The sequence below is a fragment of the Blastococcus aurantiacus genome (genome assembly GCF_900102425.1).
Classification (GTDB): domain Bacteria; phylum Actinomycetota; class Actinomycetes; order Mycobacteriales; family Geodermatophilaceae; genus Blastococcus; species Blastococcus aurantiacus.
In genome coordinates this window covers 1-56,568 of record NZ_FNBT01000012.1, presented here as the reverse complement: position 1 = coordinate 56,568, position 56,568 = coordinate 1, and the positions used below count along the sequence as shown (strand labels likewise).

General features: G+C 73.3%; 54 protein-coding genes (1 of these 54 only partly in view). 31 read left to right on the top strand and 23 right to left on the bottom strand.

Annotation, left to right across the window (positions count from 1 at the left end; translation table 11 throughout):
• Together nhaA and BLS70_RS20205 are read left to right on the top strand one after the other, a co-directional pair.
• Window positions 1-959: the 3' portion of a Na+/H+ antiporter NhaA gene (gene nhaA, locus BLS70_RS20210; RefSeq protein WP_091771652.1), read on the top strand. Its footprint begins 460 nt before the window's first position; the window shows 959 of its 1,419 coding nt (coding positions 461-1,419); its start codon lies beyond the left edge, outside the window; its stop codon occupies window positions 957-959.
• A 320-nt stretch (window positions 960-1,279) separates the two neighbouring features.
• Window positions 1,280-2,014, top strand: a complete 735-nt coding sequence (locus BLS70_RS20205) for a hypothetical protein (RefSeq protein WP_091771650.1) — start codon at window positions 1,280-1,282, stop codon at window positions 2,012-2,014.
• 123 nt (window positions 2,015-2,137) lie between these two features.
• Here BLS70_RS20205 and BLS70_RS20200 read toward each other — a convergent pair whose 3' ends face one another.
• From BLS70_RS20200 to BLS70_RS20190, 3 genes are all read right to left on the bottom strand, one after another.
• Window positions 2,138-3,868 (bottom strand): DUF885 domain-containing protein, encoded by a 1,731-nt coding sequence (locus BLS70_RS20200; protein ID WP_091771648.1) that lies wholly within the window; start codon window positions 3,866-3,868, stop codon window positions 2,138-2,140.
• Window positions 3,865-4,413, bottom strand: a complete 549-nt coding sequence (locus tag BLS70_RS20195; protein WP_091771646.1) for a heme-binding beta-barrel domain-containing protein — start codon at window positions 4,411-4,413, stop codon at window positions 3,865-3,867. The genes BLS70_RS20200 and BLS70_RS20195 overlap by 4 nt, the downstream gene beginning before the upstream one ends.
• Before the next feature lie 136 nt (window positions 4,414-4,549).
• Entirely contained in the window at window positions 4,550-5,479 is a 930-nt protein-coding gene (locus tag BLS70_RS20190; RefSeq protein ID WP_091771644.1) for an NAD-dependent epimerase/dehydratase family protein, read from the bottom strand.
• A gap of 129 nt (window positions 5,480-5,608) precedes the next feature.
• Here BLS70_RS20190 and BLS70_RS20185 point away from each other — a divergent pair, with 129 nt between their 5' ends.
• From BLS70_RS20185 to BLS70_RS20175, 3 genes are all read left to right on the top strand, one after another.
• Window positions 5,609-6,286 carry a TetR/AcrR family transcriptional regulator gene (locus BLS70_RS20185; RefSeq protein WP_091771642.1) on the top strand — a complete coding sequence of 226 codons (678 nt, stop codon included), beginning with the start codon at window positions 5,609-5,611 and terminating at the stop codon, window positions 6,284-6,286.
• Entirely contained in the window at window positions 6,287-7,045 is a 759-nt protein-coding gene (locus BLS70_RS20180; RefSeq protein WP_091771641.1) for a DUF4184 family protein, read from the top strand. It abuts the gene before it with no gap.
• 64 nt (window positions 7,046-7,109) lie between these two features.
• On the top strand, window positions 7,110-8,351 hold the full coding sequence (locus BLS70_RS20175; RefSeq protein WP_255362626.1) for a PP2C family protein-serine/threonine phosphatase: 1,242 nt from the start codon (window positions 7,110-7,112) through the stop codon (window positions 8,349-8,351).
• A gap of 28 nt (window positions 8,352-8,379) precedes the next feature.
• On the opposite strand, the gene BLS70_RS20170 is transcribed toward BLS70_RS20175, so the two are convergent.
• The 6 genes from BLS70_RS20170 to BLS70_RS20145 form a co-directional block, all read right to left on the bottom strand.
• Window positions 8,380-9,633: a glycosyltransferase family 87 protein gene (locus tag BLS70_RS20170; RefSeq protein WP_091771636.1), complete on the bottom strand. Its 1,254-nt coding sequence runs from the start codon at window positions 9,631-9,633 to the stop codon at window positions 8,380-8,382.
• Window positions 9,634-9,846: 213 nt separating this feature from the next.
• Window positions 9,847-10,140: a DUF1416 domain-containing protein gene (locus tag BLS70_RS20165; RefSeq protein ID WP_091771634.1), complete on the bottom strand. Its 294-nt coding sequence runs from the start codon at window positions 10,138-10,140 to the stop codon at window positions 9,847-9,849.
• An 8-nt stretch (window positions 10,141-10,148) separates the two neighbouring features.
• The gene (locus BLS70_RS20160; protein ID WP_091771632.1) at window positions 10,149-10,976 is read right to left on the bottom strand and encodes a sulfurtransferase; all 828 of its coding nucleotides are present in this window, start codon (window positions 10,974-10,976) and stop codon (window positions 10,149-10,151) included.
• A gap of 235 nt (window positions 10,977-11,211) precedes the next feature.
• Window positions 11,212-11,553, bottom strand: a complete 342-nt coding sequence (locus BLS70_RS20155; protein ID WP_255362625.1) for a thioredoxin family protein — start codon at window positions 11,551-11,553, stop codon at window positions 11,212-11,214.
• A gap of 29 nt (window positions 11,554-11,582) precedes the next feature.
• Entirely contained in the window at window positions 11,583-12,275 is a 693-nt protein-coding gene (locus tag BLS70_RS20150; protein ID WP_091771631.1) for an LmeA family phospholipid-binding protein, read from the bottom strand.
• A gap of 10 nt (window positions 12,276-12,285) precedes the next feature.
• A complete protein-coding gene (locus BLS70_RS20145; RefSeq protein WP_091771629.1) occupies window positions 12,286-13,134 on the bottom strand; it encodes a hypothetical protein in 849 nt (282 codons plus the stop codon).
• A gap of 169 nt (window positions 13,135-13,303) precedes the next feature.
• Here BLS70_RS20145 and BLS70_RS20140 point away from each other — a divergent pair, with 169 nt between their 5' ends.
• From BLS70_RS20140 to pstB, 6 genes are all read left to right on the top strand, one after another.
• On the top strand, window positions 13,304-14,035 hold the full coding sequence (locus BLS70_RS20140; protein WP_091771627.1) for a winged helix-turn-helix domain-containing protein: 732 nt from the start codon (window positions 13,304-13,306) through the stop codon (window positions 14,033-14,035).
• Between the two features lie 7 nt (window positions 14,036-14,042).
• Entirely contained in the window at window positions 14,043-14,951 is a 909-nt protein-coding gene (gene mshD, locus BLS70_RS20135) for a mycothiol synthase (RefSeq protein ID WP_091771625.1), read from the top strand.
• 197 nt (window positions 14,952-15,148) lie between these two features.
• Complete coding sequence (pstS, locus tag BLS70_RS20130; RefSeq protein ID WP_091771623.1) at window positions 15,149-16,264, top strand: phosphate ABC transporter substrate-binding protein PstS; 1,116 nt, start codon at window positions 15,149-15,151, stop codon at window positions 16,262-16,264.
• Window positions 16,265-16,370: 106 nt separating this feature from the next.
• Complete coding sequence (gene pstC, locus BLS70_RS20125; RefSeq protein ID WP_255362624.1) at window positions 16,371-17,321, top strand: phosphate ABC transporter permease subunit PstC; 951 nt, start codon at window positions 16,371-16,373, stop codon at window positions 17,319-17,321.
• On the top strand, window positions 17,321-18,397 hold the full coding sequence (gene pstA, locus BLS70_RS20120) for a phosphate ABC transporter permease PstA (protein ID WP_091771619.1): 1,077 nt from the start codon (window positions 17,321-17,323) through the stop codon (window positions 18,395-18,397). The genes pstC and pstA overlap by 1 nt, the downstream gene beginning before the upstream one ends.
• A gap of 25 nt (window positions 18,398-18,422) precedes the next feature.
• Window positions 18,423-19,202: a phosphate ABC transporter ATP-binding protein PstB gene (gene pstB / locus BLS70_RS20115; protein WP_091771617.1), complete on the top strand. Its 780-nt coding sequence runs from the start codon at window positions 18,423-18,425 to the stop codon at window positions 19,200-19,202.
• Between the two features lie 113 nt (window positions 19,203-19,315).
• Here the strand turns inward: pstB and BLS70_RS20110 are convergent, their stop codons facing one another.
• A complete protein-coding gene (locus BLS70_RS20110; RefSeq protein ID WP_255362623.1) occupies window positions 19,316-21,160 on the bottom strand; it encodes an LCP family protein in 1,845 nt (614 codons plus the stop codon).
• 169 nt (window positions 21,161-21,329) lie between these two features.
• Here BLS70_RS20110 and BLS70_RS20105 point away from each other — a divergent pair, with 169 nt between their 5' ends.
• A complete protein-coding gene (locus BLS70_RS20105) occupies window positions 21,330-22,166 on the top strand; it encodes a hypothetical protein (protein ID WP_091771689.1) in 837 nt (278 codons plus the stop codon).
• Window positions 22,167-22,182: 16 nt separating this feature from the next.
• Here the strand turns inward: BLS70_RS20105 and BLS70_RS20100 are convergent, their stop codons facing one another.
• Both BLS70_RS20100 and BLS70_RS20095 read right to left on the bottom strand, forming a co-directional pair.
• Complete coding sequence (locus tag BLS70_RS20100; RefSeq protein WP_091771613.1) at window positions 22,183-22,647, bottom strand: DUF2795 domain-containing protein; 465 nt, start codon at window positions 22,645-22,647, stop codon at window positions 22,183-22,185.
• A 38-nt stretch (window positions 22,648-22,685) separates the two neighbouring features.
• A complete protein-coding gene (locus tag BLS70_RS20095; RefSeq protein ID WP_091771688.1) occupies window positions 22,686-22,895 on the bottom strand; it encodes a hypervirulence associated TUDOR domain-containing protein in 210 nt (69 codons plus the stop codon).
• A gap of 308 nt (window positions 22,896-23,203) precedes the next feature.
• Here BLS70_RS20095 and BLS70_RS20090 point away from each other — a divergent pair, with 308 nt between their 5' ends.
• The 6 genes from BLS70_RS20090 to cysD all read left to right on the top strand — a co-directional run bounded on the left by BLS70_RS20090 (window position 23,204) and on the right by cysD (window position 28,827).
• Entirely contained in the window at window positions 23,204-24,016 is an 813-nt protein-coding gene (locus BLS70_RS20090; RefSeq protein WP_255362622.1) for a siderophore-interacting protein, read from the top strand.
• A gap of 67 nt (window positions 24,017-24,083) precedes the next feature.
• Complete coding sequence (locus BLS70_RS20085) at window positions 24,084-24,842, top strand: response regulator transcription factor (protein WP_091771611.1); 759 nt, start codon at window positions 24,084-24,086, stop codon at window positions 24,840-24,842.
• A complete protein-coding gene (locus tag BLS70_RS20080; protein WP_091771609.1) occupies window positions 24,839-26,359 on the top strand; it encodes a sensor histidine kinase in 1,521 nt (506 codons plus the stop codon). Before BLS70_RS20085 ends, BLS70_RS20080 begins: the two co-directional genes overlap by 4 nt.
• A 22-nt stretch (window positions 26,360-26,381) precedes the next feature.
• Window positions 26,382-27,092, top strand: a complete 711-nt coding sequence (locus BLS70_RS20075; protein ID WP_255362621.1) for a PaaI family thioesterase — start codon at window positions 26,382-26,384, stop codon at window positions 27,090-27,092.
• 4 nt (window positions 27,093-27,096) lie between these two features.
• The gene (locus BLS70_RS20070; protein WP_091771607.1) at window positions 27,097-27,834 is read left to right on the top strand and encodes an inositol monophosphatase family protein; all 738 of its coding nucleotides are present in this window, start codon (window positions 27,097-27,099) and stop codon (window positions 27,832-27,834) included.
• Window positions 27,835-27,918: 84 nt separating this feature from the next.
• Entirely contained in the window at window positions 27,919-28,827 is a 909-nt protein-coding gene (gene cysD / locus BLS70_RS20065; protein WP_091771605.1) for a sulfate adenylyltransferase subunit CysD, read from the top strand.
• Here cysD and BLS70_RS20060 read toward each other — a convergent pair.
• Window positions 28,818-29,045 (bottom strand): hypothetical protein, encoded by a 228-nt coding sequence (locus tag BLS70_RS20060; protein WP_091771603.1) that lies wholly within the window; start codon window positions 29,043-29,045, stop codon window positions 28,818-28,820. The two genes, cysD and BLS70_RS20060, sit on opposite strands and share 10 nt — an antisense overlap.
• Before the next feature lie 68 nt (window positions 29,046-29,113).
• On the opposite strand from BLS70_RS20060, the gene BLS70_RS20055 reads away from it, so the two are divergent.
• Window positions 29,114-30,427 carry a sulfate adenylyltransferase subunit 1 gene (locus BLS70_RS20055; RefSeq protein ID WP_218122521.1) on the top strand — a complete coding sequence of 438 codons (1,314 nt, stop codon included), beginning with the start codon at window positions 29,114-29,116 and terminating at the stop codon, window positions 30,425-30,427.
• A gap of 69 nt (window positions 30,428-30,496) precedes the next feature.
• Here BLS70_RS20055 and BLS70_RS20955 read toward each other — a convergent pair whose 3' ends face one another.
• On the bottom strand, window positions 30,497-30,664 hold the full coding sequence (locus tag BLS70_RS20955; protein ID WP_176946511.1) for a hypothetical protein: 168 nt from the start codon (window positions 30,662-30,664) through the stop codon (window positions 30,497-30,499).
• Window positions 30,665-30,736: 72 nt separating this feature from the next.
• A complete protein-coding gene (locus BLS70_RS20050) occupies window positions 30,737-31,126 on the bottom strand; it encodes an ATP-binding protein (protein WP_091771601.1) in 390 nt (129 codons plus the stop codon).
• A 207-nt stretch (window positions 31,127-31,333) separates the two neighbouring features.
• On the opposite strand from BLS70_RS20050, the gene BLS70_RS20045 reads away from it, so the two are divergent.
• Window positions 31,334-31,720 carry a hypothetical protein gene (locus BLS70_RS20045; protein ID WP_091771599.1) on the top strand — a complete coding sequence of 129 codons (387 nt, stop codon included), beginning with the start codon at window positions 31,334-31,336 and terminating at the stop codon, window positions 31,718-31,720.
• Between the two features lie 15 nt (window positions 31,721-31,735).
• Here the strand turns inward: BLS70_RS20045 and hrpA are convergent, their stop codons facing one another.
• The gene (gene hrpA / locus BLS70_RS20040) at window positions 31,736-35,683 is read right to left on the bottom strand and encodes an ATP-dependent RNA helicase HrpA (RefSeq protein WP_091771597.1); all 3,948 of its coding nucleotides are present in this window, start codon (window positions 35,681-35,683) and stop codon (window positions 31,736-31,738) included.
• A 194-nt stretch (window positions 35,684-35,877) separates the two neighbouring features.
• On the opposite strand from hrpA, the gene BLS70_RS20035 reads away from it, so the two are divergent.
• The 3 genes from BLS70_RS20035 to BLS70_RS20025 all read left to right on the top strand — a co-directional run bounded on the left by BLS70_RS20035 (window position 35,878) and on the right by BLS70_RS20025 (window position 40,072).
• Window positions 35,878-36,390 carry a MarR family winged helix-turn-helix transcriptional regulator gene (locus BLS70_RS20035; RefSeq protein WP_091771595.1) on the top strand — a complete coding sequence of 171 codons (513 nt, stop codon included), beginning with the start codon at window positions 35,878-35,880 and terminating at the stop codon, window positions 36,388-36,390.
• Window positions 36,387-38,138: an MDR family MFS transporter gene (locus BLS70_RS20030; protein ID WP_091771593.1), complete on the top strand. Its 1,752-nt coding sequence runs from the start codon at window positions 36,387-36,389 to the stop codon at window positions 38,136-38,138. Before BLS70_RS20035 ends, BLS70_RS20030 begins: the two co-directional genes overlap by 4 nt.
• Window positions 38,139-38,275: 137 nt before the next feature.
• Complete coding sequence (locus BLS70_RS20025; RefSeq protein WP_091771591.1) at window positions 38,276-40,072, top strand: acyl-CoA dehydrogenase; 1,797 nt, start codon at window positions 38,276-38,278, stop codon at window positions 40,070-40,072.
• A 92-nt stretch (window positions 40,073-40,164) separates the two neighbouring features.
• On the opposite strand, the gene BLS70_RS20950 is transcribed toward BLS70_RS20025, so the two are convergent.
• Entirely contained in the window at window positions 40,165-40,332 is a 168-nt protein-coding gene (locus BLS70_RS20950; protein WP_176946510.1) for a hypothetical protein, read from the bottom strand.
• Window positions 40,333-40,642: 310 nt separating this feature from the next.
• On the opposite strand from BLS70_RS20950, the gene BLS70_RS20020 reads away from it, so the two are divergent.
• Window positions 40,643-41,692, top strand: coding sequence for a YihY/virulence factor BrkB family protein (locus BLS70_RS20020; protein ID WP_091771589.1), 1,050 nt, complete (start codon window positions 40,643-40,645; stop codon window positions 41,690-41,692).
• 72 nt (window positions 41,693-41,764) lie between these two features.
• On the opposite strand, the gene BLS70_RS20015 is transcribed toward BLS70_RS20020, so the two are convergent.
• Window positions 41,765-42,469: a hemerythrin domain-containing protein gene (locus tag BLS70_RS20015; RefSeq protein WP_255362620.1), complete on the bottom strand. Its 705-nt coding sequence runs from the start codon at window positions 42,467-42,469 to the stop codon at window positions 41,765-41,767.
• 132 nt (window positions 42,470-42,601) lie between these two features.
• On the opposite strand from BLS70_RS20015, the gene BLS70_RS20010 reads away from it, so the two are divergent.
• The 3 genes from BLS70_RS20010 (at window position 42,602) to phaZ (ending at window position 46,379) form a co-directional block, all read left to right on the top strand.
• Window positions 42,602-43,783, top strand: coding sequence for an acyl-CoA dehydrogenase family protein (locus BLS70_RS20010; protein WP_091771585.1), 1,182 nt, complete (start codon window positions 42,602-42,604; stop codon window positions 43,781-43,783).
• Window positions 43,784-43,867: 84 nt separating this feature from the next.
• Entirely contained in the window at window positions 43,868-45,571 is a 1,704-nt protein-coding gene (locus BLS70_RS20005; RefSeq protein ID WP_091771583.1) for a PHA/PHB synthase family protein, read from the top strand.
• The gene (gene phaZ, locus BLS70_RS20000; RefSeq protein ID WP_091771581.1) at window positions 45,555-46,379 is read left to right on the top strand and encodes a poly(3-hydroxyalkanoate) depolymerase; all 825 of its coding nucleotides are present in this window, start codon (window positions 45,555-45,557) and stop codon (window positions 46,377-46,379) included. Before BLS70_RS20005 ends, phaZ begins: the two co-directional genes overlap by 17 nt.
• Window positions 46,380-46,391: 12 nt before the next feature.
• Here the strand turns inward: phaZ and BLS70_RS19995 are convergent, their stop codons facing one another.
• Window positions 46,392-47,288, bottom strand: a complete 897-nt coding sequence (locus BLS70_RS19995; protein WP_091771579.1) for an ABC transporter substrate-binding protein — start codon at window positions 47,286-47,288, stop codon at window positions 46,392-46,394.
• A gap of 97 nt (window positions 47,289-47,385) precedes the next feature.
• On the opposite strand from BLS70_RS19995, the gene BLS70_RS19990 reads away from it, so the two are divergent.
• Genes BLS70_RS19990 through BLS70_RS19975 form a run of 4 tightly spaced genes read left to right on the top strand, consistent with a single transcriptional unit; the run spans window position 47,386 to window position 51,410 of the window.
• Window positions 47,386-49,101, top strand: coding sequence for a phosphatase PAP2 family protein (locus tag BLS70_RS19990; protein ID WP_091771577.1), 1,716 nt, complete (start codon window positions 47,386-47,388; stop codon window positions 49,099-49,101).
• Window positions 49,098-49,682: a hypothetical protein gene (locus tag BLS70_RS20945; RefSeq protein ID WP_255362619.1), complete on the top strand. Its 585-nt coding sequence runs from the start codon at window positions 49,098-49,100 to the stop codon at window positions 49,680-49,682. Before BLS70_RS19990 ends, BLS70_RS20945 begins: the two co-directional genes overlap by 4 nt.
• Entirely contained in the window at window positions 49,679-50,758 is a 1,080-nt protein-coding gene (locus tag BLS70_RS19980; RefSeq protein WP_091771575.1) for a lysylphosphatidylglycerol synthase transmembrane domain-containing protein, read from the top strand. The genes BLS70_RS20945 and BLS70_RS19980 overlap by 4 nt, the downstream gene beginning before the upstream one ends.
• Before the next feature lie 7 nt (window positions 50,759-50,765).
• Window positions 50,766-51,410 (top strand): phosphatase PAP2 family protein, encoded by a 645-nt coding sequence (locus BLS70_RS19975; protein ID WP_091771573.1) that lies wholly within the window; start codon window positions 50,766-50,768, stop codon window positions 51,408-51,410.
• A gap of 10 nt (window positions 51,411-51,420) precedes the next feature.
• On the opposite strand, the gene BLS70_RS19970 is transcribed toward BLS70_RS19975, so the two are convergent.
• The 4 genes from BLS70_RS19970 to BLS70_RS19955 all read right to left on the bottom strand — a co-directional run bounded on the left by BLS70_RS19970 (window position 51,421) and on the right by BLS70_RS19955 (window position 56,555).
• Complete coding sequence (locus BLS70_RS19970; RefSeq protein WP_176946509.1) at window positions 51,421-52,029, bottom strand: hypothetical protein; 609 nt, start codon at window positions 52,027-52,029, stop codon at window positions 51,421-51,423.
• A 299-nt stretch (window positions 52,030-52,328) separates the two neighbouring features.
• Entirely contained in the window at window positions 52,329-54,935 is a 2,607-nt protein-coding gene (locus BLS70_RS21545) for a putative bifunctional diguanylate cyclase/phosphodiesterase (RefSeq protein ID WP_091771569.1), read from the bottom strand.
• A 378-nt stretch (window positions 54,936-55,313) separates the two neighbouring features.
• Complete coding sequence (locus tag BLS70_RS19960; RefSeq protein WP_091771567.1) at window positions 55,314-55,517, bottom strand: hypothetical protein; 204 nt, start codon at window positions 55,515-55,517, stop codon at window positions 55,314-55,316.
• Between the two features lie 150 nt (window positions 55,518-55,667).
• Window positions 55,668-56,555, bottom strand: coding sequence for a hypothetical protein (locus BLS70_RS19955; protein WP_091771565.1), 888 nt, complete (start codon window positions 56,553-56,555; stop codon window positions 55,668-55,670).
• Window positions 56,556-56,568 lie beyond the last annotated feature (13 nt).

Genomic DNA, 56,568 nt, shown 5'->3' with positions numbered 1-56,568 from the left:
CCGTCCTGGCGGTGATCAGCACCCACCTGCCCAGCGCCCTGCGGACGTTCCTGCTCACGCTGGCCGTCGTCGACGACCTCCTGGCCATCGTCGTCATCGCGATCTTCTACACCGCCGCGCTCGACGTCCCGGCCCTCCTGCTGTCGCTGCTGCCGCTCGCCCTGTTCGGCTTCCTGGTGCAGAAGCGGGTCCGCTCCTGGTGGCTGCTCCTGCCGCTGGCCGCGCTCACCTGGGTCTTCATGCACGAGTCAGGTATCCACGCGACGGTGGCCGGCGTGCTGTTGGCCTTCACCGTGCCCGTGGTCCGCAGCGAGGCGGCCGGTGGACCGGACGCGGGACCGGGGCTGGCGGAGCACTTCGAGCACCGGCTCCGCCCGCTGTCGGCCGGCTTCGCCGTCCCCGTGTTCGCGTTCTTCTCCGCCGGCGTCGCCGTCGGCGGCGTCTCGGGCCTGGGCGAGTCCCTGGGCGACAGCATCGCGCTGGGCATCATGTTCGGCCTCGTCGCCGGCAAGGCGATCGGGATCACCGGCGCCACGTGGCTGGTGTCCCGCTTCACCCGCGCCGAGCTCGACGAGCAGCTGAGCTGGACCGACGTCGTCGGTCTCGCCCTCCTGGGCGGGATGGGCTTCACGGTCTCGCTGCTGATCACCGAGCTCGCGTACGGCGCCGAGAGCGAGAGCTACGACCACGCCAAGGTCGGCATCCTGGCCGGCACCGTGCTGGCCGCCGTCCTGGCGTCGGTGATCCTGCGGCTGCGCAACCGTCGCTACCGGGAGATCTCCGCCCAGGAGCGGGTGGACGTCGACGCCGACGGCATCCCCGACGTCTACGAGGCCCCTGAGGACATCGGCCCGGCGCGACCGCTCTGGCGGACGGTCGACGACGACGCCGAGCACGACCCGGACCGGAGGGGCCCGGCGCCGTCGGCGCAGCCCCGTCCCCCGTTCGCCGAGAGCTGACTTTTTCGGTTGCCGGAGCCTCCCGGGCCGACGTACCGTCGTCGTACACGAGAGAGGAGGTGGTCCGTAACTTTGCTTGAGTACAGGACTCGTGAGGTGGCTGTCCGCTAGCCGCCGTCCAGATGGGCCGCCCGTTCAGACGACAGTTTGAACGACGGCAGATCGCCCGTCCGTCGTACGGCGGCGAGCGAGAACCGGACAGTCACCCGACCCCCGGGCCGCCGACATTTGTCCAGTCGGCCCGCGTGCAGCTCCCTCTCCGGAGGACAGCGCCGCGGAACAGCCCGGGGGTTGTCCGTTTCCCCGGTAGGTTGCGCCCCATGGAACTCGGAGGCCTCCCGGTCGAGACCGACGTCTCCTGCGGCGTGTGGATCTCCGCCGCGCGCCGTCGCGGCGACCCGGCCACCGTGGCCGCCCTCCTCCCCGCCACCTTCGCGGCCTACGCGCGGGTGTTCCACCCCGCGGTCCGCTACGACGGGGACGACGACGTCGAGGTGAGCTGGGCCGAGGTGGCCGCGTACAACGGCACCACCGCCCATCTGCTGATGCAGTGGCACACCGTCACCGGCAGCTGGGACGCCCAGCCCTCCGAGCACCAGGCCGCGTTCTGGGACGACGGCCCCGCGGAGGGGCACCTGCCCGTGACGGTGGCCGCCCGGCTGGCCGCCGTCCTCGCCCGGCACACCACCACGCCGGAGGACTGCGTGTTCGGCCGGTGGGACGGCTTCGGCTTCGACCTGCCCGACCCCGACGTCCCGCCCCGGTTGCTGTTGCGCGGCAAGCACGACGTCGTCCTCGTGCGCGGCGCCGTCACAGACGCCGTCCGCAACCTCGCGCCCGAACCGCACGAGCAGAGCGCCAACGTCTGGTGGCCGGCCGACCACGCCTGGTGCGTCGTCACCGACATCGACATGACCAGCACCTACGTGGGCGGCTCGGCCGCGTGCATCGCGGAGCTGCTCGGCACGCCCGGGCTGGAGGCCGCTCCGACCGGGCCGGACGACTCGACCGCCTTCTCGGCCGACACCCTCAACCCCCGCCCCCGCGAGCGCTGAGGCGACGGCGTCCTGGCGATGCCGACCCGCCTCACCTGAGTGCAGTACGTGCACGAACCGTCGTCTGCGGGCCTCCGGGGCGACGGTTCGTGCACGAACGGCCACCCCCGCGAGCGCTGAGGCCTACAACCGGGCGAGCTCGGCCTCGAGGTCGTCGAGACCCAGCGACCCCTGGGACAGCGCGGCCATGTGCCAGGCCTTGAGGTCGAAGGCCTCGCCCCGGGCCTGCCGCGCCTTCTCCCGCCCGGCCAGCCACGCCCGCTCGCCGAGCTTGTAGCCGATCGCCTGGCCCGGGATGCCCAGGTAGCGGACCAGCTCGCTGTCGAGGAAGGCGAGCGAGGCACCGGAGTTCTCGCCGAGGAAGGCCCGCGCCAGGTCCGGCGTCCACGGCTGCCCGCGGTGCCCGGCCAGCGCACCCTCGGCGTCGTCCGGGATCGGCAGTTGCAGGTGCATGCCGATGTCGATGACCACCCGCACCGAGCGCAGCTGCTGGGCGTCGAGGAAACCCAGCCGGGTGCCCGGGTCGGAGAAGTGGCCCAGCTCGTCCATGAACCGCTCGGCGTAGAGCGCCCAGCCCTCGACGTTCGCGCTCACCGAGCCCACCGAGGTCTGGTAGGTCGAGAGCTGCTTCGCGACGTACGCCCACTGCGCCAGCTGGAGGTGGTGGCCGGGAACGCCCTCGTGGTACCAGATCGAGACGAGGTCCCAGAGCGGGAACCGGGTTCGGCCCAGCGTGGGCAGCCAGGTGCGGCCCGGGCGGGAGAAGTCCTGCGAGGGGCGGGTGTAGTACGGCGCCGCCGCGCTGCCGGGAGGCGCGATCATCGCCTCGACCCGGCGCAGCGGCTCGGCGAGGTCGAAGTGCGTGCCGTCGAGCTCGGCGATCGCCTCGTCCATCATCGACTGCAGCCGGACGCGAATCTCCTCGACGCCCTCGACGGCCGGCCCGCTGGTCGCGAGCAGCCGCATGGCCTCCATCGGGGTCGTCCCGGACTGCACCCGGTCTGCCTCGGTCCGCTGCTCGGCCAGGATCCGCTTGTGCTCAGCCCAGCCCCACGCGTAGACCTCCTCGAGCCCCTGGTCCGGCCCGAGGTCCGAGCCGGTCCAGCGGCGCACCGCCATCGCGTAGCGGTCGCGGCCGACGGCGTCGGGCACGCCCTCGGTGCGGGGGCCGTACTCGTCGCGCAGGTGGTCGCGGATGTCGGCCACGGCGGCGTCGGCGGCCGCGGCGGCGGCGAGCAGCTCCGGCTGGAGCGCTTCGGGCCCCGCGGCGACGAACGAGGTGAAGAACGGGCCGGCCAGCCACTGGTCGAGCTGCTCGACGACGGTGCGCACCTGGCGGGGGGCGACCAGCAGGTCGCGGCGCACCGCCTCCTCGAGGGTCTCCCGGTAGCCGCGGTAGGCCTCCGGTACGCGGGCGATGCGGCGGGCGATGACGGCCCAGTCCTCGTCGGTCGCCGTCGGCATGAGCGTGAACACCTGGCGGACCGAGTGGACCGGGCTGAACAGGATGTTCAGCGAGCGGAAGCCCTCCCCCGCCCAGTGCGCGTCGAGCTCGGCCGTGAGCCGCTCCCGCAGCAGCCGGGCACACCGCCGCTCCACCGGATCGTCGTCCAGCGCGGGGTCCTCCGCCAGCACGCGGTCGAGCTCGGCCAGGGTGGCGCGGACCAGGGACACCTCGGCCTCGAGCCCCTCCGGCGAGAGGTCGGGCAGCCGGTCGTCGCCCGGGCGGACGCCGAGCGAGGTGGCCAGGATCGGGTCGAGCTCGCAGGCGGAGGCCACGTAGCCGTCGGCCACCTGTCTCGGGGTGGCGGGGGAGCCGGGCGACGGCGGGGTGGTGGGGAGCGCGTCGGTCATCGGATCCTCTCCAGCCGGGCGGACATGGTGGGCCGCAGCTCCCCGCCTCCGACGGCGCGGTCGACGGCGTACATGAGCGCGCCCTCGACGATCCCGTAGAGGCGAACGGCTCGGGTCACCTCGGGGGCGTCGGGCGTGCGGGCCACGACGTCGGTCGCCAGCTCCCAGCTCGTCGTGCTGCGGGCGGCGCCGACGTAGATCTCCAGCACCCCGTCCGCACCGGCCACGAGCAGCTCGACGTCGTCGCCGTCGCCGCGAGGGCGCCAGAAGCCGGTTTCCCGGACGTCCGGCCCGACGACCTGCCCGTCGTCGGTGAGCCGCCAGGTGCGCGAGTCGTAGGCCAGGAAGCCGCGCCCGTCGTGGCTGAACCGCACCCACTGGCCGAACCGGAGATCCTTGTCGGAACCCGCAGCTGTGCCGCTGAGGACGCCCTCCCCGTGCCACTCCCCCAGCAGCGGCAGCACCGACAGCAGCTGGTCGGAGACCTCGGGGCCGCTGCGGACGTCGACGGTGTCGGGGACCGGCAGCTCCGTGGGCGCGCTCATCGCCGGCCCGCCTTCGGGCGGCGCGAGGTCCGCACGGCGCCGTAGCCGCAGGCGAGCGCGGCGAGCGCCGCCAGGGTGACGAGGACCCAGGCAGAAACCATGCCGACCACGGTAGTGACGGGCGGGGACCGCGGCCTCAGGCGGGCTCGCGGAGGGCGGCGGCCGTCGCGCCCACCACGTCTTCCCACGGCGTGGCCGCCAGCCCGAAGGCGGCCGTCGTCGCGCTGCCGTCCGAGACGTACTCCCGGTCCCACTGGTGCCGGATGGCCACGACCTCCCGCATCATCGGGACGGCGAGCCCGACCGCCCGCAGCACCGGCCACGGGATGCCGCTGACCCGCACCGCGGGCGCACCCATCGCCTCCGCCAGATCGGCCAGCGCCTCCCGCTGGCTGCGCGGGGCCGTGGTGGGCACGTGCCAGGCACGTCCCAGCGCCCGCTCGTCGGTACCGAGGGTGGCCAGCGTGGCGGCCACATCGGGCAGGTAGGCCCAGCTGCGGCGCACGTCGGGATCCCCGACGACCCACGCACGGCCTCCGGCGCGCAGCGCCGGCAGCTGGCGCGTCAGGTGCGACTGGCCGGCGGGCACCTGCGGACCGACGAAGTCCGCAGCGCGGGCCTCGGCGACCCGCACCCGGCCCGCCGCGTGTGCGGCGAGCGCATCGGCCCACATCCGGTTGCGGACCCGCCCCTTGACGTCGGTGGCCGCGAGCGGCGTGTCCGGCGTCATCGGCCCCGTCGGCCGCCCGTACCCGTAGAGGTTGCCCATGGTGACCAGGACCGCTCCGGTGCGCTCGGCCGCGGTGAGCAGCGCCGCGGCCACCGGCGGCCAGTCGGTCGGCCAGCGGTGGTAGGCCGGGTTGACCGCGTTGTAGAGGACGTCGGCACCCGCGGCCGCCCGGGTGAGCGCCCCGGCGTCGGCAGCGTCGACGCTGCGGTGCTCGACGGAGTCCGAGGAGGTCCCGCCGCTGCGGGACAGCACCCGCACGGTGTGCCCACGGCCGACCAGTTCCTCGGCGGTCGTCGTGCCGACCGGCCCCTTGCCCACGATGACGTGCAGTCCCATGACGCGCTCCCTGCTGCTTCGGCGAGAGCGACGCTCTCGGTCAGGAGCGATGCTCCACCCGCCGTCCGCACGCTGTCAAGAGCGGTGCTCTCCCTTGCGATCAGTGATCTCGTCCGGCATGCTCGACCGGTGCCCACCGCCCGGGAGCGCGTCCGCGCCGAGCTGACCGCGGAGATCACCGACGCCGCGCGCCGGCAGCTGGCCGAGGTCGGAGCCGCCGCCCTCTCGCTGCGCGCCGTCGCCCGCGAGGTGGGCCTGGTCTCCTCGGCGGTCTACCGCTACTTCCCCAGTCGCGACGACCTGCTGACCCGGCTGATCATCGACGGGTACGACGCCCTCGGGGAGGCAGCGGAGGCGGCCGACTCCCCCGGCGCCGACCCGCGGTCGCGCTGGCTGGCGGTCTGCCGTGCCGTCCGGTCGTGGGCCCTGGCCCACCCGCACGAGTACGCGCTGCTCTACGGCTCTCCGGTGCCCGGCTACTCGGCGCCGCAGGACACCGTGCCGGCCGCCTCCCGGGTCGGGGTGGTCCTCGGCCGGATCCTGGGCGACGCCGCGCGGTCGGGCGCGCTCCCCGACGGCACCGGGGAGCGGGACCCCGCGCTGATCAGCGACGACGCGGCTGCGGTCCTCGGCGGCGAGCACCCGGCCATCGACGACACCGTGCGGGTGCGCGCGCTGCTGGCGTGGAGCTCGGTGTTCGGCACGCTGAGCTTCGAGCTGTTCGGGCACTTCGTCGGATCGGTCGAGGACGGCGACCGCTACTTCGACCGCGCCATGACCGACCTCGCCGCCCTGCTCGGACTCTGAGTGCCGTTCACCCCGAGCCACGCGGCCGCCGTCCTGCCGTTCCTGCGGACGCCGCTGCCCGCGTCCGCGCTGGTCATCGGCAGCATCGCCCCCGACCTGCCCTACTACCTGCCGGTCGACATCCCCTGGGACACGCACACCGCGACGGCCCTGGTGACCTCCGACCTCCTGCTCGGCGGGCTGGCCTGGGTCGTCTGGCACGGGGTGCTCGCCGAGCCCGCCCTGGCCTGGGCACCCGGAGCCCTGCGCACCCGGCTCACCGGTGTCCGCCCCGGCCTCGCGGCCCGGGTCCGGAGCGTCCCGGCGATCGTCCTCGTGGCACTGGCGCTGGTCGTCGGCGCCGCCACCCACGTGCTCTGGGACGAGTTCACGCACGCCGGCCGGTGGGGCACCGAGCACCTGCCGGCGCTGGCGAGGGAATGGGGCCCGCTGCCGGGGTACCGCTGGCTGCAGTACGCCAGCGGCGTCGTGGGCGGCGTCGTCCTGCTGCTCTGGCTGGCGCGCTGGTGGCGGCGTGCACCGCGCGGGCCGCTGGCGGCCCGGCCGGCGGCCTGGCCTGCCTGGGTGGTGATCGCCGGGTCGGGGCTGATGGCCGGCGTCGCTGGCGCCCTCACCGCCCCCGACGTCCGCAAGGCGGCCTACGCGGGAGCGACGTGGGGAGGCGGCACCGCACTCGGCGTCGCCCTGGTGCTGGCCGCGGCCTGGCAGATCCACCGCCGGCTCCGCCGGTCCAGGGCTGCCGTTCCCCGCGCCCACTAGGCTGGCGTCGAGCGCCCGGGCGGCCACCGGGCGGCACGTCCCCGGTGGTGGAGCGGAGGTACGCGTGCGGACGCCCGAGGAGGAGCTCGCACGCGCGCTCGCCCGCTACGAATGGGTGCTGGCCAACGTCGCCGACGGGATCTACGGCCTGGACGCCGACGGCCGCGTCGAGTTCGTGAACCCCTCGGCCGTCCGCATCACCGGCTATCCGCTGGACGAGCAGCGCACGGTCGACCAGCACCGCCTGCTGCACCACCACCGCCTCGACGGATCGCCCTACCCGCGGGAGGAGTGCCCCGTCTGGCAGGCCCTGCGCACGGGCCGGACGGTCACCGCCGGCGACGAGGTGTTCTGGCGCAAGGACGGCACCCCGGTCCCGGTGGAGCTGATCGCGGTGCCGACCGTCGAGGACGGCGTGGTGACCGGCGTCATCGTCTCCTTCCGCGACCTCACCGAGCGGCGGGAGGCCGAGCAGCAGGCGGCGGAGATCGACCGGCTGGCCCGGGAGGCCAGTGCGTCCCGGGCGCTTTCCGACCGGCTGCAGGAGGCGCTGCTCACCCCGCCACCGGAGCCCGACCACCTGCACGTCGTCGTCCGGTACCAGCCGGCCGGCCACGAGGCCCTGGTCGGCGGCGACTGGTACGACGCGTTCCTGCAGCCCGACGGCGCGACAGTGGTCGCGATCGGCGACGTGGTGGGCCACGGCAGCGACGCCGCCGCCGCCATGGGTCAGCTGCGCGGGCTCCTGCGGGCGCTGTCCTACGACAACGACGAGCCCCCGGCGGCGACGCTGAGCCGCACCGATCGGGCCGCCCAGGGCCTCGCCGTCGGCACCCTGGCCACCGCCATCCTCGCCCGCGTGGAGCGCCACCCCGACGTCCCGGTGAGCGGCCGCCGGGTGCTCCGCTGGAGCAACGCCGGCCACGTCCCCCCGCTGCTGCTCTCCCCCGACGGCAGCTCACGGGTGCTCGACACCCGGCCGGACCTGATGCTCGGCGTCGACCCTGAGGCCCCACGACACGACCACACCGTCGAGCTGGAGCCCGGGGACACCCTGTTCCTGGTGACCGACGGGCTCGTGGAGCGGCGTGGATCGGACCTCGACGAGGGCATGGCCCGGCTCCAGGAGGCGCTGCGCGATCTCGCCGGGGAGCAGCTCGACAGGCTGCTGGACACGATCCTGGAGCGGCTGGTCCCCCTGGCGGGTCAGGACGACGTCGCCGTCGTCGCCGTGCGCGCCTACCGCGAGGACCGCCCGCGGCCGCCCGAGGCCGGCCCGAACGTCCTGCCGCCCGGCGTGTCCTGACTCGCCCGACGGAGGCGCGATGCCCTGCTCACCGGACGGCGGCGAGCGGGATCCGGGACGGGTCCCGTCCGACGTCGTGCTCGACCACTGCGTCGGTGCCGGCCGGGAACAGGCTCCGGGTCAGCGCCCAGCGCGACACGACGGGCATCCGTGGGACGAGAAGAGCCACGAGGATCAGAGCCAGGAACGGCATCGCCACCGCGTGCAGGGCGTCCCCGAGGAACTGGATCTCGGTACGGCGGCCACTCAGCCAGAAGGCGACGAGGAACGAGCCCACCAGGAAGCGCGCCCCGGCGGCATTCACGGTCAGACATCCGGCGGACACGAACAACAACGAGAACGTCCGGTAGTCGAAGCTGCTGGTGAGCAGGTACGTGACCAGGGCCGGGCCTGCGCCGATGAGGACCGCGGTCGTGGCCGCCTCGTTCGGCCGCAGACCGTCCGCGACCGCACGGGCTGCGCGACGGAGCACCGGCACGGTCAGGAGTACCAGGAACACGACGACGAACGACAGCACCCCGATCACCTGGTCCCGGTTGTAGATCGGGCCGAAGTCGTGCATGCGGCCGAAGGCAGGTAGCACCCCGGCACCGAAGGTCGTCACGTTGACGCTCGGCGTGGCCGCCCGGATCTCCTTCCAGTACGGGAGAGCCAGCAGCCCGAGCGACACGAGGCTGCACGCCGTCACGACGAGGAACTGGCGGAGGCGGCCGAACGCCAGGACCGCTCCCGAGGGGAACAGCTTCAGGCCGGCGGAGACCGCCACGAACGGGACCGCCCACCAGGCGCGGCCGGACGAGATGAGCAGGGCAGCCGTCACCAGCGCGACGAGGACGAACAGGTCCGTGTTCCCGCGCGCGACCATGAGGAACATCGGCGGGGAGGCGGTCAGCGCCGTCACCACGGCGACCCGGCCCGGTGTGGGCCGGCCGAGGAAGTGCCCGTAGAAGGCGCTCAGCGCGACGAGCCCGCCGAGGACCAGCACGGAGCCGAACCAGAGCGTGTCCGCGCCACCGACGCCGAGCAGCCGGAACGCCTCGGTCCACACCGGCGGGTAATTGTAGGCCCGGCCGGCGGGATCGCAGACGGCTGCACCGACGGTGCCGGCGGACGGGTCGGTGCAGTCGGCGTTGTAGGTCACCTGCGCCAGGTCGAGGAACGTCGGCAGGTCCCGGACACCCACGACGAGCCACCGGCCGGTCAGTTCGAGGACCAGGCTCAGGAGTCCGAGGGTGACCGCCGGCACCGACCACAAGGCGTAGCGCCGCACCGTCGTGTCCATGCCGGTGAGGCTGCCTCAAGCGGACGCTCCGCCGGCGACGTGGCGGGACGTTCCTGAGGTGCCTGGGACCTCAGAGGCGGTCGGGATGCATGAGCCGGACGAACCGGTCCGGCACAGCAGGGCCCGTCCCCCAGTGGTGTGGGGGACGGGCCCTGCTGCATGCTGCCTGCCCCCGCTCGCGAGCTCGCCGCGAGCGGTGCGGGGACGCGGTTCCTACTCGATGACGACGGTGGTCTCGTTCAGGCCGACCTCGGCGTCGATGACCCGCTCGCCCTTGCCGACCGCGGCCAGGGAACGGACCTTCCACGTGCCGGGGGCGGCGAAGAACCGGAACTCACCCTCCGGGCTGGTCACCACCTCGGCGGTGAACTCGTCGGTGCCGTCCAGGAGCCGGACGTAGGCACCGGCCACCGGGGCGCCGTCGTGCCAGACCGAGCCCTGGATCACCGTCTGCGTGCTCAGGTCGATGCCCGCGAGGGTGCCGCCCTGCTTCGGTGCTCCGCACATGGGTCAGCTCACTTCTCGATCGGGACGCCGACCAGCGAGCCGTACTCGACCCAGCTGCCGTCGTAGTTCTTGACGTTCTTCTTGCCGAGCAGCTCGCTGAGCACGAACCAGGTGTGGCTCGAGCGCTCGCCGATGCGGCAGTAGGCGATGGTCTCCAAGCTGTCGTCGAAGCCCTGCTCGCCGTACAGCGCCGCGAGCTGCTCGTCGCTCTTGAAGGTGCCGTCCTCGTTGGCGGCCTTGCTCCACGGGATGTTGATCGCCGTGGGCACGTGGCCGGCGCGCTGCGACTGCTCCTGCGGGAGGTGCGCCGGGGCGAGGATCTTGCCGGAGAACTCGTCGGGGCTGCGCACGTCGACGAGGTTCTTGCTGCCGATCGCGGCCACGACCTCGTCGCGGAAGGCGCGGATGGACAGGTCGGGCTCGCTCGCGACGTACTGCGTGGCGGGCCGCTGGACGGCGTCCTTGGACAGCGGGCGCCCGTCGAGCTCCCACTTCTTGCGGCCGCCGTCCATGAGCTTGACGTCGCGGTGGCCGTAGATCTTGAAGTACCAGTAGGCGTAGGCGGCGAACCAGTTGTTGTTGCCGCCGTACAGCACGACGGTGTCGTCGTTGCTGATGCCGCGCGAGGACAGCAGCGCCTCGAACGCGGACTTGTCGAGGTAGTCGCGGCGGAGCGGGTCCTGGAGGTCCTGCTTCCAGTCCAGCTTGACGGCGCCCTCGATGTGGCCGCCGTCGTAGGCGCTGGTGTCCTCGTCGACCTCGACGAAGACGATGCCGGGCTGGCCCAGGTGCTCCTGGACCCAGTCGACGGTGACGAGCACGTCGTTGCGGCTCATGGTGGTGGTCCTCCGGATGATCGGTGTGCGGTGGATCGGTCAGGGATGCGGCGGCCGGCCGCGGTTCGCCCGAACGCGCAGATCAGGGGGAAAGGGGCATCCCGACGGCGTTCGCGCGCGTCTGGACGACGGATGTGCCGTCCTCAGGGAGCCGGACAGAGGCAGCTGCCGACGCGGCACAGGTCGACTGTGCGGCGCGAGGTCAGCAGGATGCCCACGGCGCGAGGATAACGGATCATCCGTGGCGCCCGAGCCGGGCGTCGACGAGGGCGGTCAGCTCCGCCGCCGCGGGTGCGGAGTCGGCGCGTCCCAGCACCGCTCCCGCGCGGTCGAGGAAGAACAGCGTCGGGGTGCTGCGGACGTCCAGGGCGCGAACCTCGTCGAGGTGGCTCTCCGCGTCCACGTGCACGTAGGCCAGGCCCGGCCGGGTGGTGCGGAGCTGCTGCAGCCGGGCCCTCGTCGCCCGGCACGGCCCGCAGAACGCCGTCGAGAACTGGACGACGGTGAGGTCGGCCTGCTCCGGACGCACCCCGAGCCGGGCGAGGGCCTCCGCGGCCGGCAGGGTCTGCTCCGTCACGTCCGGGGCAACGGAGCCGCGCCGGGCTGCTATTCCGCGGTCAGCACCGCGTCGGTCGCCTCCACCCGCACCTCGACGCCTTCCGCGCCGGGGGCGACCCCGGTGAGCTGCAGGCCGAAGGGGAGCTGCGGGACGGTGTAACGCAGGTCCAGCAGGTTGCTGACCCGGTCGACCAGGACGTCGGGGATGTCCACGCCCGCCCCCGCGGCCTCCTCGACGTCGACGACCAGCTGGTCGCCCTCGAGGACGACGGTTCCGGCGGCGGTCACCGGCAGCGTCCGGCCGAGGACCTCGACGGTCCGGGTGATCCGCAGCCCGTCGCCCTCCCGGGCGACCGTGGCGTCGCTGCCCAGCTGCGCCGCCAGCAGGTCGTACGCCAGCGTCGCGGTGCCGTCGATGCGGTCCACCGGCACCTGCTGCACCGACCCGGACAGCACCGTCCTCAAGGGCACCTGCACGCCGCGCAGCGAGACCGCCGCCCGGGTGCCCGCAGGCTGCCCCAGCTCCTCGGCGTCGAGCGAGACCCGCACGTCCTCGTAGCGGCCGGCGACCACCTGGGTGAGGAACGGGAACCCGGTGATGTCCACCTCCGGGGTGCCGACCAGGCCGCCCTTGCCGGCCAGCTGGTCGGCCACGCGGTCCTCCGCGATGCCCACCGCGACCCGGTCGGCCAGCAGGGTCAGGCCGGCGAGCAGGAGGAGGACGACCAGCAGCGCCCTCACCGGGACCGCGTCACAGCGTCGCCTGCAGGGCGAGGACGACCGGTGCGCACGCAGCGACGGGGAGGGCCACCTGGATCACCGGGAGCACCCACCGGGAGAACCGCTGCTCGTCGGCCGGCTCGTCCTCCTCCGCCGTGGCGCCGACGACGACGTAGCTGGCCACCAGACCGGTCAGCGCCGCCACCCCGGCCACCACGCCCCCGTGCACGAGGGAGCGCTGCTCGTCGAGCACGTCTCCGACGAGACCGGCCGCCACGACGGCCACCGCGGCCCCGGCGAGGACGGCGAGGACGGCGCCGACCAGTCCGCGCGGAACGCCGTCGGCGAGCTGCGGCCGGGGCAGGACCAGGTCCACGACGTGGCCCACGACCAGCGCCGTGCCGACGGCCAGCAGGGCCACGAGGGCCCGCTCGGAGCCGTCGTCGGTGCGGCCGAGCAGCAGGAGGGCCGCCAGCGAGGCCACGGCGACGAGCATGAGCACCGCGACCGACAGCGAGGCGACGAGGTCGTGCCGGGGACGGCGGAGCATCTGCTGCACCACGACCGCCAGGAACCCGACCCCGACGACCGCGAGCAGATCGCCCAGCTCCGGGTCCTCGGGCAGCACGAGAGCCAGGTCCGCGGCGACCGCGGCGCCGGCGCCCACGGCCAGCGAACCGGCGAAGCCCTGGGCGCCGGTGACCAGCACCCAGCACAGGACCAGCCCCAGCTGCAGCACGAGCACGGCGGCCAGCCGCCCGGTCTGGCCGAGCAGCTCCGGCAGGCCCACGAGCAGCGCGACGGCGAGGACCGCGAACACGGCCGCCGGCAGGTGGTGCTCCCGCGCGGTCAGGCGGGAGGTCGGTGCGGCGCTGCTCACGGCTCCGATGGTGGCAGACGCCGGGCCTCCGGCAGCTCACCGCCGCGAGGGGGGTTCCGCGTCGGGCCTGCCCCTGCCGGGACGCGTCGGTTATCCTGCCCACTCACCTCGACAGCGTCGTCGACGGCTGCCACGGCTGCGCGTCGTGGGAACCCTGCGAGGAGACGACATGCGACTGGTCCTCATGACCTCGGCGCGACAGGCGACGACCGAGGTGCTGCCCGCGCTGGGCCTGCTCGGTCACCAGGTCCGCGTGGTCGCCCCCGAGCTGTCCAGCCTGCTCGACGGCGACTCCGGCGACGTCGTCCTCGTCGACGCCCGTCACGACCTCATCCGCGCCCGCACGCTGTGCGGGCTGCTCTCCTCCACGGGTGTGGCCGCCGCGCTGGTCGCCGTCCTCGCCGAGGGCGGCCTGGTCGCCCTGTCGGCGGACTGGGGCGTGGACGACGTCCTGCTCGACACCGCGGGTCCCGCCGAGGTCGACGCCCGGCTCAAGTGGGCCACGGCCCGCCGGCTGGCCGCGTCCACCCCCGCCGACGGCGCCGACAAGGGCGTGACGCAGGCCGGGGAGCTGGTCATCGACGAGCACAGCTACTCGGCGAAGCTCCGCGGGCGCCCGCTCGACCTCACCTACAAGGAGTTCGAGCTCCTCAAGTACCTGGCCCAGCACCCGGGCCGGGTCTTCTCCCGCGCCCAGCTGCTGCAGGAGATCTGGGGCTACGACTACTTCGGGGGCACCCGCACCGTCGACGTCCACGTGCGGCGGCTGCGCGCCAAGCTCGGCACCGAGCACGAGGCGCTCATCGGCACGGTGCGCAACGTCGGCTACAAGCTGGACCAGCAGGTCGCCGACGCGACGACCCGGACCCCGCAGGTCGAGAGCGACGCCGAGCTGGTCTGATGGGGCGATGAGCTCCCAGCCCCGCGTCGACGTCGACGCGGTCCTGTCGCTGCTGCGCGCCGCGGCGGCGGCCGACGGCGTCCGCCCGGTCTCGGAGGAGAGCGAGCTCAGGCTGCAGCACGGCACCGGGGACGGCTCCGACCTCGCGGTCCACGACGCGGGCGAGCTGGCCGGCTACGCCCGCTACGACGACGGCACGGCCGAGCTGGTGGTGCACCCGGCGTTCCGGCGACGCGGGCACGGCCGGGCGCTGCTCCGGCAGCTGCTCGAGCTGGCCGGCGACCGGCCGCTGAGCGTCTGGGCGCACGGCGACCTGCCCGGATCGGCGGAGCTGTTGGCGCCGCACGGCTTCACCCGCGCGCGGGTGCTGCTGCAGATGCGCCTGCACTTCGACGACACCGACGCGGCCGGCATCGAGGCCGACCCCCGGCCCGGGCTCCCGGACGACGTCCGCGTGCTCCCCTTCCGCCCGGGCCGCGACGAGGAGGCCTGGCTGCGGGTGAACGCGCGGGCCTTCGACTGGCACCCCGAGCAGGGGCGCATGACCGCGGCCGACCTCTCGGTGCGGGAGGGCGAGCCGTGGTTCGACCCCGCCGGCTTCCTCATGGCCTGGCGCGGGGACCCGGACGCCGGCGGCACGCTGCTGGGCTCGCACTGGACGAAGGTGCACCCGGCGGGCGACGCCGGGCCCGACCCGGTGGGCGAGATCTACGTGCTGGGCATCGACCCGGACGCCCAGGGGCTGCGGCTCGGCGGCGCGCTGACCGATCTCGGCCTGGCACACCTGCGGCGGCAGCGGCTGCGCTCGGTCCTGCTCTACGTCGAGGAGGACAACGAGGCCGCCGTGCGTCTCTACGAACGCCGCGGGTTCACCCGCTTCGCCGTCGACGTCTCCTGGCGTCGCGAAGGGGCCTGAGACCCGTTCGGGGGTACGCCACGCGCCGGTTCACCCGTTGGACGTATGACGGCTGCCACACCATTGCCCAGACCTCGATGGGCGTTCACCCCGCGTTCACCGAGCAACCGGAATGCGGCCACTTCGGCTCCCTAGCGTCCCTCTCGTAGGTCCCATGCTGCCCGGAAGACGTCCGGGCGAAGTCGAGAGGCACTGAGTTGAAGCTCAGCACCAAGACGCGCGCCACCACCCTGTCCGTGGCGCTCGCCGGCACCCTCGCGCTCAGCGCGTGCGGCGCTTCCAACGAGTCCGAGGGCACCGGGAGCGGCGGCGGATCAGGCGACGCCGCCGAGCTCACCGGCGACCTCGTCGGCGCTGGTTCGAGCGCCCAGCAGTCGGCGATGGAGGCCTGGCAGGCCGGCTTCCAGGGCGAGTACCCGGACGTCAACTTCAGCTACGACCCGGTCGGCTCCGGTGGTGGACGCGAGCAGTTCCTCGCCGACGCCGCTGACTTCGCCGGCTCGGACGCTGCGCTGGACGACGAGGAGCTGACCGCCGCGCAGGAGCGCTGCGCCGGCGGCGAGATCTTCGAACTGCCCAACTACATCTCGCCGATCGCCGTCATCTTCAACCTCGAGGGCGTCGAGGAGCTGAACCTGGCACCGCAGACCATCGCGGGCATCTTCACCGGCGCGATCACCAACTGGAACGACCCGGCGATCGCCGCCGACAACCCGGACGCGACCCTGCCCGACCTCGCGATCACGCCGGTCCACCGCGCCGACGACTCGGGCACCACGGACAACTTCACCGACTACCTCTTCCAGGCCGCCGGTGACGTGTGGACCTCCGAGCCGGACGGCGTCTGGCCGCTGCAGGGCGGCGAGGCCGCCAACCAGACCAGCGGTGTGGTCGGCGTCGTCGAGAGCACGGTCGGAGCCGTCACGTATGCGGACGCCAGCCGGGCCGGCGACCTGGGCGTCGTCAGCGTCGGGGTCGGCGAGGAGTTCGTCGCTCCCAGCTCGGAGTCGGCCTCGGCCGTCGTCGAGAACTCCCCGGCCGTCGAGGGCCGCGGCGAGTACGACTTCGCCATCGAGGTCAACCGGGCGACGGAGGGCTCGGGCGAGTACCCGGTCGTGCTGGTCAGCTACCACATCGGCTGCATCGAGTACGACGACCAGGAGACGGCCGACAACGTCAAGGCGTTCATGGAGTACGTGATCAGCGAGGACGGCCAGGCGGCCGCCGAGGAGAACGCCGGCAGCGCCGCGATCTCCGAGGGTCTGCGCGAGCAGGCTCAGACGGTGGTCGACGCCATCACCGCCGCCAGCTGACACTGGCACCCGCGATGGCCCGGGACGTCCGACCGACGTCCCGGGCCATCGCACCGCCCGGACCCCCGGGCCCATGCACCCCACGCACGATCCCCATGGAGCAGCGGTGACCGCCACGAAGGCCCCGTCCGAACCCCCGCAGCAGCGCGCCGTGCGGAGGCCGGGAGACCGGATCTTCGCCGGTAGCGCCCAGGGCTCCGGCATCTTCATCCTGCTCGTCCTCGCCGGCGTCGCCGCCTTCCTCATCAGCGAGGCGATCCCAGCCCTCACCGCCCCTGCGGAGGACATCCCCGGCGGTGAGGGCCTGGCCAGTTACATCGGCCCGCTCGTCGTGGGCACGCTCCTCGGCGCCGTGCTCGCCCTGCTGATCGCCACCCCGCTGGCAGTCGGGATCGCGCTCTACATCACCTACTACGCCCCGCGGCGGATCGCCGCCACGATGGGCTACGTCATCGACCTGCTCGCGGCCATCCCGAGCGTCGTCTACGGCTTCTGGGGATTGGCCGTCATGGCGCCGACCCTCGTCCCCTTCCACCTCTGGGCGGCCGACAACCTGGGCTTCATCCCGTTCTTCGCCGGCCCCGCCTCCACGAGCGGCCGCACGATGTTCACCGTCGGCCTGGTGCTGGCGGTCATGATCCTGCCGATCATCTCGGCGATCGCCCGCGAGGTCTTCAGCCAGGCGCCGGCGCTGCACCGCGAGGCGGCGCTCGCCCTCGGTGCCACCCGCTGGGAGATGATCAAGATGGCGGTGCTGCCCTACGGCAGATCCGGCGTCATCGCCGGCGCCATGCTCGGCCTGGGCCGGGCCCTGGGCGAGACCATGGCGGTGGCCATCGTGCTCTCCGGCGGCGCCGGCGCCACCGTGAACCTGATCAGCAACTCGAGCCCCTCGACGATCGCGTCGAACATCGCACTGCGGTTCCCCGAGGCCACCGGGCTGGGCGTCAACACCCTCATCGCGAGCGGCCTGGTGCTGTTCCTGATCACCCTCCTGGTCAACATGCTCGCCCGCTGGGTCGTGAACCGGCGCGCCGACTTCTCCGGAGCCAACTGATGTCCACCACCACCCAGCTGCGTCCGACCTCCTCCCCCGGCCAGGACCCGGTACGGGTGGAGCGACGCCTGCCCCGGTTCGCCCCGTTGGGCCTGTTCCTCGCCGGCATCGCCCTCGGGGCCGGGCTCTCGGCCCTGACCGGCTTCAGCGTGACCTCCACCGTGATCTACGGCGTCATCCTCGGCACGCTGGCCGTCTACGTCGCCTCGCGTGCTGTCGAGGGGCGACGGAAGGCGACCGACCGGCTCGTGACCTCGCTGGTGACGACCGCCTTCGGCATCGCGATGGTCCCGCTCGTCTCCCTCGTCTACACGGTGCTCGACAGGGGTCTGGCCCGGCTGGACGCCGACTTCTTCTCGGCCTCCATGTTCCGGGTGGTCGGCGAGGGTGGGGGCGCCTACCACGCGATCATCGGCACGCTGGTCATCACCGCCCTCGCCACGGTCATCTCGGTGCCCATCGGCCTGCTGACCGCCATCTACCTGGTGGAGTACGGCACCGGCCGCCTGAAGAAGGCGATCACGTTCTTCGTCGACGTCATGACCGGCATCCCGTCGATCGTCGCTGGCCTCTTCGCCTTCGCCCTGTTCACCCTGCTGTTCGGGAACAGCTTCCGCGCCGGCGTCATGGGCGCCGTCGCCCTCTCCGTGCTGATGATCCCGGTGGTCGTACGGTCCTGCGAAGAGGTCCTCAAGCTCGTCCCGAACGAGCTGCGGGAGGCCAGCTACGCCCTGGGCGTGCCGAAGTGGCGCACCGTCGTCAAGGTCGTGCTGCCCACGGCCATCGCCGGGCTGGGGACCGGCATCACCTTGTCGGTGGCCCGCGTCATCGGCGAGACTGCTCCCCTGCTCATCACCGTGGGGCTCATCACCGGCACCAACCTGAACCCATTCGACGGACGCATGGCGACGCTGCCGGTGTTCGCGTACTACCAGCTCACGCAGCCGGGCACGGCCACGCAGGCGTTCCTGGACCGGGCGTGGACGGCGGCGCTCGTCCTGATCGTCTTCGTGATGGCGCTCAACATCCTCGCCCGCCTGATCAGCCGCTTCTTCGCTCCCAAGACCGGTCGCTGACCGAGCCCCACCAGGAGGACATCACGTGGCCAAGCGCATCGAGGTCTCCGACCTCAACATCTTCTACGGCAACTTCAAGGCCGTGGAGGGCGTCAACGTCTCCATCGAGCCGCGCAGCATCACCGCGCTGATCGGCCCCTCGGGCTGCGGGAAGTCGACCTTCCTGCGCTCGCTGAACCGGATGCACGAGGTACTCCCCGGCGCGCGTGTGGAGGGCAAGGTCGTCATGGACGGCCAGGACCTCTACGGGTCGGACGTCGACCCGGTGAACGTCCGCCGCCAGATCGGCATGGTCTTCCAGCGGCCCAACCCGTTCCCGACGATGTCCATCTACGACAACGTCATCGCAGGCAACCGGCTGAACAACAACCGGATGAAGAAGTCCGACACCGACGACCTGGTCGAGAAGTCGCTCAAGGGCGCCAACCTCTGGAACGAGGTCAAGGACCGCCTCGACCGACCGGGCTCGAGCCTGTCCGGTGGCCAGCAGCAGCGGCTGTGCATCGCCCGTGCGATCGCCGTCGAGCCCGACGTGCTGCTCATGGACGAGCCGTGCTCGGCGCTCGACCCGATCTCCACGCTCGCCATCGAGGACCTGATGGCCGAGCTCAAGGAGCGGTTCACCATCGTCATCGTCACGCACAACATGCAGCAGGCGGCGCGGGTGAGCGAGCAGACCGGCTTCTTCAACCTCAACGGCGTCGGGCAGCCCGGCCGGCTGATCGAGTTCAACCCGACCGAGAAGATCTTCAGCAACCCCGACCAGAAGGCGACGGAGGACTACATCTCCGGCCGCTTCGGCTGAGCACATCGTCGTCCTCCGGACGACACCGCGGCCAGGAGCCGTACCCCTGCGGCACGGAGCGCGTCGGTCGCTCGGTCGCGGGACCCTCCGGGCCCCACTCCTCACGACCTAGCTCAACAGCGGACGGCGGCCGCTCCCGGAACGGGGGCGGCCGCTGCCGTGTCCGCCTCGGGCTGCGGCTCCGGAGCGGGGGCCGGGGGCGGCACCGGGACCACCGACTCGTAGCCGGGACCGATGACCAGCTGCACGGTGTCCCCGAGGGAGTCGCTGCCCTGCAGCACGGCACCGGGGACGGCGGCGGCCACGGTGCGAGCCTGCGCCACGGTGCCGGGACCGTGCCGCACCACGGACTGGCTGACGGTGCCCTCCGCGTTGCCCACCGTCCCCACCACGAAGCCCCCGGCCCGCAGCGCGTCGGCCACCGTGGCGGCCAGGCCGCGGGTACCGGTCCCGTTGAGGACGTCGACGGACACCTCGGCCGGCGGTACGAGGGCGGTCTGCGGATCCGCGGCGACGGCGGCCTCCGCGGGCGGCTCCTCCCCCGCGGCCTCGGACGGGGCGTCGTTCTCGGCGGCGAAGCCGTCCGGGACCCGGCTGCCGTCGATCACCGCGTCGAACAGGGACCGGGTCCCCGCCCCGTCGAGCAGCACGAAGGCCTCCTCGCCGCCGGCGGGCACGTGTCCGACCTGCGCCACCGGCAGGCCGGTGCGGGCGACGGCGTCGCCGGAGACGTTCCCGAGGGACGTCGCCAGTGCCCGGAGGTCCCCGAGCGTCGTCTGCTCGTCGACGGTCAGCGCCTCGGCCGCCCGGCTGAGGAAGCGGGCCAGCGTGGGCGGATCCAGCACGACGTCCCGGGACATCGCCGCGCGCAGCGTCGAGGTGAGCAGTCGCTGGGTGCGCTCGGCGACCGCGGTCCCGGTGGCGTCCGTCCCGTCGCCCGCGGGCCGCAGGTAGCCCGCGGCGGCCTCGCCGGAGAGCTCCGACGCACCGGAGGGCGGAGGCACCGCTGCCGCCGCCGTCGCCCTCGAGGGGACGACGCACATCGGGACGCCGCCGAGCGCGTCCACCATGCCGGGCAGCCGCGCCAGGTCCACCTCGAGGTAGTGGTCGACCCGGACCCCGGACAGCTGCTGCACCGCGCGCACCATGCAGGAGGGCCCGCCGTCGAGCAGCGAGCGGGCGAAGGCCTCGGTCGTGGGAGCCCGCACCTCGCCGTCGGCCGAGCGGCACGCCGGGGTGTCGACCAGCGCCGTCGGCGGGAAGCCCACCAGCACCGCGCGCTCGCCGTCCTCGGAGACGGAGGCCAGCAGCGTCGCGACCGAGGCGGGCCCTTCCTGGTCCGGCACGCCGGTGCCCACGACGAGGTAGGTCTCGGAGGCCTCCTGCAGCTGGGCGGCGAGGATCTCCGGGCCGTCGGTGGCCAGGGCCTCGACCCGGCTGATCTTCTGGTCGACGTAGAAGTAGAGACCGAGGTGGTAGAGCAGTACCACTCCGGCGACGGCCGCCAGCGCGATCGCGGCGCGGACCAGCCGGCGGCGGCCCGGGGTGAGCTCCCGTCGTACGGGACGCGGGGGCCGCAGGCGGGTGGCGCCGGTGCGGACCGGCGGCGGGACGGTGCCGGGCAGGGGCGGTATCGGGCCGCTGCGGCGCGACGGCCGGGGGTCGGGCTGCCAGTCGGCGGGTGCGCCGGGCACCGGGGGGAGGGCCGGCCGCGGTGCGGCGCCGGGTACCGGCGGCAGGCCGTTGCGCACACCGGGCGGCGGCGCGGACGGCGCCGAGGGCTGCGCGCCCTGGCGGCGGGCGGCGCGGCGGCCGCCGGTGGTGGGGCCGCCCGGTCGGGCCAGCAGCTGCTCGACGGTCAGCGGCTCGGCTGCGCCCCGTCGTCGCCGGGAGCCGTCGGGAACGCCGCGGGCGCCCGCGTCGTCGGCCGTCGGCTCGTCCCCCACCGGTGTCGACACCTCTGTTCGTGGTCTGTTCTGGTTCCGCCCGGGAGGCGGCAGCCCTCCACGATACGGAAGCCGGGCGCCCCGACCGGTCGACGCGCGCAACGCGCGCACGCTGGCTCGGCCCATCCGATGGCGTGCCACGGAGATGTGCGCAACGGAGGACGTGCGTAGCGTGCTGGAGGTGAGACTGCCCTCGATCCCCGGCCCCTCCGATGTCGTCGCCGCTGTCACCGGCGCACGCGACGGGGTGGCGGACGCACTCGCGCTGGTCCCGCGCGTGGCGTCGGTGCTGGGCCGCGTGGAGGAGCTGCTCGACCAGGTGTCGTCCCTGCTGGCCCGGGTCGACGGGGTGGTGGACCGCGCCGACGAGATCATCGAGGGGGTCGCTCGCACCAACGACAAGGCCGACGAGGCCATCGAGGCCGTCGACCGGACCAACACCAAGGCCGACACCGCCATCGAGGGGGTGGGGCGCACGAACGACAAGGCCGACGCCGCCATCGAGGGGGTGGGGCGCACGAACGACAAGGCCGACGAGGCCATCGAGGCCGTGGCGCGGACCAACACGAAGGCCGACACCGCTATCGAGGCCGTCGGGAAGACCAACGACAAGGCCGACGCCGCTATCGGCGGGGTCGAGGCGACGTCGTCCCGGGCCGACGCCCTCGTCGGGCGGGCCGAGGGCATGGTCGGGCGCGTCGAGCCGATCCTCGACGACTACGCGCCGGCGCTCACCGCGCTGGCGCCGTCGGTCCGCCGGCTGGCGACGAGCCTCGAGCCGGACGAGGTCCAGGCCCTGGTCACCCTCGTGGACCGGCTGCCGCAGCTCATCGTCCACCTGGACGAGGACATCCTCCCGATCCTGGAAACTCTCGGGGACGTGGGCCCCAACCTGAGCGACCTGGTCGACACCGTGCAGGACATGCGTCAGGTCGTGAAGGGTTTCCCGGGCTCCCGCCTCTTCCGCCGCCGCGGGGCGGAGGAGATCGCCGAGGAGGAAGCCCGGGACGAAGGATGATCGTGCGGTCCTTCTCCTAGTCCTGCCCCTCCGTGGCGCCGGGGCCGGGACCGGTCTCCGTCGGATAACCGAGGGCTCGGGCCACGTCGCCGATCCGTTCGTAGGTCTCGCCCTCGGGCAGCCGCTCCAGCTCGGCGACCACGGCGTCGGGCGCCCGGTTGTCCATCGCCTGCTCGATGAGGTCGGTGCGCGTGCCCGGGAACGGCGCCCGGGTCAGCCAGCGGGCCAGCTCGGCGCGGGCGACGACGGCGTCCTCGGTCATCCCTTGGGGAACCCCACCGGTGAGCGTGCTCGTCGGACTCGCGGTCAGGTCCGGGTCGCCCTCGGCGACGGGCTCGACCTCGCGCCACTCCTCGGAACGGGTGGGGCGATCGCCCTTGAGCATCCCCTGGATCTCGTGCTCCAGCTCCTCGTCGACCCGCGGGTTGTGCTTGGTGCTCCGCGCGCTGACGCCGGCGAAGGCGTCTCCTGGCTCGGTCACGTCGTCTCCTGTCTGTTGCCCGGCGGGTGCCGGGTGGATCAGTCCTTGTCGAGCGCGGAGGGCTTGTGGACGGCGGTGCCGCCGCTCTTCTCGCTCTTCACCTCGTACTGCGGCTCGTCCTTGCTCGCCTTCACCTTCCGGCCGGAGGCCTCGGTGTCGGAGGTGATCTTCCGTTCGACGGTCCCCTCGGCGGTGCCGCCGTGGCTCTTCCAGGTGACGTGGTCACCCTTCTTGAAGTCGTCTGCCATGACCGGCTCCTCGCGCTCGTGGACGGTGGTGGGCTCCCCGTGCCCGCCGTGGGTCCGCAACACACATCCGGGGGCGCGTCGGCTCGATCACCCGTTCGGGAGCAGGCCTCACCCGTGCGGGCGCTGCCAGGGGGCGTCCGGTCACCTAGCGTGCTCGTCGACGGAGAACGCACCGCAGTCGGGCGGAGTCGGGCGGAGCCGACCCTCACGCTGCGTCACGTGCGCCGTCCGCGATCGCCGGCCCGGTCGACCCCATTCCCCCGGGGACGGCCGGGTCGGCCCCGCCGGCACCGCACTAACCTCCAGGGGTGTCCGTGTCCTCCCCCGCCGGCCCACCCCTGGACGGACCTGCGCCGGACGGCCTGCGCGCCGTCGACGTCCTCACCGTGACCGCGGTCAGCGACGTGACTCCCTCGGTGCGCCGGGTGTTGCTGAGCGGCCACCCGGACGCCGTCGCCGCCGCCGGTCCCACGGTGAACCTGCTCGTGCCCCGGGTGGGCGACGCCGAGCCCCGCTGGCCCCGCATCCAGCGCGACGGCCGCATCGTCTGGCCCCAGGGCAGCCACGGCGTCGCGCTGCGCAGCTACACCGCCCGCCGTCAGGACCCGGTGGCCGGCGAGATCGAGATCGACTTCGTGCTGCACGGTGACGGACCGGCCGCCGCCTGGGCCGCGGCCGCCCACCCCGGCGCGCTGCTGGCCGTCGCGGGTGCGGCCTCCCTGGCCGAGCGACCGGCCCGCTGGCTGCTGTGCGCCGGCGACGAGACCGCGCTGCCGGCGATCAGCCGGCTGCTGGCCGGCGCCGATCCGGGGACGACGGGCGTCGCGTTGCTCGAGGTCGCCGGGCCGGAGGAGGAGCAGCCGCTCGCCGCACCACCGGGGATCGCCGTGCACTGGCTGCACCGCAACGGCACGCCTCCGGGCGAGGGCACGCTGCTCGTGGACGCGGTCGCCGCCCTCGACCCGCCGGGCACCGACGACGTCTTCGCCTGGGTCGGCGCCGAGTCGGCCGCCGTCCGGGCGATCCGGGCCGACCTGCGCGGCCGGTGGGGGCTGGGCCGGGCCCAGCACCACGCGATCGGGTACTGGCGCCGCGGTCGCGCGATGGCGCCTGCCGGCTGAGGCTCTCCCAGCCGCCTCACAGGTAGCGTCCAGACCGACCGCAGCTGGCACCGTCACGCTCGATCCCATGACGACGGCACCCGCTCGCACCACCGGAGGATCCGTGGCCGGAAGTTCGCAGACCCGCGCCCCCGAGGCCCGGCTGCTCGTGGTGGACGACGAGCCGAACATCCGGGAGCTGCTCTCGGCCAGCCTGCGGTACGCCGGCTTCGACGTCGCCACGGCCGCCGACGGCCAGCAGGCGCTCGCCCTCGCGGAGTCCTTCCGCCCCGATCTGCTCGTGCTCGACGTGATGATGCCGGGGCTCGACGGGTTCGGCGTCGTCCGCCGGATGCGCGAGTCCGGCCGGCGCACCCCGGTGGTGTTCCTGACCGCGCGCGACGCCGCGGAGGACAAGGTGTCCGGGCTGACGCTCGGCGGGGACGACTACGTGACCAAGCCCTTCAGCCTCGACGAGGTGATCGCCCGCATCCGCGCGGTGCTGCGGCGCACCGCTGGTGCCCAGCAGGCGGCGGAGGCCCCACGGCTGACCTTCGCCGACATCGAGCTGGACGAGGAGAGCCACGAGGTCATCAAGGCCGGCACGCTGATCAGCCTGTCCCCGACCGAGTTCAAGCTCCTGCGCTACCTGATGGCCAACGCCGGGCGGGTGCTCTCCAAGGCGCAGATCCTCGACCACGTGTGGAACTACGACTTCAACGGCGAGGCCAACGTGGTGGAGTCCTACATCTCCTACCTGCGCCGCAAGATCGACACGACCGAGCCCCGCCTGCTGCACACCATCCGGGGGGTCGGCTACACGCTCCGCCTGCCGCGGGGAGCATGACCGAACCCTCCCCGGCTCCCGTCCGCAGCGGCCCACGGGTCCCGCTGCGGATCACGCTGGTCGCCCTGCTGGTCGCGCTCGTCGCCCTGGCCCTGCTCGCGACCGGGTTCGCCACCACGTCGCTGCTGCGCGACTACCTGACCGACCAGCAGGACGACGCCCTGCGGTCGGCGGTCAGCCAGCCGGGCCCGAAGGAGTTCCGGGCCTGCCTGGAAGGTGGCTACCAGTCACCGGGACCACGCGCGGCGTACTACGGGTGCTACGGACCCGGCGCGACCGAGGTGGTGGACCTCCAGGGACCGCCGGACGCGGAGGGCATCCCCGAGATCGACCCGGTGCGCATGGACGACGGGAAGTACGACCGCGCCGCCGTCACCGTCCGCGCCGACGACGGGACGAGCTGGCGGGTCATGACCGGCCGGCTCCCCGACGGCTACACCCTGGTCGTCGGCATCGACCTGGAGGACGACGAGAAGGCGATCGGCCGGCTGGTGCGCATCGAGGTGTTCGTCGGCCTCGCCGTCCTCGCGATGCTCGGCGTCGCCGGGTACCTGCTCGTCCGCAACAGCCTGCGTCCGCTGGCGGAGGTCGAGCGCACCGCGCAGGCGATCGCCGCGGGCGACCTGTCCCAGCGCGTGCCCGAGGGCGACCAGCGCACCGAGGTGGGCCGGCTGTCGACCGCGCTCAACGGGATGCTGGCCCGCATCGAGAGCGCCTTCCGCGCGCAGCAGGCCTCCGAGGCCGAGGCCCGCGGTTCGGAGGAGAAGATGCGCCGCTTCGTCGCCGACGCCAGCCACGAGCTGCGCACCCCCCTGACGTCGATCCGCGGGTTCGCCGAGCTCTACCGGCAAGGCGCCGTCGGCTCCGACCAGGAGGTCGCCCGGCTGATGTCGCGTATCGAGGCCGAGGGCTCCCGCATGGGCGTCCTGGTGGAGGACCTCCTCCTGCTCGCCCGCCTGGACCAGCGCCGTCCGCTCTCCCTGACGCCCGTCGACCTCGCGGCCATCGCGGGCGACGCCGTGCACGACGCCCGCGCCGTGCAGCCCGAGCGACCCATCACCCTGCACCTGGACGAGTCGCTCACCGACGTCCCGGTCGTGCTGGGCGACGAGGGCCGGCTACGCCAGGTGGTGGGCAACCTGGTGACCAACGCCCTCACGCACACCCCGCCGGGGACGCGGGTCGGCGTCTCCGTCGGCCAGGACGCCGGCGGCGACGTGCTGCTGCTGCGGGTGAGCGACGAGGGGCCGGGCATGGACGCCGCCGACGCCGCCCGGGCGTTCGAGCGGTTCTACCGGGCCGACACCTCCCGCACCCGGAACGGCGACGGCGCCGAGGCGGGCGGGAGCGGACTGGGGTTGGCCATCGTCGCCTCCCTGGTCGAGGCGCACGGCGGCACGATCGCGCTGGACACCGCCCCTGGCCGCGGAGCGACCTTCACGGTGGGCCTGCACCGCGGCGGGCCACCGGCACCGGCGGCCGGCACCGCGGACGGGACCGCCGACCGGCCCGGCTGAGGCCGCCTGTCACCATTCGGACGTGACCTCGAACGACAGCGGCGCCGCGCCCGACGCCGAACTGATGACGGCGACGACCGACCTGGGCGATGCCCTCCGCGAGCTGATCGAGGCCTCGGTGACCACGACGGCGCCGACCGGCGAGGTCGCGGCGGCCGCGGAGCTGGTGCGGGCGGCCATCGCCCGGATCGACGGCAACCCCCGGCCGGCCGCCCAGCTGCCCCGCCTGGACGACCCGTCCGAGGGCCGCCGGGTGTTCAACCCGGTCACCGGCATCGCACACCCGTTGGCACCCCCGCTCGTCGTCCGAGCCGAGGGCGACGGCGTCGTCGCGGAGGTCACCCTCGGGCTGGCCTACGAGGGCCCGCCCACCTTCGTGCACGGCGGCATGAGCGCGCTGTTCATGGACCAGATGCTGGGCAGCGCCGCCGGCGCCGCCGGCCTGTGGGGCATGACCGCCCACCTCGAGCTGGACTACCGCGGTCCGCTGCCGCTGCAGACCCCCCTGGTGCTGCGCGCCCGCGTGGAGTCGCACGAGGGGCGCAAGGCGAACATCTCGGGCACCATCGCCCTCGCCTCGGCCCCCGAGAAGGTGCTGGTCGAGGCGCGTGGCCTGTTCGTCCTGCCCCGCCCCGAGAAGCAGGCCGCCTACTTCGGCGCCGTCACCGACGCGTCGGGCAACCACGCACCGCCGCGTCGTCCCGGTGACGCGACCGCGCTGCGGCTGGCCTGACCCGGTGGACGACGTCGCGGTCGCCGCCTCCGCCGCCCGAGCCGCCGCCGGCGTGCTGCTCGCGCTGCGGGCCGACGGCGCCCTGACCGGCCGCGCCCTGGGCGACGCCGGCGACGCGGCCGCGCAGGAGGCGATCAGCGCGGTGCTCGCCGCGGAGCGCCCCGGCGACGCCGTCCTCAGCGAGGAGGCCGCCGACGACGAGCGGCGGCTGTCGGCCGACCGGGTGTGGATCGTGGACCCCCTCGACGGCACCCGCGAGTACGGCGAGGCCGGCCGCGCCGACTGGGCGGTGCACGTGGCGCTGTGGGCCCACGGCGAGCTGGGCGCGTCCGCCGTCGCCCTGCCGGCGCTGGACCAGGTCCTGGTCACCGAGCCCGCGCCCGCACCTCCCGCACGTCGGAACGGACCGGTCCGCATCGCGGTGAGCCGCACCCGTCCCCCGGCGGAGGCCGACGCCGTCGCCCTGGCTCTGGGCGGTGAGCTCGTGCCGATGGGATCGGCGGGCTACAAGGTGCTGGCCGTGGTGCGCGGCGAGGTCGACGCCTACGTGCACTCCGGCGGGATGTACCAGTGGGATTCCGCGGCACCCGTCGCCGTCGCCCGCGCCGCCGGCCTGTCCACGACCCGGATCGACGGCGCACCGCTGGTCTACAACGAAGCCGAGCTCTCCCTGCCCGACCTGGTCGTCTGCCGCCCGGAGCTGGCGGAGCCCATCCTGGCTGCGGTCCGCACGGGGCGATAGCGGACACTGGAGGGGAATCCGCACCGATCCGATGGGGTTGGTGCTCAGGACGTGCCAGCCCCCGAACCCCGGAGATCTCACCCCGTGACCACGCCCGACTACCGGCTCAGCCAGCTGGAGACGCTGGAGGCCGAGTCCATCCACGTGATCCGTGAGGTCGTCGCCGAGCTGGAACGGCCGGTGCTGCTGTTCTCCGGCGGCAAGGACTCCATCGTGATGCTGGAGCTGGCCCGGAAGGCCTTCGCCCCGGCCCGCATCCCGTTCCCGGTGATGCACGTGGACACCGGGCTGAACTTCCCGGACGTCCTGGAGTTCCGCGACAAGCGCGTGGCCGAGCTCGGCGTGGAGCTGGTCGTCGCCTCGGTCCCGGACGCGATCACCGCGGGCACGGTCAAGGAGGAGCCCAACGGCTCCCGCAACCGGATCCAGACCCCGGTGCTGCTGGACGCGGTCGAGGAGCACGGCTTCACCGCGCTGTTCGGCGGCGCCCGGCGGGACGAGGACAAGGCCCGCGCCAAGGAGCGGATGTTCTCCTTCCGCGACGAGTTCGGCCAGTGGGACCCGAAGAACCAGCGCCCCGAGCTGTGGGACCTCTACAACGGCCGGATCCACCTCGGTGAGTCGATCCGCGTCTTCCCGCTGTCGAACTGGACCGAGCTCGACATCTGGCAGTACATCCTCAGCGAGGAGATCGCGATCCCGTCGCTGTACCTCGCGCAGGAGCGGGAGGTCGTCGAGCGCCAGGGGATGCTCTACGCCGTCAACGAGTTCATCCGGCCGCGCGAGGGCGAGCAGGTGCGGCGCGAGACCGTCCGCTACCGCACCGTCGGCGACGCCAACCTCACCGCCGCGGTCCTGTCCGAGGCGACCACCGTCGAGGAGGTCATCGCCGAGATCGCGGTGACCCGGATGACCGAGCGCGGCGCGACGCGCGGCGACGACAAGGTCAGCGACGCCGCCATGGAGGACCGGAAGAAGGAGGGCTACTTCTGATGGCCATCCAGACGCCGGATGCGCCGGCGCCGGAGCAGCAGCAGGACGCGCACGACGACGGCCAGCAGCAGCAGCCCGGTGGTCCAGCCCACCCGCTCGGCCACGACAGGGGACGACGCGCCGAACAGGTCGCTGAACCACGCGCCCGCGGCGTAGCCCACCGCATAGCCCAGCAGGACGACCAGCAGCGCGGGCGCGGCCACCGCGAACACGAACATGCGCACCTCTTCCGGGCTCCGCGCCCCAGGGTGCGCCGCCCCGCCGTCCGCTGCCAGGAGACCGACAGATGACCCCCGTGGACGAGCCCGTCGACCTGCACTCCCCCGCCGCCGAACAGGCCCACGACATCGCCGTCGCCCGCAAGGACATCCTGCGGATCGCCACGGCCGGTTCCGTCGACGACGGGAAGAGCACGCTCATCGGCCGGCTGCTCTACGACAGCAAGGCCGTCTTCGAAGACCAGTACGAGGCGGTCGAGCGCGCCAGCAAGGGCGATTACGTGGACCTCGCGCTGCTCACCGACGGCCTGCGCGCCGAGCGCGAGCAGGGCATCACCATCGACGTCGCCTACCGGTACTTCAGCACCCCCCGGCGGACGTTCATCCTCGCCGACACCCCCGGGCACGTGCAGTACACCCGCAACATGGTCACCGGCGCCTCGACCGCGGACCTGGCGATCGTGCTCGTCGACGCCCGCAAGGGGATGCTCGAGCAGAGCCGGCGGCACGCGTTCCTCGCCTCGCTGCTGCGGGTGCCGCACCTGGTCGTGGCGGTCAACAAGATGGACCTCGTCGACTGGTCGGAGGCCACCTACGAGGCGATCCGTGACGAGTTCACCGCCTTCGCCGCGAAGCTGAACATCCCGGACCTGACGGTCGTCCCCATCTCGGCGCTCAACGGCGACAACGTGGTCACCCGCTCGGCGAACACCCCCTGGTACCAGGGGCCGTCGCTGCTGCACCACCTGGAGCACGTGCACGTGGCCAGCGACCGGAACCTCGTCGACGCCCGGTTCCCGGTGCAGTACGTGATCCGCCCGCAGTCCGACGCCCACCACGACTACCGCGGCTACGCCGGCCGGGTGTCCAGCGGCGTGCTGCGCACCGGCGACGAGGTCCAGGTGCTGCCCAGCGGCCTGACGACGACGATCGCCGGCATCGACGGCCCGCGGGGCCCGGTGGACGAGGCGTTCCCGCCCATGTCCGTGACCGTGCGGCTGGCCGACGACCTCGACGTATCCCGCGGCGACCTGATCTGCCGCCCGGCCAACGCACCGCACGTCACGCAGGACCTCGACGCGATGGTCTGCTGGATGACCGACGAGCCGCTGCGCCCGCGGCAGCGGCTGGCGATCAAGCACACCACGCGCTCGGTGCGCGGCGTGGTGAAGGACGTCGTCTACCGCCTCGACGTCAACACGCTGCACCGCGACCAGGACGCCGCCGATCTCGGGCTCAACGACATCGGGCGGGTGAAGCTCCGCACCACGCAGCCGCTGTTCGTGGACGACTACGCCCGCAACCGGGCCACCGGGCGGTTCATCCTCGTCGACGAGGCGACCAACGCCACCGTCGGCGCGGGCATGCTCGTCGCCCCCTAGCCCTCGACGGGCCCCGCACGCGAACGGTCCCGGCTCCCCCTGGGGAACCGGGACCGGCTGCGTCTGTTCTCAGGCCTCGCTGGTGGGGGCGGGCGCCTGCGAGGCGTCCCCGTCCCAGTCCTTGCCCGCCACGTCGGCGTGCTCCGAGGCGCTGTCGGTCTGCGAGGCGACGCTCTCGATCATCTCCTCGTCGGAGACGCCCTCGCCCGCGGCCTGCGTGTTGTTCGGCTCGCTCATCGCCGTCCTCTCTCTGGGTCGTGTGCAATTCACCCGTCCCCGATCACGGGCGACGGCAAACCAGCCGGATGATCACATGCCCGGCGGGCGGAGCTCGAACCAGACCCGCTTGCCGCCGCCGTGGTCCTCGGCCCCCCAGCGGTCAGCGATCGCCTGCACCATCCGCATGCCCCGGCCGCGCGGCTCGTCCAGCGTCAGCTCGCGCACGACGGGGCGCACCGCGGACCCGTCGACGACGGCGATCCGCAGCCAGTCCTCGGAGGTGCCGACCTCCAGCGTCAGGTCATCGTCACCCCGGACGTGGTCCACCACGTTCGCGACCAGTTCGGTGACCAGCAGCGCGGCATCCTCCCCGTCGTGCGGGACCCGCCACGCCCGCAGGAGTTCCAGGACGACGTGGCGGGCGACGCGCACGCTGCGCGCGGTAGGAGGTAGGTCGAAGCTGGCGTTGCGGCTGGACATGGGATTTCCGATCTGCGGCGAGGTCGCAGCCCGTCGGTCGGTTCCCCGCGACTGCGTTGCGTACAACCAACCACGACACGGCGTCATGCGCAAGGGCTATTGCATGCCAGAGGGGTTGCGTCGCAAGGAGGGTTGCATGCAACACCTATTCAGTTTGGTAGAGTGCGACCTGTCAACGGCGGAAGACGCGCAGCGAGGAGACGTGTCATGGGCACGGAGACCGGTACCTCCACGCCACGGGATGGTGCCGATCGCGCGCTGGCCGACCTGGTCACCGAGATCGACCGATGCGTGGACGAGCTGGTGCAGGCGCGCGCCCGAGCGGACACGCTCCTCCAGCACCGGCGGGAGGGCACGGCCTGGCTGGACGTCGTGACCAGCGAGGCACGCCCGCTCATCGTCGAGCGCATCTCCACCGTGCTCGCCTCGCTCTCCGCGGCCGGCCACGTCTGGCGGCGCGAGCAGGCCGCCGCCCTGCAGGCGGAGCAGATCAGCATCAACCGGATCGCCGCGCTGTTCGGCGTCACCCGGCAGCGCATCTCGGCCCTGCTGCGGGAGACCGACCAGGCGGACCCGGCGGGGCCGACCGGCTGAGCGCCGGCCCGCGCCTCAGATGAGGGCGTCGATGGCCTTGTAGACGCGCTGCTCGCTGATCGGGCGCGGCGTGCCGATGCCCTGCGCGAAGAGCCCGACCCGCAGCTCTTCGATCATCCAGCGCACCCGCGCCACCGGGTCGTCGGGCGCCCCGGTGGAGGGCACCTGCGCCCGCAGCTGCTCGTACTCGGCGGTCACCGCGGCCACCTGCGCCGTCCAGAGCTCGTCGCGGACGGCGTTGGCCGGCAGCTTCTCCAGGCGGTGCGCCATGGCCCGCAGGTAGCGGACGAGGTCGGGTAGCCGGCGCCGGCCGGCCGCGGCGACGAAGCCGCGGTGCAGCAGGCCGGTCATCTGGCGGCGCAGGTCGGCGATCGCCGCCTCGGGCACCCGGCGCCCCGGCGCGGCGCCGATGGCGACGGCCACCTCGCGCGCCTGGGTCAGCACCGCCTCCACCTTCTGCACGGCGTCGACGGTGAGCGGGTGCAGCTCGCGCTTCGCCGTCGCGACCAGCGCCTCGAAGGCGGCCTGGTCCCGCGGGGGTCCTCCGGCGGCGGCGATCAGCTCGGTGGCGACGGCGTCGACGCAGTCGTCGACCAGCGCCGGGATCTCGCCGTCGGGGTTGAACTGCAGGGCCAGCCGGGTGCGCGGGCCCAGGGTCTTCACGACCTGCTTGGTGGGCGAACCGGCGACCAGCACCAGAAGGCGCCGCGCCCCGCGCCAGGTGAGCCGGGTGGCCTCCACCTCGGTCGGGACGACCCGCACGCCGACCGTCCCGCCCTCGTCGACCAGCGCGGGGTAGGCGGTGACCAGGTGGTCGCCGCGGCGCACCTCGACCGTCCGCGGCAGCGTGCCGACGTCCCAGGTGGTCATCCGGCTGCGCTCGACGGAGGCCGCGGCGGCGGCCAGCGTGGCCCGCGCCTGCGGCGCCACCTGCGCCTTGAGCGCGGCGAGGTCCTTGCCGGTGGCCAGCGGGCGCTGCTGGTCGTCCAGGACCCGGAACGTGGCCCGCAGGTGGTCGGGCACCTGCCCGGGCTGCCAGGCGTCCGGTGGGACGACGACGCCGGCGGCGCGGCGCAGCTCGCGCTCCAGCGCCGGCAGCAGCGGCTCACCGGGATCGATGTGCGGCAGCACCTGGCGCACGCGGTCCGGGATGGGCACCAGCGCGCGGCGCGTCTGCTTGGGCAGCGTCCGCAGCAGCGCGGTCACCAGCTCCTCGCGCAGCCCGGGAACCGTGAACGCCAGCGACTCCCCCGACGTCCGCTGGGCCACCGAGTCCAGCACGCCCAGCGGCACGTCGACGGTGACGCCGTCCTGCGGGGCGCCGGGCGCGAACGCGTAGGACAGCGGCAGCGACAACCCCTGGGACAGCTCGACCTCGTCGGGGTAGTCGTCCGGGTCGACCTGCCCGGCGGCCGCGGCGTCCGTCAGCATGGCCGGGGTGAAGGTGAGCAGGTCCGGCGTCTCGTGCCGGGCGCGCTTCCACCAGCGGTCGAAGTGCCGCGTGGAGACCACGTCGGTGGGGAGGCGCGCGTCGTAGAGCTCGAACAGCGTCTCGTCGTCGACGGCGATGTCCCGCCGGCGGGCGCGCTCCTCGAGCTGCGCCACCTGCTCGATCGCCCGCTGGTTGTCCGCCCAGAAGCGGTGGTGCGTCGTCCACTCCCCCTGCACGAGGGCGTGCCGGATGAACAGCTCGCGGGAGATCTCCGGGTCGATCGAGCCGTACTGCACCCGCCGGCCGACGACGATCGGCAGGCCGTACAGGGTGACCCGCTCGGTGGCGACGACCGAACCGCGCTTGGCGTCCCAGCGTGGCTCGGAGTACTGGCGCTTCACCAGGTGGTCGGCCAGCTTCTCGACGGTCTCCGGGTCGATGCGCGCGACCGTGCGGGCGAACAGCCGGCTGGTCTCGACGAGCTCGGCGGCGACCACCCAGCGGGGCGGCTTCTTCGCCAGCGGCGTTCCGGGGGCCAGGACGAAACGGGTGTTGCGGGTGCCGAGGTACTCCCGGCCCGGCCGCCCCGGCTTGCCGTCCCGCTGCTTGACCGGCTCCGCCTGCATGCCCACGTGCGACAGCAGCCCCGCCAGCAGCGCGGCGGTGATGCCCCGCTCGTCGGGCTCGGTCGCCGGCTCGCCCAGGTTCATGCCCAGCCGCCGCGCGGTGCCGCGGAGCTGGCCGTGCAGGTCCTGCCACTCGCGGATGCGCAGGTAGTGCAGGAACTCCCGCTTGACCGTCCGGCGGAACTGGTTGCCGCTCAGTGCGTCGGCCTGCTCGCCCAGGTAGCGCCACAGGTTGAGCAGCGCCAGGAAGTCGGAGTTCTCGTCGGCGAAGCGGCGGTGCAGGTCGTCGGCGGCCTGCTGGTGCTCGGTCGGCCGCTCGCGCGGGTCCTGGATGGTCAGTCCGGCGGCGATGACCAGGACCTCCTCGAGCACGCCGCGGCGGTCGGCCTCGACCACCATGCGGGCGATGCGGGGGTCCAGCGGCAGCGCTGCCAGCGACCGGCCGGTGGGGGTGAGCTTCCCCTGCTCGTCGAGGGCGCCCAGCTCCTCGAGCAGGGCCACGCCGTCGGCGACGGCGCGCCGGTCCGGCGGGTCGACGAACGGGAACTCCTCGACCGCGCCCAGGTCCAGGGCGGCCATCTGCAGCAGCACCGAGGCCAGGTTGGTGCGCAGGATCTCGGGGTCGGTGAACTCCGGGCGCGCCTCGAAGTCGTCCTCCGTGTACAGCCGGATCGCGATGCCCGGGCCCAGCCGGCCGCACCGGCCCGACCGCTGCCGGGCCGAGGCCTGGCTGACCGGCTCGATCGGCAGCCGCTGCACCTTGGTGCGCAGGCTGTACCGGGAGATGCGCGCGGTGCCCGGATCGATGACGTAGCGGATGCCCGGGACGGTCAGCGAGGTCTCCGCGACGTTCGTCGACAGCACGATCCGCCGCCCGGTGTGCGGGGCGAACACCTTGTGCTGGTCGGCCGCCGACAGCCGTGAGTAGAGCGGCACGATTTCGGTGTTCGGGAGCCCGCGTTCGGTCAGCGCGTCCTGGGTGTCGCGGATCTCCCGCTCACCGGCGAGGAACACCAGGATGTCGCCGGGCCCCTCGGCGGTGAGCTCGTCGACGGCGTCGAGGATGGCGCTGACCTGGTCCCTGTCGGGGTCGTAGCCCTCGTCGTCCGCTTTCGCATCGGGGTCGACGACGGGGCGGTAGCGGACCTCGACCGGGTAGGTGCGCCCGCTGACCTCGATGATCGGCGCGCCGCGGAAGTGTGCGGCCACCCGCTCGACGTCGATGGTCGCCGAGGTGATGACCAGCTTCAGGTCCGGGCGCCGCGGCAGGATCTGCGCGAGGTAGCCCAGCAGGAAGTCGATGTTGAGGCTCCGCTCGTGGGCCTCGTCGAGGATGATCATGTCGTACTGGCGCAGCAGCCGGTCGCGCTGGATCTCGGCCAGCAGCACGCCGTCGGTCATGAGCTTGACCAGCGTCGAGTCCGACACCTGGTCGTTGAAGCGCATCTTGTAGCCGACGGCCTCGCCCAGCGGGGTGTCGAGCTCCTCCGCGATGCGCTCGGCCACGCTGCGGGCGGCGATGCGCCGCGGCTGCGTGTGCCCGATCCGGCCGCGCACGCCCCGCCCGAGCTCCAGGGCGATCTTGGGCAGCTGCGTCGTCTTGCCGGAACCGGTCTCCCCGGCCACCACCACGACCTGCGCGTCCCGCAGCGCCGCCGCGATGTCGTCCCGGCGTGCGCTGACCGGGAGGTCCTCGGGATAGGTGATGACCGGCACGGCCGCTCGTCGCCGGGCGATGCGCTCCTCGGCAGCGGCGACCTCGTCGACGATGCGCTCGCGCTGCCGCTCGCGGGCCGCGGCGTCCCGGACGGTGCGCAGGCCGTCGAGGCGCCGGCGCAGCCGGTGCTCATCGGCCAGCGTGAGGGTTGCGAGGCGCGCGCGGAGGTCGTCCTGCGGAGAACTCACCGGGTGCTCGCGTTCCTGTCGGGGTCGTCGGGGTACCGGCAGCCTCGCGCCACCGGCTCCCCAGGATCCCACTGACCGGCCCGCGCGCTCGCGACGTCATCGAGATCACAGTCGATGTAAAGCGCAACTGTTTGCTTGCATCCACCAACTGCTTTTACCCTTGACGACGTACCAGACGCGATCGAAGGGCCGACATGTCCAGCACCCCCGGCCTCGACGAGGCGCCCACCGCCCCGCGCGACCGGTCGATGGCCGTGCTGTCGGAGCAGCTCCCCCGCATGATGCGGCTGGTCTCCGCCGCCAAGGTGCACCTGTCCTCCGACCCCCGCGACCGGGCCGCTCTCGTGCTGCTCTACCCGCTGGCGCGGATGGGTCCGCTCCGGCAGGGCGCGCTGGCCGAGCACCTGCGCGCCGACCCCTCGACCGTCAGCAGGCACGTCGCCACGCTGGTCGAGGAGGGCCTGGTGCGACGGGTGGCCGACGAGTCCGACGGCCGGGCCACCCGGCTGATCGTCACCGACGCCGGCCTGGCCGCCCTCGAACAGCTGGACCGGGACCGCGCCGCCGTCCTGGAGCGCGTCACCACCGGCTGGACCGGCGACGACCTGGCCACCTTCACCGGCCTGCTGGGCCGGTTTCTCGACGACCTCGCCGCCGCCCTGCCGGGCGACGCGGCCGCCACGCCCGCACCTGGAGTCCTCCGATGAGCCAGACCACCGCAGCCGAACGGGGGGCCCGGCGCCGCGACGCCGCGGCGCCCGACGCCGACGGCACGTTCAGCCACGGCCAGATCGTCACGATTCTCGTCGGCCTGATGGTCGCGATGTTCCTGGCGGCGCTCGACCAGACCGTCGTCTCCACCGCGATCCGCACCATCGCCGACGACCTGCAGGGCTACGACCTGCAGGCCTGGGCGACGACGGCGTTCCTCATCACCTCGACGATCGCGACCCCGCTGTACGGCAAGCTCTCCGACATCTACGGGCCGCGGCCGTTCTACCTGTTCGCGATCGGCATCTTCGTCGTCGGCTCGGTCCTGTGCGGCATGGCCGACTCGATGTACCAGCTGGCCGCCTTCCGAGCGGTGCAGGGCGTCGGCGCCGGTGGCCTCATGGCGCTGGCCTTCGTGATCATCGGCAGCATCGTCCCGCCGAGGGAACGCTCGCGGTACCAGGGCTACTTCATGGCCGTCTTCGGATCCTCCAGCGTGCTCGGGCCCGTCATCGGCGGCTTCTTCGCCGGCCAGGGGTCCCTGCTGGGCCTGGAGGGCTGGCGCTGGATCTTCTTCATCAACGTCCCGCTGGGCGCGATCGCGTTCGTCACCATCTGGCGGGTGCTGCACCTGCCGCACGAGCGCCGCGAGCACCGCATCGACTGGCCCGGCGCGCTGGCGCTGATCACCTTCCTGGTGCCGCTGCTCGTCGTCGCCGAGCAGGGCCGCATCTGGGGCTGGGGCTCCGGCCGCGCGCTGGCCTGCTACGCCATCGGCGCCGTCGGCTTCCTGCTGTTCATGGCGGCCGAGCGGGCCTACCGGGACGACGCGCTGCTGCCGCTGCGGTTGTTCCGCAACCGCACATTCACGGTGAGCGGTGTCGGCTCGGTCGTCATGGGCGCCGGCATGTTCGGGGGGCTGCTGCTGCTGCCCCAGTACCTCCAGATCGTGCACGGCTCCAGCCCGACCGTGGCCGGTCTGCAGATGACGCCGCTGGTCCTCGGCATCATGAGCGGCGGCATCATCTCCGGCACCACCATCTCGAGGACGGGGAAGTACAAGACGTTCCCGCTCGTCGGCGTCGCGCTGATGGTGATCGCCCTGCTGTCCCTGTCCTTCGTCGTCAAGGCAGACACCTCGGTCTGGCTGATGGTGCCGTTCATGGTCATGCTCGGCCTGGGTCTGGGGTTCAACTTCCAGCCGGTCATCCTCGCCGTGCAGAACGCCGTCTCCCCGCGCGAGATCGGGGTGGCGACCTCGTCGGTCACCTTCTTCCGCCAGATGGGCGGCACGATCGGTACCGCGGCCTTCCTGTCCGTCCTGTTCACCCGCCTGCCCACCGAGGTCGGCGGGCGCATCGCCGAGACGGCCGCGGAGAACCCCGAGGCGGCCGGCCAGGCGCAGCAGCTCGCGCAGGGCGGGATGGACGGACTCCTGGCCGACACCACCCGCATCGCGGAGTTCCCGCTCCTCGTGGCGCCCTTCCGCGAGGGCTTCACGGCCACCATCGACCTGGTCTTCCTGATCGCCGCAGGCGTGGTCGCGATCGGGTTCTTCGTCTTCCTGTTCCTGCCGCAGCTGAAGCTGAGCGACAAGTCAGGCATCCAGGCCCTGCAGGAGTCCGAAGGGGCGGCCACCGACGAGGGGGACGCCGGCGAGCAGGCCATGCACGGAGCGGGCGCGGCCGCGCCGACGTCCACCCCGCCGCCGGTCGGCCGCCCCGGGGACGACCCGACCCGCTGACTCGCCAACCACTGTTGATCATCGCCTCCGTGCTCTCGACGCGGCGGGACACGCCGCCGCGGCGAGCACCAGGGCGATGATCAACGGCAGGTAGCGGGCGACGGCGTGACGATGGTGCAGTCGGGGACACTGTCGTCATGGCCAGCTCGTCGCTCATCCTGTCCCGCCGCGACCTCGACTTCCTGCTCCACGAGTGGCTCGACGTCGAGGCGCTGACCAAGCGGCCGCGGTTCACCGAGCACTCGCGGGAGACCTTCGACGCGGTGCTCGACCTGGCCGCGCAGGTGGCCACCGACCACTTCGCGCCGCACAACCGCACGGCCGACGAGAACGAGCCGCGGATGGTCGACGGGAAGGTCGTGCTCGTCCCCGAGGTCGCGCGGGCGCTGGCGGTCTTCGCCGAGACCGGGCTGATGGCCGGCTCGTTCGACGAGGAGTTCGGCGGCATGCAGCTGCCGCACACCGTCGGTCAGGCCGTGCTGGCCTGGTTCCAGGCGGCCAACATCGGCACGTCGGCCTACCCGTTCCTCACCATGGCCAACGCGCGGCTCCTCCTCGCGCACGGCAGCCGGGAGCAGATCGACACCTTCGTCGCCCCCATGGTCGAGGGCCGCTGGTTCGGCACCATGGCGCTGTCCGAGCCGCAGGCCGGCTCCTCGCTCGCCGACATCACGACCAAGGCCGAGCGCCAGGACGACGGCAGCTACCGGCTCACCGGCAACAAGATGTGGATCTCCGGCGGGGACCACGAGCTGACCGAGAACATCGTCCACCTGGTGCTGGCCAAGGTGCCCGGCGGTCCGGCCGGCGTGAAGGGCATCTCGCTGTTCGTCGTCCCCAAGGTCCTCGTCGGCGACGACGGGTCGCTCGGGGAGCGCAACGACGTCGTCCTGGCCGGGCTCAACCACAAGATGGGCTACCGGGGGACGACGAACACGCTGCTGAACTTCGGCGAGGGCGTGCACACCCCCGGCGGGCGGGCCGGCGCGGTCGGCTATCTCGTGGGCGAGGAGAACCGCGGCCTGACCTACATGTTCCACATGATGAACGAGGCGCGGATCGGCGTCGGGGTGGGCGCGTCCGTGCTCGGCTACACCGGCTACCTGCACGCCCTCGACTACGCACGCACCCGCACGCAGGGCCGTCCCGCCGGCGCGAAGGACCCCGCCTCGCCGATGGTGCCGATCGTCGAGCACCCCGACGTCCGCCGGATGCTGCTGGCCGCCAAGAGCTACGCCGAGGGTGGGCTGGCGCTGGGCCTGTACTGCGCGCGGCTGGTCGACGAGGAGCAGACCGCCGAGAGCGCCGAGGAGCGGGACCGGGCGCACCTGCTGCTCGACACGCTCACCCCGATCGCCAAGGCCTGGCCGTCGCAGTGGGGTCTGGCGGCCGATGACCTGGCCATCCAGGTGCACGGCGGCTACGGCTACACCCGCGACTACCCGGTCGAGCAGTTCTACCGGGACAACCGCCTCAACCCCATCCACGAGGGGACGCAGGGCATCCAGTCGCTCGACCTCCTGGGCCGCAAGGTGGTGCTGCAGGGCGGGGCCGGGCTCGTGCTGCTCACCGAGACGATCACCGCGACCACGGCGCGGGCCGCGGGTACGGAGTGGGCAGGGTTCGCGGCCGACCTCGACGCCGCGCTCGCCCGGCTGGGTGCGGTGACGGCGACGCTGTGGGGCACCGGCGACCCCGACCTCGCGCTGGCCAACTCGCACGTCTACCTGGAGGCCGCGGGCCACGTCGTCGTCGCCTGGCTGTGGCTGGAGCAGGCGCTGGCCACCGGCAGCGGGACCGGTGCCTTCTACGAGGGCAAGCGCGCGGCGGCCCGCTACTTCTGGCGCTGGGAGCTGCCGCGCACCGGCGCGCAGTTCGACCTGCTCGAGTCACTGGACCGCACGGTGCTCGACGTCGACCCCGCCGTCCTCTAGCCCGCCCAGGCACTTTCTGTACCGAAAGTCCCCGGACAGCAGGACGCCCCGCCGGCTCCAAGGGAGCGGGCGGGGCGTCCGAGCTTCGTCGGTCAGGCGGCTCGAGCTGCGCCCACCGTCTCCGGGCTGGCGTGCCGGGCACCGGAGGTGCCCTCGGCGCGCTCGCGCTCGTAGCGGGCGGTGGACTGCATGCCCATGAAAACGACCAGGGCCGTCAGGACCAGGAAGCCGATCAGCGTCACGGCCGGCCACATCACCATCGTTGTTCTCTCCCCCAAGCATTCGGCCCGCCGTCGGGTCAGGGACGGCGGCTCGTGTTCGAGAGCCTCTGTCCCCCGTCCCGGTCCGTCTCAATCGTCGATTGTGAAGTTCACCTGACGGTGTGTGACGAGAGTCATCCCGTTCCCCCGACCGACACCTGGTGCGGCGGGGCGCTGCGGTCGCCGAAGTTCGGTTTTCCGGCGGTCTCCGTTTCGCAACGGCACGCCGGGGGCGGCATGGAAGCGGACGGTCCGGGGAACCACTCCCCCGATCCGAGGGCTCCGCGCCTTCCCCGACCCGGAGGACTCCATGACCCGACCCACCGGCTCGTCCAGCAACGCGAGCAGCTCCACCAGCGAGGCGGGCTTCGAGGGCAACCGTGCCTCCGCCGACCCGGCGCCGGACAACGACGTCATCAGCGGGACGCGCGCCGACTTCGCGCCCGTCGGCGCCGACCCGAGCCCGACGACGGGGGGGACGATCAAGCGCACGCTCAAGGAGTTCAGCGAGGACAACCTCACCGACTGGGCCGCGGCGCTCACCTACTACGGCGTCCTGGCGATGTTTCCCGCGCTCATCGCCCTGGTGTCCATCGTGGGCCTGCTGACCGACCCGCAGCAGCTCACCGACGCGCTCACCGAGGTCGTGCCGGAGTCGGCCGCGGAGACGCTCAACCCCGCGATCGAGCAGATCGCCGGCAACAGCGGGACGGCCGGTTTCGCGCTGATCATCGGTCTCGCGACGGCCGTCTGGTCGGCGTCGGGCTACGTCGGCGCCTTCACCCGCGCGGCCAACGTCGTCTACGAGACGCCCGAGGGACGCAAGGTCTGGAAGCTCAAGCCGCTCCAGCTACTGGTCACGCTGGTCGGCATCCTGTTCGCCGCCGTCATCCTGTCCCTGCTCGTGCTCAGCGGCCCCGTGGTCGACGCGATCGGCTCGGCCATCGGTGTCGGCGAGACCGGCCAGACCATCTGGAACATCGCCAAGTGGCCGGTCGTGCTCGTCGTGCTGGCCCTGATGATCGCCGTCCTCTACTACTCGACCCCGAACGTGAAGCTGCGCGGGTTCAAGTGGGTGAGCCCCGGTGCCGGCGTCGCCATCCTCGTGGCGATCGTGGCCTCGGCCGCGTTCGCCTTCTACGTGGGCAACTTCGGCAGCTACAACAAGACGTACGGCGCGCTGGCCGGCGTCGTGGTCTTCCTCATCTGGTTCTGGCTGATCAACGTGGCCCTGCTCTTCGGCATCGAGATGGACGCCGAGATCGAGCGGACCAAGGAGCTGAAGGAGGGCGTGCCGAGGGCGGACAAGGAGATCCAGCTCGACGCCCGCGCCAACCCGAAGGACAAGCAGACGACGTAGGGCCCGCACCACGACACGCTGAAGGCCCCCTCCCGGTGCTGGGAGGGGGCCTTCAGCGCGTTCTCGGGGTGGCTAGCGGCTGGTCGGGGGCAGGTCGCCCTTGCGCGAGGGTGGCATCCGTTCGATGACCCCGGCGAGCCCGGCCAGGCCCTTGCTCAGCGTCCGCCCGGCCGGGACGAACCGGTCCGGTGCGCGCCGCACGCCGGCGTCCACGACGTCGCGCGTCCGGTCGATGAGCGACAGCGGCAGCCCGGACAGGGCGTTGCCCGGCGGACGGCGGGACACCGTCGGGTGCGGCCGGGTCGGCGAGATGCGGCGCATGATCTCCCAGCGGCGGCCCAGGGCGCGCAGCTCGGCGGTGCTCAGCATCTCCTGCAGGCGGGGGAACATGACGTCCTCCTCGTCGCGCACGTCCTCGCGGAGCACCTCGACCAGGCGGCGCAGCCGCGCCGGGCGCTCGGGGTGGTCGAGCCCGTCCCGCTCGATCGCGGTGACGAGCTCGTTGACCTCCTGGTGCTCCTCCTCGATCTGCAGGGTCAGCGCCTCCCCGTCGGGCAGGACGCGTCGGACCACCGGCCAGATGACGGTCTCCTCCGCGAAGGCGTGGCTGAACACCAGCCGGTCGATGCGGTTGAGCACCTCCTCCTGGGCGGCACCGGTGGCCCCGTCGAGGTCGTGCAGCAGGCGGTCGAGCGCGATGTGGTCGCGGCGCTGGCGGACCAGCACGCTGCCCGGCCCACCGAGCTCTTCCTCGGTCTGGTCGGCGATGGATCTCACGGGGTGCGCTCCTCTGGGACGTCGGAAGGCCCCGTAGTGCCCGATCGGGTGCACGGGCATTCGTCACGTTGCGCGCGTCCCGGCCCGGGTAGGGGCCATCGACGTCCTCACGACTGCAGGGAGACCCACCCCATGAGCGAGCGCCCGCCGGAGACCTCGGACTTCTACGACCTGGAGGCGCTGCTGGCCGACGACGAGCGGGCGCTGCTGCACCGGGTGCGGGCGTTCATGGACACCCAGGTCGAGCCGGTCATCAACGACTACTGGACCCGGGCGGAGTTCCCGCACGAGCTGATCCCGGGACTGGCCGAGCTGGGCATCGCCGGAAACCCCTACTCGGGCTACGGCTGCCCGGGTCGCTCCTCGCTGTTCGACGGCATGCTCGCCATGGAGCTCTCCCGCGGCGACGCCTCGCTCTCGACGTTCATGGGCGTGCACGGCGGGCTGGCGATGGGCTCGATCTACCTCTGCGGCTCGGAGGAGCAGAAGCAGCGCTGGCTGCCGGCGATGGCGCGCATGGAGCTGATCGGCGCGTTCGGCCTCACCGAGCCCGAGGCCGGTTCCGACATCGCCCGCGGGGCCCAGACCACCTGCCGCCGCGAGGGCGACACCTGGATCCTCAACGGCCAGAAGAAGTGGATCGGCAACGCCAGCTTCGCCGACCTGATCATCATCTGGGCCAAGGACGAGGAGACCGACGACGTCCTCGGCTTCGTCGTCGAGAAGGGGACGCCGGGCTACTCCACCGTCGACCTCAAGGACAAGATCGCGCTGCGGGTCGTGCAGAACGCGGTCATCACGCTCGACGACGTCCGCGTGCCGGAGGAGAACCGGCTGCAGGAGGCGAGGAGCTTCCGCGACACGGCGAAGGTGCTGCGGATGACCCGCGCCGGCGTCGCCTGGTCCTCGGTCGGCTGCTCGCGCGGGGCCTACGAGCACGCCCTGCGCTACGCCACCGAGCGCGAGCAGTTCGGGCAGCCGATCGCGGAGTTCCAGCTGGTGCAGGACCTGCTGGTGCGGATGCTCGGCAACATCACCGCCTCGGCCGCCATGTGCGCGCGGCTCTCCCAGCTCCAGGACGCCGACACGATGACCGACGAGCAGGCGTCGCTGGCCAAGGCGTTCTGCACCATGCGGATGCGCGAGACGGTCGGCTACGCGCGCGAGCTGATGGGCGGGAACGGCATCCTGCTGGAGAACCACGTGGCCCGGTTCGCCGCGGACGCGGAGGCGATCTACTCCTACGAGGGCACCCGCGAGGTGAACACGCTCATCGTCGGGCGGGCGGTCACGGGCACCAGCGCGATCACCTGACCCGGTCCGATCCCCGCGCCCCTGCCGGTGCCGCGGAGGTGTGCTTCAGTGGGCTGAGTCACACCCGAGCCCGGAGGAGATGCGATGGCGACGACGGCGCAGTCGGAGGTCCCGGACGGGGCGGCGGACGCCGCGATGGGCCTGGACATGGTCCTCGTGGACGCTGCGCGCGGCCCGCTGCGCCGGATGGTGCCGCCGGCGGGCACCGCGCTGCGCTTCGGCACCGCCCTCGCCCGCCGGCCGGGCACGGTGGCGCGGCGGACCGGTGAGCTGGCGCGCGAACTGGGCCGCATCACCCTGGGCCGGTCCGAGCTCGCGCCGGGCCGCAAGGACAAGCGGTTCGCCGACCCCGCCTGGTCGGGCAACCCGCTGCTGCGGCGGGCGATGCAGACCCATCTGGCCGCCGCGCGCACCACCTGGGAACTGATCGAGGACGCCGACCTGGACTGGCAGGACGACGAGCGGATCCGGTTCACCGCGACCAACCTCGTCGACGCGCTCGCGCCGTCCAACGTGCCGGTGCTCAACCCGCTGGGCTGGAAGGCGCTGATCGACACCGGGGGCAGGAACGTGGTGGAGGGCCTGCGGCGCATGGCGACCGACCTCGCGGCACCGCCGCGGGTGCCCTCGATGGTCGAGCCGGATGCCTTCACCGTCGGTGAGGACCTGGCGGTGACCCCCGGCGTGGTCGTGTTCCGCACCGACGTGTTCGAGCTGATCCGCTACCGGCCGACGACGGACACCGTGCGCGAGGTACCGCTGGTGATCGTGCCGCCGACGATCAACAAGTACTACATCACCGACCTCGCGCCGGGCCGCAGCATCGTCGAGCACTACCTCGCCGCCGGCCAGCAGGTCTTCATGATCTCCTGGCGCAACCCCGACGCGCGGCACGCCGACTGGGACCTGGACACCTACGGGCAGGCGCTGCTGGACGCGATGGACGCCGTGGAGAAGGCCTCCGGCAGCGAGCGGGTGGCGCTCCAGGCCTTCTGCTCCGGCGGCATCATCGCCGCCATGGTGCTGGCCCGCCTGGCCGCGACCGGCCGCCAGGACCGGGTGAGCGCGGCCAGCTTCGCCGTCACGGTCCTCGACTGGTCGCGGGCCGGCACGGTCTCGGCGCTGATGGACGAGGAGTCGGTGCGCGCGGCGACGGAGCGGTCGCGCCAGAAGGGCTACCTGGACGGCGCCCAACTGGCCGAGGTGTTCGCCTGGCTGCGCCCCAACGACCTGATCTGGAACTACTGGGTCAACAACTACCTGCAGGGCAAGCCGCCGCCCAACTTCGACATCCTGTTCTGGAACGCGGACACGACCCGGATGAGCGCCGGGCTGCACCGGGACTTCATCGACGTCGCCCTGGGCAACCAGCTCACCGAGCCCGGCGGCGCGACGATGCTGGGCACCCCCGTGGACCTGTCGACGGTCACCGTGGACACCTACGTCACAGCGGGTATCGCCGACCACCTCTGCCCGTGGCAGGCCTGCTACCGGAGCACCCAGCTGCTGGGCGGGGAGAGCCGCTTCATCCTCTCCACCAGCGGCCACATCGCGTCGCTGGTGAACCCGCCGGGGAACCCGAAGTCCACCTTCCAGGTCGCGGACAGCACACCGGCGGACCCGGAGGAGTGGCTGGCGCAGGCCCGCACCGAGAAGGGCAGCTGGTGGCCGGACTTCACCGCCTGGCTGGGCGACCGGTGCGGGGACGACGTGCCGGCGCCCACCGACCTCGGCCGCGGGCTGGAGGTCCTGGGCGACGCGCCCGGCACCTATGTCTTCGACAAGTAGCCGCGAACGGGTCCGGGCGATCACCGCCGGCGGCCGCACCCTGCGGACGTCGGTCCGGCCCGGCACCGACGCCACGGTGCCGCCCCTGCTGCTGATGAACGGGATCGGCGCGAGCCTCGAGGTCCTCCAGCCCTTCGTCGACGCGCTGGACCGCCGGCGCACCGTGGTCCGCTTCGACGTCCCGGGCGTCGGCGGGTCCCCTCCTCCCGTCGTCCCCTACAACCTCGCCACGTTCGGCCCGGTCGTCGCGGGGCTGCTCGACCGCCTCGGGTTCACCCGTGACGTCGACGTCCTCGGGCTGAGCTGGGGCGGTGGCCTCGCCCAGCACTTCGCCGTCCAGCACCGGCGCCGCTGCCGCCGGCTCGTGCTGGCCGCGACCGGCACCGGGGCCCTGATGGTCCCCGCGCACCCGCGGGTGCTCGGCCGCATGCTCACGCCCCGGCGCCACCGGGACCCCGAGTACGCGCGCAGCATCGCCGGGCAGATCTACGGCGGCACGATGCGCAGCGATCCCGAGCGGGCGGCCCGGGCGCTGCACGCCGAGACCAGGCTCGGCCCGCGGCGGGGCTACTACTACCAGCTGGCCGCGAGCACCGGCTGGAGCAGCCTGCCGTTCCTGCGGCTCATCCGGCAGCCGACGCTCATCCTGGCCGGCGACGACGACCCCATCGTGCCGTCGGTGAACGCCCGCCTCATGGCCCGCCTGCTGCCCGACGCCCAGCTGCACCTCTACCGCGGCGGCCACATCGCGCTGGTCACCGAGGCGGCGGAGCTGGCCCCGGTCGTGGAGGAGTTCCTCGACGCGTGAGGCCCGACCCGCTCAGTCGCGGGCGTCCCACCAGTTCGCGGCGGCACCCGCAGGCGAGCGCCCGTCGAGTTCGACCGCGCGGTTGAGCTGCACGAGGTCCTCGGTGGTCAGCCGGGCGCTCGTCTCGTCCAGCGCCCGGCGCAGCCGCTCCCCCCAGCGGTCGCTCACCTCCGCACGGACCAGGGGGACCACGTTCTCGCGCGGTTGCAGGGCGCGGTCGTCCGCGAGCAGCACCACAGGGGCGACGGCGAGCCGTGCATCCGTGGTCTCCAGCATGCCGACGTCGACCTGCCCCGACAGCAGCGCCTCGAGCGTCGCCGCGCGGGTGGGCATGGCGAGGACCTCGCCGAACCGCATGTCGTAGACCTTCTCCAGCCCCAGCAGGCAGAACGGGCGGTGGGGGCACTCCGGCGGACCACCGAAGACCAGATCCGGCGCGAGCGGCACGAGGCCGGACAGCGTGCCGACCCCGTGCTCGGCCGCGAAGTCCCGGGTGACGACGAAGCCGTTCTGGTCCTCGGCCGCCGACGGGGTGAGGACATCGACACCGCGCCCGCCCATGGTCCGGGCGAGCACCGCGTGCATGTTGTCGGGAGCTACCGGAGGCCGGGGAAAACCGGGCCGGGCGAAGGCCAGCGCCGTCCCCAGGTAGTCGACGACGACGTCGACGACGCCCTGCTGGAGCGCCGGCGACACCACCTCGCGGGTGCCGATGCCGTGCTGCACGGTCACCGGCACCCCCTGGCGCCGGGCCGCCTCGGCGTAGACCTCCACCAGGATCTGGTTCTCGGGGAAGTCGTAGGAGGCGAACCGGACGGCGTCGGCCGGAGCGGGCGCCGGGTCCGCCTGCCCGCCGCACGCCGGGAGGAGGAGCAGCAGAACGACGAGGAGCGCGCCCCGAGCACCCACGACGTCACCTCCCGCGCCTCGCGGAGGGTCACCGTAGAACGATCACGGGACGAAAGGGGATGGTCGCGCCGCCACCCGGGGGGCACCATTTCCCGGCATGGCGTCGGTGCCGCAGGCGCTCCCTGCCGCGGGCACGACGGGCCCGGTCGTACGTCCCGGCCCGCCGGCGATCGCCCGCGTCCGCCGGCGCCGTCGTCCCTCGGGTGAGCCGCCGCCGCTGCCCCGGCAGCTGCGCGCCTCGGGCAAGTGGTGGCTCGCGCTCAGCGGCGCGGTGGTGCTGGCCTGGGTGGTCGTGGTCGTCACCGGCACGATCCGCTACTTCGACGTCGCCGACACCCGTGTGCTCCAGGCGTTCGCCGAGCTGCGCACCCCGCTGGGCACCGACCTCGCGCGCGCCGCCGGCGTACTGGCCACCGAGCGGGCGCTGCACGTCATGTGGCTGGCCAACCTGGTGATGCTCGTCGCCTTCCGGCGCTGGCGGCACCTGTTCGTCTGGTTCGGCGTCGTGCTGGTCGTGGTCAACGTCGCGGCGCTGACGGCGACGACGCTGCAGCGTCCGCGACCCTTCGAGGTCGAGCTGCTGGGCACCTGGTCGGGCTTCTCCATGCCGTCGCTGCCCATGACCGTGCTGGCGGCCTTCCTGGTCAGCACGGTGTACGCGCTGGTGCCGCCCGGGCGGAAGCGCACGATCGGCAAGTGGGTGGTGTGCGGGCTGATCGTCGTCACCGCGCTCTCGCGGCTGTACCTGGCCCAGGACCACCCCTCGGGCATCGTGGCCGGGGTGGTGCTCGGGGTGGCGGCACCGCTGGCCGCCTTCCGGCTGCTGACGCCCAACTCCGTGTACCCGGTTCGGTACAGCCGGGGTCGCCCGGCCCACCTGGACGTCTCCGGCGAGCGCGGCGACGCCATCGTCCGGGCGCTGCAGGACCAGCTGGGGCTGCTCGCCACCGACGTGACGCCTCACGGCCTGGCCGGCTCCGGCGGATCGACCCCGTTGCGGATCACCGTCAAGGCGCACCCGTCGACGGGCGAGGGCGAGAGCTGCGTGTTCGGCAAGCTGTACGCGATCACGCACGTGCGCTCCGACCGCTGGTACAAGCTCGGCCGGACGCTGCTCTACGGGCGGCTGGAGGACGAGAAGCCCTTCCACAGCGTCCGGCGGCTGGTGCAGTACGAGGACTACATCCTGAGGTTGTTCTGGGAGGCCTCGTTGCCGGTGCCGCACCCGCTGGGGATCGTGGAGATCACCCCCGAACGCGAGTACCTGCTGGTCACCGAGTTCATCGCCGGCGCGCAGGAGGCCGGCGACGCCGAGATCGACGATGCGGTGATCGACCAGGGGCTGGCCGCGGTGCGCCGGATGTGGGACATCGGCATGGCCCACCGGGACATCAAGCCGGCCAACCTGCTCGTGCGCGACGGCGACCTGTTCCTCATCGACTCCGCCTTCGCCGAGGTTCGGCCCAGCCCGTGGCGGCAGGCGGTCGACCTGGCCAACATGATGCTGGTCCTGGCCCTGCGCACCGACGCGGCGCGGGTCTACGCGCGGGCCCGGCGGCAGTTCACCGACGAGGAGATCGCCGAGGCCTTCGCCGCGACCCGCGGGCTGACCATGCCCACGCAGCTGCGGCGGATGCTGCGCCAGCAGGGCCGCGACCTGCACGCGGACTTCCTGCGGCTGCTGCCCTTCCAGCTCCCGCCGGTGCACATCCAGCGGTGGACCTGGCGGCGGTTCGGACTGACGGCGGTCACCGTCGCGGCGGCCGGCGTGGCCGCCGTCGTCACCGTCGGCCTGCTCGGGTCGCCGCTGTGACGGCCCGCCGTGGCGCGGTGCTGGCCGTCGTCGCCCTGATCCCGCTCGCCGGCTGCGTGCGGCCGGAGGTGCTGGACTCGGAGGTGGTCGCCTGCCGGGAGGGCGACGAGGGGACCCCCGCCAACGGCGTGGTGCTGCTGGCCCAGTCGGTGCCCACGGCCACCTGGGTGCCGTGCCTGGAGGCCATCCCGCTGGGATGGAACGTCTCGGGCCTGGAGTCGACGGCGGAGGACGCCCGCTTCTGGCTGGACTCGGACCGGGACGGTGTCCGCGCTGTGGAGATCCGGCTGGACGCGAGCTGCGACACCACGGGCGCCACCCGTATCCCCAGCGACCGCGACGCGATGCAGCGGTGGGAGCGGGTCACCCAGGTCACCCCCGAGTTCGTCGGCACCCGGCACTACGTGTTCGAGGGCGGCTGCATCAGCGTGCTGTTCCGGCTCTCGGGCGAGAACCGGGCCGAACCGCTCGGCTTCGCCACCCAGGGCATCGGCACCGTCGCGCGCGACGCGGTGCGCGCCGCGGTGCGCGAGCAGACCGACGGGCGGCTGGAGCTGGACCCCGCGGACGGCGACCGGTGACCGGCGACGGCGGCCCCGCCCGGCCCCAGGGACGCCGGCTCGTCGGCGCGGTCCTCTCCCTGGCCCTGGTCGCCGGCGTCTTCGTCTGGTTCCTCCCCCAGTTCACCAGCCTCGCCGACGTCTGGACCTCGGTGCGCGGTATGACCTGGGTGGAGATGGCGGTGCTCGTCGTGGCCGCGGCCTGGAACCTGGCCACGTACCAGTTCGTCATGGTCGCGACCACGCCCGGGCTGACGCTGCGGCAGGCCCTGGTCTCCACCCAGACGACGACCGCCGTGTCGAACACGGTGCTCGGCGGAGCGGCCGTCTCGCTGGGCCTGACCTACGCGATGAACTCGTCCTGGGGCTTCTCCCACTCCCGCACCTCGGTGGCGCTGCTGGTGTCGGGCCTGTGGAACAACTTCGCCAAGCTGGGGCTGCCGGTGCTCGCCCTGGCGCTGCTGGCGCTCAGTTCGCCACCCTCCGCCGGCCGCGTCGCCGCCGGGCTGGCCGGGCTCGCCGCGCTGGTCGTCTCCGTCGCCCTGCTGGGCGCCCTGCTGCGCGGCCGGGAGCAGGCCGAGCGGATCGGCGCGGCCGCCGGCCGCGTGGCATCGGCGCTGCGCCGTCCGTTCGGCCGGGGGCCGGTGACCGGCTGGGAGCGGGCGACGACGAAGTTCCGCGACCGGACGGCGCTGCTGCTCCGGGCCCGCTGGCACTGGATCACGCTGGCGACCCTGATCAGCCACCTGTCGCTGTTCCTGGTCCTGCTGCTGGCGCTGCGCTTCGTCGGGGTCGAGGCCGACCAGGTCAGCGCGGTCGAGGCCCTGGCGGTGTTCGCCTCGGCCCGGCTGCTGACCGCCGTCCCGTTCACCCCGGGCGGGCTCGGGGTCATCGAGCTGGCGCTGATCACCGGGCTGTCCGCGGCGGGCGGGCCGCGGACGCTGGTCGCCGCCGCGGTGCTGGTGTTCCGCGCCCTGACCTACGTGCTGCCCATCCCCGTGGGCCTGGGCAGCTACCTGTTCTGGCGGCACAACCGCTCGTGGCGGCGCGAGCCCAACGCCGCTCCCCGCACCGAGCTGGTGCCGGAGTCGGTGTGAGCTCCTGATGCTGGTCGACGCGCGTCGGGGACTGGTGGCGAGCGGGTGCCTGCTGGCCGGGGCCGCCCTGGTCACCACCCTCGTCGTCGTGCCGGCCACCCGGCCCGCCGTCCAGGCGGTCGACGACGCCGTCTGGCGGTGGGCCGGCGATCTGCGGAACGAGCCGGCGACAGCGGTCGCCGAGGCGCTGTCGGTCCTGGGCAGCGCCTACGTCAACTGGCCGCTCCGGCTGGCCGCGCTGCTGCTCATCGCCTGGCGTCGCCACTGGCTGCGGCTGGCCGCCTTCGCCCTCGCCGTCCTCACCAGCGAGCTGTTCATCGGGCCGGTGAAGGACGCCGTCGACCGGCCGCGCCCGCCCGGCGCCCTGATCGAGACCACGGCGGCATCGTTCCCCTCCGGCCACGCGATCGCCGGCACGGTCACCGCCGTGGGGCTGGTGCTGGTCCTCGCGTCCCCCGGCCCCTCGCGCTGGCGCTGGGAGGTGCGCGCGGCGGTGTTCGGCGCCGTGATGGCGCTGTCGCGCGTCTACCTGCGGGCGCACTGGCTGTCGGACACGGTGGCCGGTGCCCTGCTCGGGGCCGGTCTGGCCCTGGGCTGGCCGGCCCTGCTCATGGCCGTGCGCGAGCGGGCCCAGCAGCCGCCGGTGCGGTGAGCCGGTCCGCTCAGGCCTCCCGGCGGACGACGACGGCCCCGCCCCAGGCCTCCGGGGCCAGGCCCCTGATGGCGAGCACCTCGGCCAGCGCCCGGTTCATGGCCTGCTGCACGGCCGAGTCGGCCATGGCGCCGTGCACCTGGTCCAGGCTCATCCGGTCGTGCTGGCGCCACGCGACGACGACCCCGTCGAGGTCCGGCGTCGGCGTCAGGCACGCGCCGCCCAGCGCCCCGCCGGCACCGGTGGCGTCGTGCAACGGCAGTCCGGCCTCGTTCAGGGCCGCGGTCACCTCGACCACGAGCGTCGTCAGCGGGTCCTCCTCGGCCAGCAGGGGCGCCCAGTCCTCGGGCAGCCGGTCCAGCTGCGCGGTGAGGTGGTCCAGCCACGCCCACTCCTGCGGCGACGGGCGCCGGCGCAGCGATCCGTCGGCCCGGCGGACGCCGTACGCCGGTCGTGCCGCGGATCCGTCGGCCAGCGCCGTGCCGGACCAGCCGGCGGTCGCGCGGTCGGGGAACGGTCCCGCGAGCACCCGGCCGGGGACGTCGTCCCCGCCGTCGACCAGCCACCAGCCGACGACGCCGTTGTCGGCGACGACTCCACTTCCGGGCAAGCCACCCATGACGCTCATCGCAGTCCATCCATCCATGGAGGTCCCGCCCCTGGGGAAGTGAGGCGGGCACCGCGTCGCCGGCCGTGGCGGCGCGATGGGTGAAAGGTAGGCGACCGGGACCGCGATACGACGACGCGTCGGCGCCGATCGGACGTCGCGTGTCCGGATCGTTGCGCAAGCCATCGACACGGCCGGTCACCCCCCTCGGAGGGGGACCACATGTCGACAGGAACCGGCGCCCCGAGCGTGCTACCGCCCGCGAACGCCCTGGTCATGCCCACGAGAGAGCTTGCCGGCGTGTCCCCGTGTCAGACGGTGCCGGCGGACTCCGCCCGGCGCAGCAGCGCGCCGGCCTCGGGAGCGGGCATCGGGCGATAGAGCAGGTAGCCCTGGGCCTGGTCGCACTCCTGGGCCCTCAGCCGGGCCAGCTGCGCGGGCTCCTCCACGCCCTCGGCGACGACGGTCAGACCGAAGGTGTGCGCCGCGCGGATCATGAGCGCCACGAGCTCGCGGTGCGCGGGCTCGGTGGACGCCACGAAGCTCCGGTCGATCTTGAGCGTGTCCACGGGCATGTTCCGCAGCTGGCCGATCGAGGTGTAGCCGGTGCCGAAGTCGTCGATGGCGATGCTCACGCCCATGGCACGCAGGTCGGTGAGGTGCTCGTAGGCGAGCGGGTCGTCGACCAGCACCGTCTCGGTGACCTCGAGCACGAGCAGCCGCGCGGGCAGCCCGGAGGCCGTGAGCGCGTCGGCGACGTCGGTGATCACCCGCGGATCGGCCAGGTGCCGCCCGGAGATGTTCACCGCGATCGTCGGGTCCGGCTGTCCCGGCGCGGCCGGGCACTCGGCCCGCCACTGCGCCAGCTGGCGGGTGGCCTCGTGCAGCATCCAGCGGTCGACGTCGCCGATCAGGCGGGAGCTCTCGGCGACGGGGATGAACTGGTCCGGCGGGACCAGGCCGACGCCCGGCCGGTCCCAGCGGATGAGCGCCTCGTAGCCCATCAGACGGTCGGTGGCGACGTCGATGACCGGCTGGTAGGCCACCTGCATCTCGCCGCCGGCCAAGCCCGAGGCGATCGCCGCCTCCAGCTCGGCGCGCTGGTTGAGCTGCAGACGCAGGGTCTCGTCGAACATCTCGGCGCGGCCGCGGCCGTGCGCCTTGGCGCGGTAGGCGGCGGTGTCGGCCTCGGCGAACAGGGCGTCGGCGTCGGTGCCGCCGTCCCGGCTGACGGCCACCCCGATGCTGGCGCCGATGCGGACACGGGCGCGGGCAGCCGTGATCGGCTCGCTGACGGAGGCGATGAGGCGGTGGGCCAGCTCGAGCAGGTCGTGCTCCTTGTGCACCTGCTCCACGAGGACGACGAACTCGTCGCCGCCGAGCCGGCAGACGGCGTCCCCGGGCCGGACGGCGGCGGAGAGCCGCCGGGCCACCTCGCGGAGCACCTCGTCGCCGGCGGCGTGCCCGTGCCCGTCGTTGACGGCCTTGAAGCCGTCGAGGTCGACGAAGAGCAGGCCGGTCATGTCGCCGGAGCGCCGGCCGCGGTGCAGGGCGGCGGTCACGAGCGTGACGGCCTGGGCGCGGTTGGGCAGTTCCGTGAGCGCGTCGTGCGTGGCCTGGTGGGCCAGGGCGAACTGCAGCTCCTCGCGCTGGCGGACCGAGTGCACGATCTGCCGGACCGAGGCGTGCACCACCTCGCCGAGCGGGCCGGGCAGGGGCTGGTCGAGCAGGGCGTCGTCCAGGTCGCCGCGGGCGACGGCCTGGGCCTGGTCCTGGATGCGGCGCAACCCGGCGACGGCGGCGCGGAGGGCGGCGGACACGGTGCGGACCTCGCGCGGCCCGGCGACCTCGACCTCCACCAGGGAGCCCTCGCTGATCTGGGTGGCCTGACCGGCCAGGAGGCGGAGCGCGCGGGCGACGCTGCGGCCGAGGAAGGCCGCGCCGACGAGGGAACCGGTGAGCAGCCCGGCGCCGACCACCATGATTCCGTGCAGCGCTCCGTTGGCGCGTTCCAGGTCCTGCGCGACGAGCTGGCGGGTCCTCTCGACCGCGGTGTCCACGAGGTCGGCCAGGGCTGCGCCCCGCTCCTGGGTGCCCGCGAGCACCGTCATGACGTCCGCGAGGGTCGCGGCGGTCGGGGCTCCCCCGCTGCCGGCGAAGCCGGCGGTGAAGAGTGCGTCGAGCTCCCGGACGGCCGGCAGGTCCTCGATCGCGGCCCACTGGTCCCGGAGGGACTCCTGCGAGAGGTCCTGCATCTGGAGCCGGGCGTCGGTGTAGTCCAGCCAGGCGGTCTGCCACGCCCCCCGCGCGCCGATGAGGCTCCCGTCGCTGGGCACGAGGAGGGAGCCCAGGAACAGCGGCGCCTGCCGGCTGGCGATGTGGGTCAGGTGGGCGGCGGTCTGGACGTCCTGGATCGCGCGCATGGTCGCCGCCGGCACGCCCTCGGAGGTGGCGGCCGCAGCCACCGCCTCCTGCGCGGTCAGCAGGTCGTTCGAGACCGCGAGGAAGCTGTAGTAGATCTTCTCGACGTCGAGCCCCACGGAGGAGTTCGGGTTCCGCAGGACGGCGAGGGCGGTCTCCGCCCGCTGCGCCGCCTCGGCCCCGAGGGATCCGGCCCGGACCTGGGTCAGGGCCCCGTCGGTCACCCGACGGATGGCCGCCGCCTGCTCGGACGCCGACGCGCGCTGTGCGTCGAGCACCTCCTGCGGGATGCCGATGGCCGCCAGGACCTCCGGCGCCTGTACCGCGTGGAGCGTGAGCACCGGGATGATCTCCTGCTCGGTCGCCCGGCGGGCGACGTCGAGCAGGGCGAGCGTGCGCACGGCGGACTCGGCACGCTCGGCACCGGCCGCCTCGTCCGCGCGAGCCTGCGCGGCGGCGGTGGCGAGGACGGCCACACCGATCAGCGGGAGCAGCACCAGGGCCGTGAGGTACCGCCACAGGGGCGCACCGCGCCGCCTGCCCTGCTCTGTCGCCCGGAGGAATCGCACAGTTCCGTATCGGGCGCTGTCGCGCGCCTCTTGAGGAGGCGACCTCCCCCGTCGTGACGACGGGGGGGTCGAACTGGCAGGGAGCTCCCAGCTCGTGTCCCCGGAACTGTCAGACCCCTGCGCGACGCTTCCGGCATACCGCAGCACCGAGGAGAGTTGAGTTCGACATGGCAGCACGTCCCGACCGCTCAGGAACTGTCCACCCGCCGGTGTCCGGCCCTCGGCTGCCGGGCCGCCTGCGCATCCGCCGCGACCTCGTCGTCCCCCCGGCGCCGACCGGCCCCCGGGTGTGAGTTCTCGGCGGCGCTAGCGCGAGTTCTGCTGCCGGCGCGCCACCACGATCAGGGCGATGAGCACCAGGAGCAGCGGAGCCCAGCCCGGCAGGCCGAAGGGGCCCAGCACGAGCTCGGCGACGAAGAGCAGCAGCTGGAAGGCGACGAAGATGCCGACGAACAGCAGCACGATGAAGAGCACGGGGCTCTCCGCCTGGAGGCGGCGCAGGTAGTCCATCGGTCTCTCCTCGGTCGGCCGTGACGAGCGGGGCATCCCGCGTCCGGAGCTTCGGCCGCGCGACGGGCGACTGAAGCCGTACGCGCGGTGCTCCCTACTATGGGCCACCGCGGGGCCATCCCGCCGCCGACGCCGGAGGCCTGCTCCCCGTCAGTCCTCCAAGGTCTCGAACGGAACCTCACGCGTCGGCATCCGCGCCGCCTCGCGCAGGCTGTCCAGCGTGGGGTTGGCCGCCAGGAACCGCTCGACCCGGTACGGCTCGATCGCCGGCAGCGTAAGACGACCCCCGTCCTCCACCTCGGCCAGCATGGCCCCGCTCTCGGCGACCCTCCAGATGTCCGGCGCGTAGTCGTGAACCCCGGACGGCATCTGCAGGAAGAAGACCATGTCCCCCAGAGCGGGCAGGCCGGCGGCCAGGACGTCGAAGGACGTCGCCGACAGCCCCACCCCGACACCGACGACGATCGTGTCCTCCGTGACGCCCCCGCCCAGGACCTCCGTGACCGTCAGCTCGGCGTGGGCGGTGCGCCACATGGCGCGGGGGTCGTCGAACGGCACCTCGATGGTGGAGGTCTCGTCATCCTCCGGAGCGTAGAAGCCGCGCCCAGGCACGACGCTGGTGACGTATCCGACGACGACCGCGTCCGTGAGCGTCGTGAGCGTCCCGTTGACCACCCGGTACTGCCTGTTGGGCAGGTACTCGGCCAGGGTCTCGGGGTCGATCACCGATGACCGGTTCGAGTCGGCCCCGTCGATCAGCTCCCGGAACCGCGCCGCGGCGGCTTCGGTGTCGACGCCGGCCACCGCAGCGCTGCTCCCGTCCTGGCCGGCGGCTCCCCGGTCCTGCTCCCGTGCGCCGTCGAGGATGGTGAGCCCACCCACCGCCACGGCGATCGCGAGGACACAGCTCACGACCCCGGCCCGGCGGCGGGTGCTGCGCCGCCGCAGGCCTGCCACCCGTGGGACCAGGTCGGTGGGCGGCCGGCCGGCCAGCTCGGCGTCGCGACGCAGCGCCTCGCGCAGCTCGTCGGTGTTCATGGCGCGTCCTCTC

Coding starts and splice junctions, on each gene's coding strand:
- BLS70_RS20205 (WP_091771650.1), top strand. CDS start 1,280: ATGGAACTCGGAGGCCTCCCGGTCGAGACCGACGTCTCCTGCGGCGTG.
- BLS70_RS20950 (WP_176946510.1), bottom strand. CDS start 40,332: ATGGTGATGTGGCCGGCCGTGACGCTGATCGGCTTCCTGGTCCTGACG.
- BLS70_RS20010 (WP_091771585.1), top strand. CDS start 42,602: ATGAGCGAGCGCCCGCCGGAGACCTCGGACTTCTACGACCTGGAGGCG.
- BLS70_RS20160 (WP_091771632.1), bottom strand. CDS start 10,976: ATGAGCCGCAACGACGTGCTCGTCACCGTCGACTGGGTCCAGGAGCAC.
- BLS70_RS20055 (WP_218122521.1), top strand. CDS start 29,114: ATGACCCCCGTGGACGAGCCCGTCGACCTGCACTCCCCCGCCGCCGAA.
- BLS70_RS20200 (WP_091771648.1), bottom strand. CDS start 3,868: ATGACCGACGCGCTCCCCACCACCCCGCCGTCGCCCGGCTCCCCCGCC.
- BLS70_RS20085 (WP_091771611.1), top strand. CDS start 24,084: ATGACGACGGCACCCGCTCGCACCACCGGAGGATCCGTGGCCGGAAGT.
- phaZ (WP_091771581.1), top strand. CDS start 45,555: ATGTCTTCGACAAGTAGCCGCGAACGGGTCCGGGCGATCACCGCCGGC.
- BLS70_RS19975 (WP_091771573.1), top strand. CDS start 50,766: ATGCTGGTCGACGCGCGTCGGGGACTGGTGGCGAGCGGGTGCCTGCTG.
- BLS70_RS19955 (WP_091771565.1), bottom strand. CDS start 56,555: ATGAACACCGACGAGCTGCGCGAGGCGCTGCGTCGCGACGCCGAGCTG.
- BLS70_RS20165 (WP_091771634.1), bottom strand. CDS start 10,140: ATGTGCGGAGCACCGAAGCAGGGCGGCACCCTCGCGGGCATCGACCTG.
- BLS70_RS19990 (WP_091771577.1), top strand. CDS start 47,386: ATGGCGTCGGTGCCGCAGGCGCTCCCTGCCGCGGGCACGACGGGCCCG.
- BLS70_RS20005 (WP_091771583.1), top strand. CDS start 43,868: ATGGCGACGACGGCGCAGTCGGAGGTCCCGGACGGGGCGGCGGACGCC.
- BLS70_RS20140 (WP_091771627.1), top strand. CDS start 13,304: ATGCGACTGGTCCTCATGACCTCGGCGCGACAGGCGACGACCGAGGTG.
- BLS70_RS20170 (WP_091771636.1), bottom strand. CDS start 9,633: ATGGACACGACGGTGCGGCGCTACGCCTTGTGGTCGGTGCCGGCGGTC.
- BLS70_RS19970 (WP_176946509.1), bottom strand. CDS start 52,029: ATGGGTGGCTTGCCCGGAAGTGGAGTCGTCGCCGACAACGGCGTCGTC.
- BLS70_RS20035 (WP_091771595.1), top strand. CDS start 35,878: ATGTCCAGCACCCCCGGCCTCGACGAGGCGCCCACCGCCCCGCGCGAC.
- BLS70_RS20020 (WP_091771589.1), top strand. CDS start 40,643: ATGACCCGACCCACCGGCTCGTCCAGCAACGCGAGCAGCTCCACCAGC.
- BLS70_RS20025 (WP_091771591.1), top strand. CDS start 38,276: ATGGCCAGCTCGTCGCTCATCCTGTCCCGCCGCGACCTCGACTTCCTG.
- BLS70_RS20050 (WP_091771601.1), bottom strand. CDS start 31,126: ATGTCCAGCCGCAACGCCAGCTTCGACCTACCTCCTACCGCGCGCAGC.
- BLS70_RS20955 (WP_176946511.1), bottom strand. CDS start 30,664: ATGAGCGAGCCGAACAACACGCAGGCCGCGGGCGAGGGCGTCTCCGAC.
- BLS70_RS19960 (WP_091771567.1), bottom strand. CDS start 55,517: ATGGACTACCTGCGCCGCCTCCAGGCGGAGAGCCCCGTGCTCTTCATC.
- BLS70_RS20080 (WP_091771609.1), top strand. CDS start 24,839: ATGACCGAACCCTCCCCGGCTCCCGTCCGCAGCGGCCCACGGGTCCCG.
- BLS70_RS20030 (WP_091771593.1), top strand. CDS start 36,387: ATGAGCCAGACCACCGCAGCCGAACGGGGGGCCCGGCGCCGCGACGCC.
- BLS70_RS20045 (WP_091771599.1), top strand. CDS start 31,334: ATGGGCACGGAGACCGGTACCTCCACGCCACGGGATGGTGCCGATCGC.
- BLS70_RS20190 (WP_091771644.1), bottom strand. CDS start 5,479: ATGGGACTGCACGTCATCGTGGGCAAGGGGCCGGTCGGCACGACGACC.
- pstA (WP_091771619.1), top strand. CDS start 17,321: ATGTCCACCACCACCCAGCTGCGTCCGACCTCCTCCCCCGGCCAGGAC.
- BLS70_RS20195 (WP_091771646.1), bottom strand. CDS start 4,413: ATGAGCGCGCCCACGGAGCTGCCGGTCCCCGACACCGTCGACGTCCGC.
- BLS70_RS20060 (WP_091771603.1), bottom strand. CDS start 29,045: ATGTTCGTGTTCGCGGTGGCCGCGCCCGCGCTGCTGGTCGTCCTGCTG.
- BLS70_RS20095 (WP_091771688.1), bottom strand. CDS start 22,895: ATGGCAGACGACTTCAAGAAGGGTGACCACGTCACCTGGAAGAGCCAC.
- mshD (WP_091771625.1), top strand. CDS start 14,043: ATGAGCTCCCAGCCCCGCGTCGACGTCGACGCGGTCCTGTCGCTGCTG.